The 54,761-nt window shown below is 59.5% G+C and carries 59 protein-coding genes and 1 pseudogene (2 of these 60 only partly in view); 29 read left to right on the top strand and 31 right to left on the bottom strand.

Annotation, left to right across the window (positions count from 1 at the left end):
• Positions 1-152, top strand: the final stretch of a protein-coding gene (locus LCH64_RS10775) for a LysR substrate-binding domain-containing protein (protein ID WP_226500223.1). Its footprint begins 733 nt before the window's first position; only the last 152 of its 885 coding nucleotides appear in the window; the start codon falls outside the window, past its left edge; its stop codon occupies positions 150-152.
• 191 nt (positions 153-343) lie between these two features.
• On the opposite strand, the gene LCH64_RS10770 is transcribed toward LCH64_RS10775, so the two are convergent.
• The 6 genes from LCH64_RS10770 to LCH64_RS10745 form a co-directional block, all read right to left on the bottom strand.
• A complete protein-coding gene (locus LCH64_RS10770) occupies positions 344-949 on the bottom strand; it encodes a DUF6338 family protein (RefSeq protein WP_226500222.1) in 606 nt (201 codons plus the stop codon).
• A 119-nt stretch (positions 950-1,068) separates the two neighbouring features.
• Complete coding sequence (locus LCH64_RS10765; RefSeq protein WP_226500221.1) at positions 1,069-2,682, bottom strand: GMC family oxidoreductase N-terminal domain-containing protein; 1,614 nt, start codon at positions 2,680-2,682, stop codon at positions 1,069-1,071.
• A gap of 156 nt (positions 2,683-2,838) precedes the next feature.
• Positions 2,839-4,056, bottom strand: a complete 1,218-nt coding sequence (locus tag LCH64_RS10760; protein WP_103484175.1) for a mandelate racemase/muconate lactonizing enzyme family protein — start codon at positions 4,054-4,056, stop codon at positions 2,839-2,841.
• A 1-nt stretch (position 4,057) separates the two neighbouring features.
• Complete coding sequence (locus LCH64_RS10755; protein ID WP_226500220.1) at positions 4,058-5,377, bottom strand: MFS transporter; 1,320 nt, start codon at positions 5,375-5,377, stop codon at positions 4,058-4,060.
• An 82-nt stretch (positions 5,378-5,459) separates the two neighbouring features.
• Positions 5,460-6,884: an aldehyde dehydrogenase gene (aldA, locus tag LCH64_RS10750; RefSeq protein ID WP_226500219.1), complete on the bottom strand. Its 1,425-nt coding sequence runs from the start codon at positions 6,882-6,884 to the stop codon at positions 5,460-5,462.
• A gap of 236 nt (positions 6,885-7,120) precedes the next feature.
• Positions 7,121-8,053, bottom strand: coding sequence for a LysR substrate-binding domain-containing protein (locus LCH64_RS10745; protein ID WP_226500218.1), 933 nt, complete (start codon positions 8,051-8,053; stop codon positions 7,121-7,123).
• A 186-nt stretch (positions 8,054-8,239) separates the two neighbouring features.
• On the opposite strand from LCH64_RS10745, the gene LCH64_RS10740 reads away from it, so the two are divergent.
• Positions 8,240-9,418, top strand: coding sequence for a hypothetical protein (locus LCH64_RS10740; RefSeq protein ID WP_226500217.1), 1,179 nt, complete (start codon positions 8,240-8,242; stop codon positions 9,416-9,418).
• 218 nt (positions 9,419-9,636) lie between these two features.
• Entirely contained in the window at positions 9,637-10,512 is an 876-nt protein-coding gene (locus tag LCH64_RS10735; protein WP_045122513.1) for a LysR substrate-binding domain-containing protein, read from the top strand.
• A gap of 99 nt (positions 10,513-10,611) precedes the next feature.
• Here LCH64_RS10735 and LCH64_RS10730 read toward each other — a convergent pair whose 3' ends face one another.
• From LCH64_RS10730 to fae, 4 genes are all read right to left on the bottom strand, one after another.
• Complete coding sequence (locus LCH64_RS10730; protein ID WP_103521401.1) at positions 10,612-11,973, bottom strand: MFS transporter; 1,362 nt, start codon at positions 11,971-11,973, stop codon at positions 10,612-10,614.
• Between the two features lie 163 nt (positions 11,974-12,136).
• Positions 12,137-13,570, bottom strand: coding sequence for an NAD-dependent succinate-semialdehyde dehydrogenase (locus LCH64_RS10725; protein ID WP_226500216.1), 1,434 nt, complete (start codon positions 13,568-13,570; stop codon positions 12,137-12,139).
• Positions 13,567-14,601 carry an aldo/keto reductase gene (locus LCH64_RS10720; RefSeq protein ID WP_003225908.1) on the bottom strand — a complete coding sequence of 345 codons (1,035 nt, stop codon included), beginning with the start codon at positions 14,599-14,601 and terminating at the stop codon, positions 13,567-13,569. The genes LCH64_RS10725 and LCH64_RS10720 overlap by 4 nt, the downstream gene beginning before the upstream one ends.
• A 10-nt stretch (positions 14,602-14,611) precedes the next feature.
• Complete coding sequence (gene fae / locus LCH64_RS10715; RefSeq protein ID WP_008043405.1) at positions 14,612-15,124, bottom strand: formaldehyde-activating enzyme; 513 nt, start codon at positions 15,122-15,124, stop codon at positions 14,612-14,614.
• 107 nt (positions 15,125-15,231) lie between these two features.
• Here fae and LCH64_RS10710 point away from each other — a divergent pair, with 107 nt between their 5' ends.
• A complete protein-coding gene (locus LCH64_RS10710) occupies positions 15,232-15,438 on the top strand; it encodes a hypothetical protein (protein ID WP_226500215.1) in 207 nt (68 codons plus the stop codon).
• A 15-nt stretch (positions 15,439-15,453) separates the two neighbouring features.
• Here LCH64_RS10710 and LCH64_RS10705 read toward each other — a convergent pair whose 3' ends face one another.
• Positions 15,454-15,789 carry a hypothetical protein gene (locus tag LCH64_RS10705; RefSeq protein ID WP_003225912.1) on the bottom strand — a complete coding sequence of 112 codons (336 nt, stop codon included), beginning with the start codon at positions 15,787-15,789 and terminating at the stop codon, positions 15,454-15,456.
• Positions 15,790-15,974: 185 nt separating this feature from the next.
• On the opposite strand from LCH64_RS10705, the gene LCH64_RS10700 reads away from it, so the two are divergent.
• On the top strand, positions 15,975-16,214 hold the full coding sequence (locus LCH64_RS10700) for a hypothetical protein (RefSeq protein ID WP_003225914.1): 240 nt from the start codon (positions 15,975-15,977) through the stop codon (positions 16,212-16,214).
• A 61-nt stretch (positions 16,215-16,275) separates the two neighbouring features.
• On the opposite strand, the pseudogene LCH64_RS10695 reads toward LCH64_RS10700, so the two are convergent.
• Positions 16,276-16,398, bottom strand: a pseudogene (locus LCH64_RS10695) (DUF2188 domain-containing protein); the annotation flags it as partial.
• Between the two features lie 159 nt (positions 16,399-16,557).
• Here LCH64_RS10695 and LCH64_RS10690 point away from each other — a divergent pair.
• Entirely contained in the window at positions 16,558-16,920 is a 363-nt protein-coding gene (locus LCH64_RS10690) for an NUDIX hydrolase (RefSeq protein WP_103484182.1), read from the top strand.
• Positions 16,921-16,924: 4 nt separating this feature from the next.
• Here the strand turns inward: LCH64_RS10690 and LCH64_RS10685 are convergent, their stop codons facing one another.
• From LCH64_RS10685 to LCH64_RS10675, 3 genes are all read right to left on the bottom strand, one after another.
• Entirely contained in the window at positions 16,925-17,167 is a 243-nt protein-coding gene (locus tag LCH64_RS10685) for a DUF1652 domain-containing protein (protein WP_003225919.1), read from the bottom strand.
• A 109-nt stretch (positions 17,168-17,276) separates the two neighbouring features.
• On the bottom strand, positions 17,277-18,176 hold the full coding sequence (locus LCH64_RS10680; protein ID WP_226500214.1) for a polysaccharide deacetylase family protein: 900 nt from the start codon (positions 18,174-18,176) through the stop codon (positions 17,277-17,279).
• Between the two features lie 131 nt (positions 18,177-18,307).
• Positions 18,308-19,255 (bottom strand): ABC transporter substrate-binding protein, encoded by a 948-nt coding sequence (locus tag LCH64_RS10675; RefSeq protein WP_226500213.1) that lies wholly within the window; start codon positions 19,253-19,255, stop codon positions 18,308-18,310.
• A gap of 294 nt (positions 19,256-19,549) precedes the next feature.
• Between LCH64_RS10675 and LCH64_RS10670 the strand changes: the two genes are divergently transcribed.
• From LCH64_RS10670 to LCH64_RS10655, 4 genes are all read left to right on the top strand, one after another.
• Positions 19,550-20,536: an aliphatic sulfonate ABC transporter substrate-binding protein gene (locus LCH64_RS10670; protein WP_226500212.1), complete on the top strand. Its 987-nt coding sequence runs from the start codon at positions 19,550-19,552 to the stop codon at positions 20,534-20,536.
• Positions 20,537-20,596: 60 nt separating this feature from the next.
• Complete coding sequence (locus tag LCH64_RS10665; RefSeq protein ID WP_226500211.1) at positions 20,597-21,436, top strand: ABC transporter permease; 840 nt, start codon at positions 20,597-20,599, stop codon at positions 21,434-21,436.
• Positions 21,437-21,483: 47 nt separating this feature from the next.
• Positions 21,484-22,164, top strand: coding sequence for an SOS response-associated peptidase family protein (locus LCH64_RS10660; RefSeq protein WP_226500210.1), 681 nt, complete (start codon positions 21,484-21,486; stop codon positions 22,162-22,164).
• 348 nt (positions 22,165-22,512) lie between these two features.
• Positions 22,513-22,785 (top strand): hypothetical protein, encoded by a 273-nt coding sequence (locus tag LCH64_RS10655; RefSeq protein ID WP_226500209.1) that lies wholly within the window; start codon positions 22,513-22,515, stop codon positions 22,783-22,785.
• A 42-nt stretch (positions 22,786-22,827) separates the two neighbouring features.
• Here the strand turns inward: LCH64_RS10655 and LCH64_RS10650 are convergent, their stop codons facing one another.
• From LCH64_RS10650 to LCH64_RS10640, 3 genes are all read right to left on the bottom strand, one after another.
• Positions 22,828-22,983 carry a hypothetical protein gene (locus LCH64_RS10650; RefSeq protein ID WP_226500208.1) on the bottom strand — a complete coding sequence of 52 codons (156 nt, stop codon included), beginning with the start codon at positions 22,981-22,983 and terminating at the stop codon, positions 22,828-22,830.
• 62 nt (positions 22,984-23,045) lie between these two features.
• On the bottom strand, positions 23,046-23,357 hold the full coding sequence (locus LCH64_RS10645) for an AzlD domain-containing protein (protein WP_226500283.1): 312 nt from the start codon (positions 23,355-23,357) through the stop codon (positions 23,046-23,048).
• Complete coding sequence (locus LCH64_RS10640; RefSeq protein ID WP_226500207.1) at positions 23,357-24,055, bottom strand: AzlC family ABC transporter permease; 699 nt, start codon at positions 24,053-24,055, stop codon at positions 23,357-23,359. Before LCH64_RS10640 ends, LCH64_RS10645 begins: the two co-directional genes overlap by 1 nt.
• 152 nt (positions 24,056-24,207) lie before the next feature.
• On the opposite strand from LCH64_RS10640, the gene LCH64_RS10635 reads away from it, so the two are divergent.
• Positions 24,208-24,594, top strand: coding sequence for a DUF2784 domain-containing protein (locus LCH64_RS10635; protein ID WP_226500206.1), 387 nt, complete (start codon positions 24,208-24,210; stop codon positions 24,592-24,594).
• Here LCH64_RS10635 and LCH64_RS10630 read toward each other — a convergent pair.
• Positions 24,591-25,118, bottom strand: a complete 528-nt coding sequence (locus LCH64_RS10630) for a DUF3087 domain-containing protein (protein ID WP_226500205.1) — start codon at positions 25,116-25,118, stop codon at positions 24,591-24,593. The two genes, LCH64_RS10635 and LCH64_RS10630, sit on opposite strands and share 4 nt — an antisense overlap.
• A gap of 225 nt (positions 25,119-25,343) precedes the next feature.
• Here LCH64_RS10630 and ppnN point away from each other — a divergent pair, with 225 nt between their 5' ends.
• Together ppnN and LCH64_RS10620 are read left to right on the top strand one after the other, a co-directional pair.
• On the top strand, positions 25,344-26,717 hold the full coding sequence (gene ppnN / locus LCH64_RS10625) for a nucleotide 5'-monophosphate nucleosidase PpnN (RefSeq protein WP_226500204.1): 1,374 nt from the start codon (positions 25,344-25,346) through the stop codon (positions 26,715-26,717).
• A gap of 241 nt (positions 26,718-26,958) precedes the next feature.
• Positions 26,959-27,693: a transporter substrate-binding domain-containing protein gene (locus LCH64_RS10620; RefSeq protein ID WP_103521392.1), complete on the top strand. Its 735-nt coding sequence runs from the start codon at positions 26,959-26,961 to the stop codon at positions 27,691-27,693.
• 133 nt (positions 27,694-27,826) lie between these two features.
• Here LCH64_RS10620 and LCH64_RS10615 read toward each other — a convergent pair whose 3' ends face one another.
• Positions 27,827-29,221 (bottom strand): FAD/NAD(P)-binding protein, encoded by a 1,395-nt coding sequence (locus LCH64_RS10615; RefSeq protein WP_226500203.1) that lies wholly within the window; start codon positions 29,219-29,221, stop codon positions 27,827-27,829.
• A gap of 1 nt (position 29,222) precedes the next feature.
• A complete protein-coding gene (locus LCH64_RS10610) occupies positions 29,223-29,786 on the bottom strand; it encodes an XRE family transcriptional regulator (RefSeq protein WP_226500202.1) in 564 nt (187 codons plus the stop codon).
• An 85-nt stretch (positions 29,787-29,871) separates the two neighbouring features.
• Between LCH64_RS10610 and LCH64_RS10605 the strand changes: the two genes are divergently transcribed.
• The 7 genes from LCH64_RS10605 to LCH64_RS10575 all read left to right on the top strand — a co-directional run bounded on the left by LCH64_RS10605 (position 29,872) and on the right by LCH64_RS10575 (position 37,112).
• Complete coding sequence (locus tag LCH64_RS10605) at positions 29,872-30,807, top strand: DMT family transporter (protein ID WP_226500201.1); 936 nt, start codon at positions 29,872-29,874, stop codon at positions 30,805-30,807.
• A 247-nt stretch (positions 30,808-31,054) separates the two neighbouring features.
• Entirely contained in the window at positions 31,055-33,973 is a 2,919-nt protein-coding gene (locus LCH64_RS10600) for a monovalent cation/H+ antiporter subunit A (protein ID WP_226500200.1), read from the top strand.
• Positions 33,973-34,317: a Na+/H+ antiporter subunit C gene (locus tag LCH64_RS10595; protein WP_003225953.1), complete on the top strand. Its 345-nt coding sequence runs from the start codon at positions 33,973-33,975 to the stop codon at positions 34,315-34,317. Before LCH64_RS10600 ends, LCH64_RS10595 begins: the two co-directional genes overlap by 1 nt.
• Positions 34,314-35,993, top strand: coding sequence for a monovalent cation/H+ antiporter subunit D (locus LCH64_RS10590; RefSeq protein ID WP_003225955.1), 1,680 nt, complete (start codon positions 34,314-34,316; stop codon positions 35,991-35,993). Before LCH64_RS10595 ends, LCH64_RS10590 begins: the two co-directional genes overlap by 4 nt.
• Positions 35,990-36,478 (top strand): Na+/H+ antiporter subunit E, encoded by a 489-nt coding sequence (locus tag LCH64_RS10585; protein WP_201137303.1) that lies wholly within the window; start codon positions 35,990-35,992, stop codon positions 36,476-36,478. The genes LCH64_RS10590 and LCH64_RS10585 overlap by 4 nt, the downstream gene beginning before the upstream one ends.
• Entirely contained in the window at positions 36,475-36,753 is a 279-nt protein-coding gene (locus LCH64_RS10580) for a K+/H+ antiporter subunit F (protein WP_003225959.1), read from the top strand. The genes LCH64_RS10585 and LCH64_RS10580 overlap by 4 nt, the downstream gene beginning before the upstream one ends.
• Complete coding sequence (locus tag LCH64_RS10575; RefSeq protein WP_226500199.1) at positions 36,750-37,112, top strand: Na+/H+ antiporter subunit G; 363 nt, start codon at positions 36,750-36,752, stop codon at positions 37,110-37,112. Before LCH64_RS10580 ends, LCH64_RS10575 begins: the two co-directional genes overlap by 4 nt.
• A 116-nt stretch (positions 37,113-37,228) precedes the next feature.
• Here LCH64_RS10575 and LCH64_RS10570 read toward each other — a convergent pair whose 3' ends face one another.
• On the bottom strand, positions 37,229-37,669 hold the full coding sequence (locus LCH64_RS10570; RefSeq protein WP_226500198.1) for a DUF3995 domain-containing protein: 441 nt from the start codon (positions 37,667-37,669) through the stop codon (positions 37,229-37,231).
• A gap of 94 nt (positions 37,670-37,763) precedes the next feature.
• Here LCH64_RS10570 and LCH64_RS10565 point away from each other — a divergent pair, with 94 nt between their 5' ends.
• Positions 37,764-38,156, top strand: a complete 393-nt coding sequence (locus LCH64_RS10565; RefSeq protein WP_226500197.1) for a DUF2946 domain-containing protein — start codon at positions 37,764-37,766, stop codon at positions 38,154-38,156.
• 92 nt (positions 38,157-38,248) lie between these two features.
• Positions 38,249-40,381 carry a TonB-dependent receptor gene (locus tag LCH64_RS10560; protein WP_226500196.1) on the top strand — a complete coding sequence of 711 codons (2,133 nt, stop codon included), beginning with the start codon at positions 38,249-38,251 and terminating at the stop codon, positions 40,379-40,381.
• Between the two features lie 97 nt (positions 40,382-40,478).
• Here the strand turns inward: LCH64_RS10560 and LCH64_RS10555 are convergent, their stop codons facing one another.
• From LCH64_RS10555 to LCH64_RS10545, 3 genes are all read right to left on the bottom strand, one after another.
• A complete protein-coding gene (locus tag LCH64_RS10555; RefSeq protein WP_003225969.1) occupies positions 40,479-41,495 on the bottom strand; it encodes an ABC transporter substrate-binding protein in 1,017 nt (338 codons plus the stop codon).
• A gap of 128 nt (positions 41,496-41,623) precedes the next feature.
• A complete protein-coding gene (locus LCH64_RS10550) occupies positions 41,624-41,821 on the bottom strand; it encodes a hypothetical protein (protein WP_103484200.1) in 198 nt (65 codons plus the stop codon).
• 8 nt (positions 41,822-41,829) lie between these two features.
• A complete protein-coding gene (locus tag LCH64_RS10545; RefSeq protein ID WP_051018090.1) occupies positions 41,830-42,279 on the bottom strand; it encodes a hypothetical protein in 450 nt (149 codons plus the stop codon).
• 423 nt (positions 42,280-42,702) lie between these two features.
• On the opposite strand from LCH64_RS10545, the gene LCH64_RS10540 reads away from it, so the two are divergent.
• Both LCH64_RS10540 and LCH64_RS10535 read left to right on the top strand, forming a co-directional pair.
• The gene (locus LCH64_RS10540; protein ID WP_226500195.1) at positions 42,703-42,978 is read left to right on the top strand and encodes a hypothetical protein; all 276 of its coding nucleotides are present in this window, start codon (positions 42,703-42,705) and stop codon (positions 42,976-42,978) included.
• A gap of 46 nt (positions 42,979-43,024) precedes the next feature.
• Positions 43,025-43,261 carry a DUF2789 family protein gene (locus LCH64_RS10535; protein WP_003225976.1) on the top strand — a complete coding sequence of 79 codons (237 nt, stop codon included), beginning with the start codon at positions 43,025-43,027 and terminating at the stop codon, positions 43,259-43,261.
• Between the two features lie 6 nt (positions 43,262-43,267).
• Here LCH64_RS10535 and LCH64_RS10530 read toward each other — a convergent pair whose 3' ends face one another.
• The 3 genes from LCH64_RS10530 to LCH64_RS10520 all read right to left on the bottom strand — a co-directional run bounded on the left by LCH64_RS10530 (position 43,268) and on the right by LCH64_RS10520 (position 45,815).
• Positions 43,268-43,468, bottom strand: a complete 201-nt coding sequence (locus LCH64_RS10530; RefSeq protein ID WP_003225978.1) for a hypothetical protein — start codon at positions 43,466-43,468, stop codon at positions 43,268-43,270.
• 112 nt (positions 43,469-43,580) lie between these two features.
• On the bottom strand, positions 43,581-45,185 hold the full coding sequence (locus LCH64_RS10525; protein ID WP_226500194.1) for a methyl-accepting chemotaxis protein: 1,605 nt from the start codon (positions 45,183-45,185) through the stop codon (positions 43,581-43,583).
• Between the two features lie 225 nt (positions 45,186-45,410).
• Positions 45,411-45,815 carry a TraR/DksA family transcriptional regulator gene (locus tag LCH64_RS10520; protein WP_003225981.1) on the bottom strand — a complete coding sequence of 135 codons (405 nt, stop codon included), beginning with the start codon at positions 45,813-45,815 and terminating at the stop codon, positions 45,411-45,413.
• A 556-nt stretch (positions 45,816-46,371) separates the two neighbouring features.
• On the opposite strand from LCH64_RS10520, the gene LCH64_RS10515 reads away from it, so the two are divergent.
• The 5 genes from LCH64_RS10515 (at position 46,372) to LCH64_RS10495 (ending at position 52,581) form a co-directional block, all read left to right on the top strand.
• Positions 46,372-47,280 (top strand): MurR/RpiR family transcriptional regulator, encoded by a 909-nt coding sequence (locus tag LCH64_RS10515; RefSeq protein WP_226500193.1) that lies wholly within the window; start codon positions 46,372-46,374, stop codon positions 47,278-47,280.
• Between the two features lie 61 nt (positions 47,281-47,341).
• On the top strand, positions 47,342-47,947 hold the full coding sequence (locus LCH64_RS10510; RefSeq protein ID WP_226500192.1) for a glutathione S-transferase: 606 nt from the start codon (positions 47,342-47,344) through the stop codon (positions 47,945-47,947).
• A gap of 2 nt (positions 47,948-47,949) precedes the next feature.
• A complete protein-coding gene (locus LCH64_RS10505) occupies positions 47,950-49,056 on the top strand; it encodes a DNA alkylation repair protein (protein ID WP_226500191.1) in 1,107 nt (368 codons plus the stop codon).
• Positions 49,057-49,320: 264 nt separating this feature from the next.
• Entirely contained in the window at positions 49,321-50,847 is a 1,527-nt protein-coding gene (locus LCH64_RS10500) for a nucleotide-binding protein (protein WP_226500190.1), read from the top strand.
• 234 nt (positions 50,848-51,081) lie between these two features.
• Complete coding sequence (locus LCH64_RS10495) at positions 51,082-52,581, top strand: hypothetical protein (protein ID WP_226500189.1); 1,500 nt, start codon at positions 51,082-51,084, stop codon at positions 52,579-52,581.
• A gap of 394 nt (positions 52,582-52,975) precedes the next feature.
• Here LCH64_RS10495 and LCH64_RS10490 read toward each other — a convergent pair whose 3' ends face one another.
• The 3 genes in view from LCH64_RS10490 to LCH64_RS10480 are tightly spaced (at most 31 nt apart) and all read right to left on the bottom strand, a layout consistent with a single transcriptional unit that may run on beyond the window.
• The gene (locus LCH64_RS10490) at positions 52,976-53,632 is read right to left on the bottom strand and encodes a DUF2931 family protein (RefSeq protein WP_226500188.1); all 657 of its coding nucleotides are present in this window, start codon (positions 53,630-53,632) and stop codon (positions 52,976-52,978) included.
• A gap of 31 nt (positions 53,633-53,663) precedes the next feature.
• A complete protein-coding gene (locus LCH64_RS10485) occupies positions 53,664-54,320 on the bottom strand; it encodes a DUF2931 family protein (RefSeq protein ID WP_226500187.1) in 657 nt (218 codons plus the stop codon).
• An 11-nt stretch (positions 54,321-54,331) separates the two neighbouring features.
• Positions 54,332-54,761: the 3' portion of a DUF2931 family protein gene (locus LCH64_RS10480; RefSeq protein WP_226500186.1), read on the bottom strand. 227 nt of this gene lie beyond the right edge of the window; 430 of the gene's 657 nt are visible here — the last part of the coding sequence; its start codon lies beyond the right edge, outside the window; it ends in the stop codon at positions 54,332-54,334.

The raw sequence follows: 54,761 nt of genomic DNA, 5'->3' as shown, positions 1-54,761 counted from the left end.
TTCTGGTGGAGGATGAATTGCTTAACGGCGAGCTGCTGCAACTGGGGGAGCCGATCACCAGCCGGCGCAGCTATTACCTGGTGTATCCGCCGCGTAATGAGGCGTTACCGTCACTGAAAGCGTTCAGGGATTGGTTGGTGGATACGCTCTGACCGGAGATCCCACCAATGCACAACATAACGAAACGCCGCTCGATGAGCGGCGTTCGGTCAATCCCGGTACTGGCGCTTTAGCGGTGGCGGCGCACTCGGCCCTTTGACGAGGGGTTTGGCCAGCAGCTTGCCGTCCGGGCCATAAAAGAGGCGCCTGACGCTAGGCGGCATGGGAGTAGGCTCTTTTGCGCTCATGATGAAACCTCTTCGACAGAACTGAATTCGACCCACTGGACTTTCGAGGAATCTATCACCAATAGTTCGGCGCCAAAAGGCAACGCCACGCCATCCTCCCCCAGCCAGCCTGGATTCAGCATGATGAACTGCCCCTCCAGCGGGCCGGAAGGCCACTCGACGGGCCAGCCAAACAATCGCCTTTCATCCTTCAAATGCAGCGTAACCAGCCGATTGTGGCGAGCAAAGGTGCTGTACCACTCGCTGGGGTAAGAGTTTTTATTCGTTACATTTTTTCTTCGTAACCATTTGTGCAATTTGTCATTCGAAGCCAGAGCACACGACAACAAGCCAAGCCCCATTGCAACCATAAACGCCCAAATAGCCTGGGCTTTGCCATCCCATTTCCCTACAGAAAAGCCCTTCGAGCCTATCCATAAGCCAATAGCCCCGATCCCCAACACCACCCCATGAATCACAAACGTAAAAATCAACGCCTGCACAATCTGCCCAAAGGTGTCAGGCCGCTTGAACGAAGTGAGCGTGTAAAAAATCCAGGTAGAAACAAATCCGGGAATCAGATACTGCAACAACGGAATAACTTCCTTGACCAGATCATCCATGATCCGTGGCTCCTTGAAAGACTTGCCGGCCCGATAAGTGACCGGCAATCAAAGCCTAGCGCACGCTGACAAAATGCCGCCGCGCAACTGTCACAGCGCATTACGCCAGCCGCTAAAACCTACGCATCCTGCAAAATCAGATCAGCGCCCTTCTCCGCCACCATCAGCACCGCGGCATGCGTATTGCCCGAGGTCACGTTCGGGAAGATCGACGCATCGACAATCCGCAACCCGGCAAGGCCATGCACCTTCAGACGCTTGTCGACCACCGAAGTCTGCTCATCCGCACCCATCGCGCAGGAACCACAGAGGTGATAGATCGAGCCACAGTTGTCGCGGAAGTACTGCAACATCTGCTCGTCGGTTTCCACTGCCGGTCCCGGCAGGACTTCATCAACGGTGATGCTCTTGAGCGCCGGAGCGTTCATGATCTTTCGCATCAGGCGACTGCCCTGGATCACCTCGTCAATGTCCTTTTGCGTGCTCAGATAGTTCGGATCGATCAGCGCCGGATCACGCGGATTCTTCGACGCAATTTCGACGTGGCCGCGACTGGTCGGCCGGCACGGGTTGAAGCACAGCAGGAAGCCCGAATACGGCTCCGGCTTGAGGCTGGCCTTGTTGTTTTTCGGAATCTGGTACGACAGCGGGTTGAAGTACAGCTGCAAATTGGGATGCGCCTGCTGCGCGTTGCCACGGAAGAAACCGCCCGCCTGATTGACGCTCATGGCCAGCGCGCCCTTGCGGGTCAGCAGGTATTTGATGCCGAGTTTGAGCTGGCCGAACAGCGAGCTCAGCTCATCGTTCAGCGTCGGGATATTGGCTTTGTAGTAGTAGCTCACGCACAGGTGATCTTGCAGATTCTGCCCCACTGCCGGCAGGTGCCTGACCAGCGGGATCCGGTGCTTTTCCAGCAACGCGCGATCAGCCACGCCGGACAATTGCAGGATTTTTGGCGTGTCGACGGCGCCGGCACACAGGATCACTTCCTTGCGCGCGGTGAACGTCCGCGCCATACCATGCTGGGTGATCGAGATGCCTGTGGCGCGCTGCTGCGTCTCGTCAAACAGTACGCGATCGACCAATGCGTAATGCTCGACGGTCAGGTTCGGCCGGCTCAGTGCCGGATGCAAATGCGCGAAGCTGCTGGAGCAACGCTGGCCGTTTTTGGTGTTGACGTCGTACAGGCCCGCGCCTTCGAATTTTGCCCCGTTGAAATCGTCGCTGCGCGGGTAGCCCAACTCTGAACAGCCCTCGAGGAACACATCGCAAATCGGGTGAGTCTGGCCCTTCATCGGAGTGATGCTGATCGGGCCGCTGCCGCCGTGGTATTCGCTGTCACCCAGCGGATGGTTTTCCAGTTTACGGAAGTACGGCAGCACGTCCTTGAAGCCCCAGCCGTCGTTACCGGCGGCCGCCCAGTCATCGAAGTCATGGGCCTGACCGCGCACGTAAATCATCGCGTTGATCGAACCCGAACCGCCCTGCACTTTGCCGCGCGGGGCGTAGATTTCGCGATTGCCCAACTGCTTCTGCGGCTGGCTGTAGTACATCCAGTTGAAGGTCGGGTTGTAATACATTTTGGCGAAGCCGACCGGGATCCTGAACCACAGCGAGCTGTCCTTGCCACCCGCTTCCAGCAGCAGCACCGTGTGTTGCCCGGAGGCCGAAAGCCGATTGGCCAGCACGCAACCTGCTGCGCCGGCGCCAGCGATGATGTAGTCGTATGTCATGCACGGTTACCGCGTAAGTCGTTGTACAAAAAATCGGATGAGCAACGCATGTCCCCTGTGGGAGCGGGCTTGCTCGCGAAGGCGCTCGGTCAGCTGACATTTGTGAACCTGACACACCGCTTTCGCGAGCAAGCCCGCTCCCACAATGGGCCTCTGTCAGCCCTTGGCCGGCGAGGTGTCTTTGACGTCAACCGGAGTCGGTGCCATTTGCAGGTGCAGGCGCTCGCCGGTGTACGGCGAATGCTTGCGCACCACGTCCATGTTCAGCTCCACGCCCAGCCCCGGCTCGGTGGACGGGATGATGTAGCCGTCCTCCCACTGCAACGGCTTCTTCAGGATCTCGGCGTGGAAGCCGCCCCAGGTCTCGATGCTTTCCTGAATCAGGAAGTTCGGTGTGCAGGTCGCCAACTGGAAACTCGCCGCCGCGCCGATCGGGCCGTTGTAAAGATGCGGAGCAATTTGCGCGTAGTAGGCCTCGGCCATGCTGGCGATCTTCTTCGCCTCGAGCAGGCCGCCGCAGCGAGCGACGTTCATCTGCAGAATCGACGCGCCGCCGGCCTGCAGCAGCTTGAAAAATTCGTACTTGGTGGTCAGGCGTTCGCCAGTGGCAATCGGGATGCTGGTCTTGGCCGCGACTTGCGCCATGGCCTCTTCCTGCCCCGGCGGCACCGGCTCTTCGAACCACAGCGGGTCGTACTTTTCCAGACGCTTGGCCAGACGGATTGCCGACGACGGCACCATCTGCCCGTGAGTCCCGAACAGCAGGTCGCACTGGTTGCCCACAGCTTCGCGGATCTTGCGACAGAAGGTTTCGCAGCGCTCCAGCACCTGCAGCGAGATCTGGTGCCCGGAGTACGCGGTATATGGGCCGGCTGGGTCGAACTTCAGCGCAGTGAAGCCTTTGTTCATGTTCTCGACGGCGCACTCGGCGGCCAAATCCGGATCGTCGTAGTCGTATTCGCCACGGCTGTTGACCGGGTACAGGTAGGTGTAGGAACGCAGACGTTCGTTGACCTTGCCGCCGAGCAACTCGTAGACCGGTTTGTTCGCCGCTTTGCCGATGATGTCCCAGCAGGCCATCTCCAGACCGCTGACCACGCCCATCATGGTCAGGTCGGGACGCTGGGTGAAGCCGCTGGAATAGGCTTGACGGAAGAAGCGTTCGATGTGGTGCGGGTCATGATTGAGCAGGTAGCGCTCGAACACGTCTTCGATGATCGGCAGCATGGCTTTGGGGCCGAACGTCGCCGCGTAGATCTCGCCCACGCCTTCGATGCCGCAATCGGTCTTGAGCTTGACGAACAGCCAGTACATGCCGCCGATGTGCGGTGGCGGTACGGCGACGATATGGGTTTCAAGGGCGATGATTTTCATGTCAGGCACCTGCTTTATCTGAAGTTTTGCGATTGATTCGGGCACGCAGGGTCACGGCCGCCAGGGTGCCGATCAGACCAACGGAGGCGATGTAACCGAAGTACAGCTTGTAGCCGAGGGCGCCGGGGAACTGCTCGGTGAGGTAGCCATTGATCAACGGGATGAAGGCATCCGGCATGTAGCCGACCACCGAAACGATGCCGATGGCCAGGCCGGTGATGCGCAGCGGAATGTTGCAGCTGTCGAGAATCGCCCAGTACAAACCGCGAATTGCGTAAGTCATCAGGCCAATGAAAATCACCGTGGCGATCAGCAAACCCATGCTGTTGAGCGCCGGGAATACGATCAGCCCGACAATCGCCAGACTCGCCAGCAACAGCGCGACGATCAGCACCGAGATGTTCGAGAACTTGTCCCCCAGCCAGCCACCGCCGATGCCGCCGATGGGGCGCATCCAAAGCTTGATGGTGGTGATGGTGCCGGCCATGACCGCGGTCAGGCCGCTGCCTTGCAGGTAGTCCGAGAAACTGTAGGTCGCCCAGAAGATGTGGTAGCCGCAAAACACGATGGCGGTGACCAACCACAGCTCGGGAATTTTCACCAGCGTCGCCAGATCGGTGAGCAGGTTGAACTTGCCCTTCTCCACCGCAGGCGTGTCCGCCATCGACTTCGGATCCTTGATCAGCACCAGCACACAGCCGATGGCGATACAGGTGAAGGCATAGAGATAGACCACATGCCTGAAGCCTTCGGCAGTGGACTCACCACGGGTTTCGGTGGCGAAGGCGAACAGCGCCAGGGCAACCGTCGCCAGCAACGCCTCGACCAGACCGCGACCACCGTCGAGGATGCCGAAGAAGCGCCCTTGCTCGGTATGGTGAGCAATCATCTTCACCCGCTTGAGCACCGACGCCCAGAAGGTCAAACCGGTGGTCAGGCCCCAGCAACCGAAGATGATCATCAGCCCGGTCATCGATGGTGCCGTCGAGTACCACAGGCCTAAAGCGCCGGTCGCCACCAGCGAGAAGAAAATCAGAAAGCGTGGCGCAATGCGATCCGCCAACCAGCCGCTGGGCAAGTAGCTGAGGAGGAAAATCGTGCCGAGCATCGAGTACAGATAGCCCAGTTCACTGTGGTTGATCTGGAACACTTCGAGCATCGTGGTCTGGTAGACCTGACGCAGGTACAGAATCGGGTAGATCGCACCGGCGGCCAGCACCAGCAACATCAATTGGAAATAGCGACTTCCCTTGTCGCTCCGGCTTTTCACAGCCGAGTTGGAACCCTGAACAGCGGCAGCAGAGGATGCATGCTTGGACATTGAAGTGACCTCGGGCAACCCGTGCTCCGGGCGCCCCTGATAATTGTTTTTATAGGTGCAGCATGAGGCGTGTTGCGGTGTTTCAGTACTTCATGACCACGAGTCGGGTCTGGGTGAATTCGAGCATGCCGTGCTTGCCGTCATCACCGCCCAGGCCCGAGCGTTTCCAGCCGGCGTGGTAGCCCTGATACGGGTCGGCCGGGGTGCGATTGACGTACAACTCGCCGGCCTCGATGGCGTTGGCGACTTTCTGCGCGGTGCGGTAGTTCTCGGTGTAGAGCACCGACGACAGGCCGAACTGATGGTCGTTGGCCATGGCCAATGCTTCGTCGATATCGCGGTACTTGAGCACCGGCAGCACCGGGCCGAAGATTTCTTCCTGGACGATTTCCATGTCCTGGCGGCAGTGGCTGAGCAGGGTCGGCGGATAGAAATGCCCCGGGCCCTGCGGCAACACACCACCGCTTTCGAGCACCGCGCCGTCGGCCATGGCACGCTCGACCATGGCGTGAATGTTCCGCTGCGAACTGGCGTTGACCAGTGGTCCCATCAGGCTCGCATCGGTGGCGCGGTCACCGAATTTCACCTCGGCGATTTTGGCCTTGAGCAGCGCGAGGAATCGGTCGTGGACGCTTTCCTGCACGTAGACCCTTTCCACCGCCGTGCACAACTGCCCGCAGTGGGTGGTCTTGGAAGCGATGATCGCGCTGGCGGCGGCTTCGAGGTCGGCATCGGCTTCGATGATGGCCGGCGTCTTGCCGCCCAGTTCCAGCGATGGCTTGGCGATATTGGCCTTGCAGTAATCGAGCACGATGCGCCCGGCGTTGACGCTGCCCGTCAGCGTAATCAAGCCAACAGCCTTATGCGTGCACACCGTGGCAGCGGTGGCGTGATCCATGGTCAGGATATTGATCACCCCGGCCGGCATGCCCGACTGCTGCACCGCTTTGGCGATTTCGAATGCCGAGGTCGGGGTGTTGTTGCTCGGGCGCACCACCACGGTGTTGCCGGCAATCAGCGCCGGGGCAATTTTGCGCAGCAAGGTATAGACCGGGTAGTTGAACGGAATCAGGCACGCGACGACGCCGATCGGCTCGCGGTGCAGAAACAGGTTTTCGTCGGGGCTGTCGCTGGGGATGATCTCGCCTTCGATGCGCCGCGCCCACTCGGCGTGGTAACGGGTGATCTGCGCGGCATAGCGTGCTTCGTTGCTCGCGTCGCTGAGACTCTTGCCGGACTCGGCGGCGAGCGCGGCGCCGATGGACTCGGCACGCTCTTCCAGTGCGGCGGCGAAGGCGCGCAAGTGTTCGGCGCGCTCGATGCTGGTCAGTTTGCCCCAGACCTTTTGTGCGACCGCTGCGGCATCCACGGCGGCGGTGGCTTCTTCGGCGGTGGCAGCCGAGACATGGCCGAGCAGCGCTTCAGTGGCGGGGTTGTACACCGCGATCATTGCCGCGCTGGCCGGCTCGATGAAGTGGCCGTTTACAAAGTTTCGCTCGATTCGCATGTGCATCGCCCATCGTTTGTTTTTATCAATGCCACCAGTCTTGTCATCGGTGGCGGGTTGAACAAACGATTTAAAGGGCGGGGAAACATTCGAAAAATGCAGGTTACCCCTGATTCCACCGCAAACTCCTGTGGGAGCGAGCCTGCTCGCGAAGAGGGTGTGTCATTCACAGATGATGGTGGCTGATCCAACGCTTTCGCGAGCAGGCTCGCTCCCACAAGGGGATTTGCGGGGTGTCAGGTGGCTGCGGTCGAAGGCTCCAGTTGGCGCTGCGCCAGCCAGATTTCCTCCTGCAGCCATTGCGCAAATACCTGCAACTGCGGCATCTCGGTCTGCTCCGGGCGAGTCACCAGCCAGTACGACTGGTGCCCTTCCACATGCACATTCAGCACTTGCGTCAATTGCCCGCTGGCCAGTTCCGCCGCAACCATGTGCCAGTCGGCAATGGTGATCCCCAGACCATCGGTCGCTGCCTGAATCGCCAGGTCCAGCAAATCGAATTCGTAACCGCCCTGGGTATCGACGCCACTGATGTGCGCCGCGTCCAGCCAGTGTTTCCAGGTCAGGTAACGCTGATCTTCCTTGGCCAGCACATGCAGCAGGGTCAGGCGATTGAGGTCGATGCCATGTTCGCTTCCCTCCCGTGCATACAGCGATGGCGCGCACACCGCGATATGCCGCTCCTGGATCAACAGCGAACTGTCGAGACCGTCCCACTCGCCGTCGCCAAAGCGGATCGCGCAATCGAGGGTACTGGTTTCCGCCAGGCTGTCCTGCAAGCGCGTGGTGATGCTCAGTTCCAGCTCCGGGTGTTGCTCGCGCAAGCGCCCCAGGCGCGGCATCAGCCAGCGACTGGTGAACGTCGGCGGTGCGTTGATGTGCAGACGGTTGGAATGGGTTTTCTGCTGGATGCTGCGCACCGTCAGCTCGATCTTGTCGAACGACTGATGCAGTGCCCGCAGCAGGATCTTGCCGGCGGCGGTCAGCTCCAGATGGTGATGACGGCGCTCCAGCAGACTTTCGCCGAGCTGCTCTTCCAGTTGCCGCACCTGACGGCTGACCGCACTCTGGGTGACATTGAGCAGCTCGGCGGCGCGGGTGAAGCTGCCGGTGCTGCCGGCCACTTCGAACGCCTTGAGCGCGTTCAGGCCGGGCATTTTGCGTTTCATATCAAGGCACTCGAAAACCACTGACAAGTTGCAGAGCATCCCATGAGCGTGCCTGACTGTCCTACAGGATTTTTTGAGTAACATGCATTCGATGCAAGTTTGCGCATCGTTTTTATCGTTTGTCCCACGTCCGGCGGATGGCAAGACTGCGCGGCATCTCTAATAAAAACAATCGAGAGCCGCTCCATGCCCTTCTCTGCTTCCTTGCGTTTGCGCACCACCTCTATCGTCCTGTTCTGCAGCGTTGCCGCTCCGGCGATGGCCGTGCAAGTTACCGACAACCTCGACCTGGGTGGCGCCATTCGTGCGCGCTGGGACCTGGACCCGGATCGCGACATTCAGAAGTTCGGTCTCGATACGGTTTTTCTCAGCGCCAAGTACAACTCCGATTCCTGGATCGGCGAGGCGCAATACCGCTTCTATGGTCGCTCCTACCCCTACCAGTACACGAAAAATTACGGCGACATTCAGTTCGCCAAATTCGCCTGGGTCGGCTACAAATTCAACCCGAACCAGCAGGTGCAAGTCGGTCTGAACACCGTGCCGTTCGGCTTGCAGCCGTACTTTGGCAGCACCTTCTACGAGACCTTGGGCAACGTCATCGGCCTCGAAGACGTGCAACAGGTCGGCGCCAAATACATTCAGCAAAGCGGCGACTGGAACATCCAGGCCGGTTACTACCTGCGCCCGGCGTGGCAAGGCAAAGGCACCAGCAAGGGCGTGACCTACTCCAGCGTCGTGTCCGAAGCCGACAGCTACGTGGCTGACGGCAGCGCCAACCAGGAACGCAACACCGTGGTGCTGCGCGTGGCGAAAGCGCTGGATCTGGGCCCGTGGAAGTCCGAAGTGGGGATCTCCGGCCTGACCTCGACTCTGGAAAACCAGGACACCGATAACGACGGTCGGCGCAACGCCGTGGCCGTGCACTACCTGGGCAAGAACGGCCCGTGGGGCGTGCAGTTGCAGGCGGCACGTCAGCAGATGTCGCCGCGCAATGCCGGCACCGATGAGCTGGTGACCCTCGGCGGTTACGACGGCACTTACAACGTCGCCAGTCGCGGCAATCTGTACGTGGCGGATCTGAGTTACGACGTGGCCGGCAAATACCTGTTCGATCAGGTCAGCGGGGTCAAGCTTTACGCCAACTACAGCGCCTTCGACAAATCCGCCAGCGGCTTCAAGACCTCCCAGCGAATGATCCTCGGCAGCTCGTTTTCAGTGAGCAAATTGTGGGTGGCGACCGAGTGGCTGTTTGGCAAGAACGATCCGTACATCGGTGGCAGCAGCTACACCCAGAGCCTGGGCGCGGGCGGGCTGGATCAGTGGGAGAATCAGGTGTATGTGAACGTCGGTTATTACTTCTGATCCGGATTTTACTGCGCCTGAAAGTCAGCCTTCGCGAGCAAGCCCGCTCCCACAATGGATTTATGTCAGGCACAAAACCTGTGGGAGCGGGCTTGCTCGCGAAGGCGTCCTGCCAAACAACACTTGCATCCGTTCCTCACCAATAGTCAGATAACCCCTACCAACAAAACCTACAAAAATAAAACCGAGCCACACGCTCGACCTGGGGTCCCACCTCCATGCGTCAACTGCCCTCGCTCAACACCCTGCGCGTGTTCGAAGAAGTCGCGCGGCATCGCAGTTTCAGTCAGGCCGCACTCGGCCTGAACGTCACCCAGGGCGCAGTCAGTCGCCAGATCAAACAACTCGAAGACTACCTCGGTGTCGCGCTGTTCGTGCGCACGCCGCAAGGCCTGTCGCTGACCGAGGCCGGCAGCAATCTAAAACCGCATCTGGCCGAAGCCTTCGACCACATGGAACGCGCCCTGCAAGCCATTCGCGTGCCCAACCTGCGTCAGCGCCTGCGTGTGCTGGCGCCACCGACCTGGGCCACGCGCTGGCTGTCGCCGCACCTGCGTGCCTTCTGCCAGCGCTACCCGGACATCAGCCTCAGCGTGACCAATCAGGCCAGCCACGACAGCCTCGCCGAGATCGATTGCCACATCCGTTTCGGCCTCGCGGCGTCCCCCCAGTGCGCCAGCCAGTTACTGGTGATGGAACGGCACATCGCCGTCGCCAGCCCGGAGTTGTTCAACGGCGCTCAGCCGCCGGATCTGCGGCAATTTCCGCTGCTGCACATCCTGCACGACGGCAAGCGTTTGCAGGTCTGGGAGAACTGGCTGGCGGCCATGGGCCGCGATGATGTCGATGCCGGACAAGGCCTGGAATTCAGCACCCTGGATCAGGTGATCCACACCGCACTGGCCGGCGGTGGTCTGGCCGTGATCGACCGGCAGATGATCGAAAAGGAACTGGCCAACGGCAGCCTGCTGCCGATCACCCCGATTGAAGTGATCGGCCCTTATGGTTATTGGCTGGATGTGGCGAATGACAAGCAGGGTTTGTCGAAGGTGAAGCTGTTTACCGAGTGGCTGAGTCTGGTGAGCAATCCCTGACATGTAGGAGCTGCCGCAGGCTGCGATCTTTTGATCTTCAAAAGCAAAATCAAAAGATCGCAGTCTGCGGCAGCTCCTACAGGGTTCGATGGCACGCCGTCAGATCGGGGCGACTTTACTCACCGCAATCGAACTCCCCTCCACCGGACTCTGCGCCTTGCACGCCTGACTCAACGTCAGCGACTTGGTCTCCGGCGCCCACGCCCACGACAGCCACGCGCCAATCGCCAGGATCGCCGCAAGAATACCCATGGTCGGACTGAGGCCGATCCCCGCCACACTCACCGGCAACAGAAAGGTGCTGATCGCCGAGCCCAGACGACTGACCGCCGTCGCCAGACCAATGCCGCTGGCGCGGACTTCGGTGGGGAAGCTCTCGGCCGGGAACACCCCGACCAGATTGCTCACTGCCGACAGCACCAGGGTAAACACGCCGAACACCAGCACCATCAGCCAGGCCGCACTGCCCGGCAACACCGCCAGCAGAAACAGCGCCACCGCGAGGATGATGAACGAGTTGATCAGGAAGCCGCGACGGCTGAACTTGATCGTGCACCAGATGCCGATCAACGCGCCGAGGATCAGCAGCATGTTCAACATCAGCTCGGTGCCGAAGCCTTCGGCCAAGCCCATCTTCTGCAGGATCGACGGCAAAAAGGTGTAGATCGCAAAGTACGGCATCACGATGCAGACGAAGAACAGGCAGTTGAACGCCGTGCGCTTGCGGTACTCGCGACTGAACAGCACCGCATAGCCGGAACGGGTTTCGGTGGTGCGGGTTTCATCCAGTTCGACATTGTCACCCAGATGCTTTTTGACGATCGCCCGCGCCTCGGCGATGCGCCCCTGATTGACCAGCCAGCGCGGCGATTCCGGAGTGCCGATGCGGGCGATCAGAATCAGCGCCGCCGGGATTGCCGACGAAGCAAGCATCCAGCGCCAGGCATCGTCGCCAAGGCTGAGCATGGCCGTGCCGACGAAGGTCGCGGCGACGTAACCGAAGGTCCAGATCACGCTGAACGAACCGAGCAACACGCCGCGATGTTTCTTCGGCGAGAACTCCGCCAGCATCGCGTGACCGACGCTGAAATCGCCGCCCAGGCCAATGCCGATAAGCACCCGGCAAAGGAACAGGCTCATCGCGCTTTCGACGTAGAACTGCATCACCGAGGCGATGGTGATCAGCACGAAGCTGACGAGGAAGATTTTCTGCCGGCCGACCTTGTCCGAGATCCAGCCGAAAAACAGACTGCCGAGAAACAGCCCGATCAACGCCGATGCGCCGATCAATCCCTGCCAGAACGCATCCAGGTGCATCTGCGGGCTGAGCAAGGTGAAGGCGATACCGATCAGGCCGAGGATGTAGCCGTCGGTGAAGTGTGCGCCGAAGGTCAGTCCGGCGATCTTGAGGTGAAACCGGCCGATGGGCAGGTCGTCGATTTTTACCGGTTGAGCGGACATGTTCGTCTCCAATTGTTGTTATTGACGGAGAAACGTAGAGCTCTTGCTTGGTTTATGTGGGAGCGGGCTTGCTCGCGAATGCGGTGTGTCAGTCACCATTTGCTCCAACTGATACAACGCTTTCGCGAGCAAGCCCGCTCCCACATGGAGATCTCGGTGGGGGTCAGAGACCGCCCATCAACAGGTATTTGATCTCCAGATAGTCATCCAGACCGTACTTCGAACCCTCGCGCCCAAGGCCCGATTCCTTGATGCCACCGAACGGCGCCACTTCCGTGGAAATGATCCCTTCGTTGATCCCGACCATGCCGGCTTCCAGCCCTTCGGCCATGCGCCAGACCCGACCGATATCGCGGCTGTAGAAGTACGCCGACAAACCGAACGGCGTGTCGTTGGCCCGCTCCAGCACTTCGGCTTCATCCTTGAAGCGGAAACACGCGGCCACCGGGCCGAAGGTTTCGTCCTGGGCGATCAGCATGTCGCCGTTGACTTCGGTGAGGATGGTCGGCTCATAAAAGGTGCCGCCAAGTGCGTGACGACGACCGCCACACAGCAGCGTGGCGCCCTTCTCAAGGGCATCGCTGACATGGCTTTCGACCTTGGCCAATGCGGCGCTATTGATCAGCGGGCCTTGCTCGGTTTCACCGTCCAGCGCACTGCCGACGCGCATCGCCGCAACCGCTTCGGCAAGCTTGCCGGTGAAGGCTTCGTAGACGCTGTCCTGAATGAAGAAGCGATTCACGCACACGCAGGTCTGCCCGGTGTTGCGGAATTTCGAGGCCATCGCGCCTTTGACTGCCGCGTCCAGATCGGCATCGTCGAAGACGATGAACGGCGCGTTGCCACCCAGTTCCAGCGAGACTTTTTTCAGCGTGTCGGCAGCCTGGCGCATCAGCAGTTTGCCGGTGCGGGTCGAGCCGGTGAACGACAGTTTGCGCACGATGCTTGACGCTTGCAGCGCACCGCCAATCGCCACCGCATCGCCGGAAACGATATTGAATACGCCTGCCGGAATACCCGCCTGTTCCGCCAACACCGCCAGGGCGAACGCCGACAATGGCGTTTCCTCGGACGGCTTGAGAATCATCGTGCAACCGGCCGCCAGCGCCGGGCCGACCTTGCGGGTGACCATCGCCAACGGGAAGTTCCACGGGGTGATCGCCGCGACCACGCCAATCGCTTCCTTGACCACGATGATCCGCGCATCGGCCTTGTGGCTGGGGATCACGTCGCCATAGGCACGCTTGGCTTCCTCGCCGAACCACTCGAGGAAACTCGCGGCATAGACCACTTCACCCATGGCCTCGGCCAGCGGTTTGCCCTGCTCGCGACTGAGCAGCGTCGCAAGTTCCTTCTGGTTGGCGAGCATCAGATCGCTCCAGCGTTTCAGGCGCTGGCTGCGTTCCTTGGCGGTGAGCTTGCGCCACGCCGGCAGCGCACGATTGGCCGCATCGATGGCCAGGTGGGTTGCTTCGGCGCCATCCTTTTGCACCTCGGCAATCAGTTCGCCATTGGCCGGGTTGCGCACCGCATAGGTCGCGCCGCCCTGCCCCCACAGGCCGTCGATGAAGTGGCCGTGATGGATCAGATCGCTCATGCCACCGCTCCCTGCAAAGTGAAGCGCTCCAGCCCCGGACGCGCGGTGCGCAGGATGCGTTTGCCGGCGGTGTAATCGTTGATCACGTCGCACGGGGTGTAATTGCGCTCCAGTTCATGCAATTCATCAGCGTCGAGTCTGGTTTCCAGGGCTGCCAGGGCACTGTCGAACTGCGCCGTGGTGTCCGCGCCGACCAGCATGCAATCGACGCCCGGATGATTGGCCACCCACGCCTGGGCGATCTGCGCGTTCGACACGCCACGGGCGCGGGCCACGCGTTGTACCGAATGCGCGATTTCGAAAGAGGCTTCGTCGCTGTACATCTGCTGGGTGAAAAAGTCGGTCTGGTTGCGGGTCGACTGCACGTCGCCGGTCAGCAGGCCGCGCGCCAGCGGACTGAACACCGAGACGCCGATGCCCTGATCGCGGCAGAACGGAATCATCTCGCGCTCTTCTTCGCGATAGGCACAGTTCAGTTGCAGCTGCATGTTGATCGGCTTGACCCAGCCATTGCGCTCGCAGGCCATGAGGATCTTCGCCAGTTGCCCGGTGAGCATGGTCGACACGCCGATGTAGCGGGCCTTGCCGGAGCGCACGATATCGTTCAATGCCGACATGGTTTCCTCGACCGGGGTGTTCACGTCGAAGTAATGCAGCATGAACACGTCGACGTAATCCATGTCCAGACGCTTCAGCGAGGCATCGATGCTGTCCATGATGTGTTTGCGTGAATGGCCGCTGGCATTGATCCCGCTGCGGGTGCCATAGCCGACCTTGGTGGTGATCACCAGGTCTTCGCGACGGGCCAGACGCTTGACGATGCGCCCCACCACTTCCTCGCCGACGCCGGCAGAATAGAAGTCCGCCAGGTCGATGAAATTCACGCCGTTGTCCAGCGCGTGAGCGACGATCGGCTCGCTCTGTTTTTCGTTGAAGATCCACGGTTTCCAGTCCGGGGTGCCCATGTTCATGGTGCCCAGGCACAGGCGGGAAACTTGCAGGCCGGAGTTACCCAAACGGATGTATTGCATGGCGCGGACCTCAGGCTTTTGGCGTGTAGAAAGGGTTGCTGATGTGGTTGACCACATCGGCCAGTTGCGCGGTTTCCGGCTTGCCGGTCAGGGCGGCGCGGATCGCGGTGCGGCAGGCGTTGTAGTTGTTCAGGTACACCGCATCGAGGTCATCGCAGGCCGGGTTGACCCAGTTGGCGGTAACGATGGCCCACTCGTCTTCGGCTTCCGGCGGCAATGTGCCGTCGAGCAGTGCTTCGAGCACGGCTTTGGCGATCCCGGCCTGCGAGGCGCCCCAAGTGGCGTTGCCGTGCAGGTCACTGCTGATTGCGGCCTTGTTCACATACAGGGTCATCGGCTTGACCGGAATGTTCGGCTGGGCGATCACCATGAACGGGCAATGGCCCTGACTTGGCGACGCCAGGCTGTTGGCGAACGCCTGCCCGGCCGGGCCGTTGCGCGGGCCGATCAGAATGTTGATGTGTGCGGCGTTCACGCCCGGGCCTTCGAAACCTTCACCGATGTACAGGTCGAGTTCTTTCATCAGTCATTACTCTTGTGCGATACGAGGGATGTTCGATAGCTCACACAGGCCGAATGGCCGGTGCGCTCAATAACGGGCGTGGGGAGGTGCGTCGGGGAAAATGGGACATGGCTGCAAACGCTCTCTGGTTGTTATTGATGAGCTGTGTTTGCGATTTTTTAACACCGGGGCTGGTGCGGGCTGTAACCATTAAAAATCATGGGGCCATGAGTTTTGCTCATAGCCTGGGGGCGCAGCATCGCGGCCTGCGTGAAAAGCAAAAAAAAGCAGAAACCGACGATACGGTTTCTGCTTTTTTTGCGGCTGGCCGTTAAAACTGAAGCGCTGCGTCAGAGGCAGTCACGCACCGATTTGCGCAATGACCCGGACTTGGCCCATGGCGGTCCCTGATACAACGAGACCCGGCTGCCGTCCTTGTATTTGATGATGTCGAGAATCTCGTCAGCGGTGACGAGGCTCGGCGCCTTGATCCGGTAGCCATTGGAAATGGAGGTCTGCGTGGTTTTCGGAATGTCCTGCTGCCACAACGGCAACAAGCACGCGGCATAGTCTTTAGGCGCCTTGGTGGTGGTCTTGCTGAGATTTGGCTCGCCCGGAACCAGCGATGCTGGCAATGAGCAACCTGCCAGCAATGCCAACGCCAAACTCCCGATCCATATCCGCATGGTGTTTCCCTGATCTGAAAAAAAGCGAATGTAACGTGTAACCGGGTGTACATCCACAGCGGACCACGCCCATACGGGAAATTGGACAAATATTTACACACGTTCCGCCGGGTGACAGACGAGCTGTAAAACATCGCCCGCAAATGCGACTACTCTGTTCTACCGAGAATGTTCCGGAGGTGATCATGCGGCTCAATGAATACGAACACGAACTTCAGCGCGACCTGCAAGCCGTTGCATCGGATCTGAGATGGTCGGCGGTCGACCTCAAACGCATTGCCGAACAGCTGCGCAAGAATGGCAATGAAGCGGATGCCCAGGCGGTCCTGAGGTCTTGCGAGGTGCTGCAGAGTGATGAAGAACGATTGCAGTCATATGCCAAGGAAGTGAAAACCCGCTCCATCAGCAGAACCAAAGTTCACTGATACCGACCTTGCCCTCAACAAGAGCCCCGGCAAGTACCGGGGCTCTTTCGTTACATTTGCATCAACTCGCGGTGTGACTTCGCGCCCGCGCCGAGCGTTGTCTGTAACCCGGCAACGCAGCGGCATAGGCCATTGCTTCTTCTCTGCTACCAAACGATGCAAGCCGCACGCCCTGGCTGCAAACCGCCACGGGCCGTTACTTCACAGCTAGCGATGTGCCAAATCGCTGGCACTTTCAACCACGCCAAACGCTCAAAAAACCCGAGGGAACCTATAAACCGGGGCCCGGCTCGAATATTGCAGTTTTGTTTCATTAATGTGACAAGCAGTGAACAGGTAACAGATGAAAGTACGCGCAACCGTCATTTGCGAGCAGGAACGACACGTTCTCCTGGTGCGCAAACCCCACTGCCGCTGGACATTGCCCGGCGGCAAGGTCGAGCCTGGGGAAACCAAGGCCGCAGCGGCGATGCGCGAGTTGCAGGAAGAAACGGCGCTGAAGGCCGAACAAATGTTGTATCTGATGGAACTGCGCAGTGGCAGCACCCAGCATCATGTCTACGAGGCCTCAGTGCCCGACCTTGAGCAGTTGCGCCCGCAAAACGAGATCACCGAGTGCATCTGGCATCCGCTGGACGCGGTGCAGAATCTGCCCACCAGCGACGCGACGTTGCGCATCGTGCAGGCGTTTCAGCGCCGATTGTAAGGTTTCAACCGGCGAACGCCCGGCGCCCGGCGCTCATTTCCGTGCGCAATTCACCAATGAAGTTGGAAATATCGCGGATCGTCACCAGATGTTCCGGCGACACGCCATTGAGCAACAACTCGACTCGCCCGGAGTCAGGCTCATAGACCTTGATCCGCAGCAGTCCCTGCTCCACTTGTGTGCATTCGCATTCAAGCGACGGAAAGCCGGATTCGACAATCCGGCAAATGTCGGCAATGGCTAGCATGAGCGCACGCCTCGCAGGCGATGAGTCGGTCGACCGATTCAGCATAGATGAGCGATCAATAATCTGCCGCCCCGGCAAGTGCCAACCCGATCACATTTTCAGCGCAGGCTCAGTGGGTGTCGCGATCCCAGATCCAGTTCCACATCCCCGGCAATTGCACCGCATCCGAACTTTGCTGAACCGTGCGCGCCAACGCCGCTTTCTGCAGCGCCGCGTGATCATCGTAGAACGGTTTGTCCGCCAGCCTCACACCTGTGGCGGCGGCACTGTCGAGCAGGATCTGCAGGTATTCGCGGGTGTGCCGCGCGGTGTAACGGTTGAGGTCATGAAAGGTCACCACCACCGGAATCACCCCGTCCACGGTAGGGAATTCGCCGAGGGCAATGCGCTCGCGGACTTCCGATAGCTGGCGCAGCATGTTCGCCCGACGTCGGGGGCTGGCATTGAAGCCCCAGATCTTGCCGTCGTTGGCGCTCAAATCGGTCAGCAATACATGCAGGCCGTGCTGTTGATAGGCGGCGAAGGTGCGCTTGTCGTAATTCCAGAATGGCGGACGCAGCAGGATCGGTGCTGCTCCGGTGATCGCGGCGATATCCGCCGTGCCGTTGCTCAACGACTGCTCCAGTTCTTGCGGATCGAGCGAGCGGTGATTGGTGTGCCAATGGGTGGCGGTGTGGAAACCGAGGATGTGCCCTTCGGCGTGCTCGCGCCGCATGATCCCGCGACCGATTTCACTGTTGCCCGCACGCGGCGCACGGGTCTGGACGAAGAACACCGCTTTGATGTCCGGTTGCACCGGGTTGACCTTGAGGCTATCGAGCACGGTCGCCGACGGGTTCCAGAAACTCGAAGCGCTAGGGCCATCGTCGAAGGTCAGCAGAAAGCGCACCGGTGCCTGGGCCTTGAGCCGGGTTTCGGTTTGCGTGGTCATCTCGATCGGCGCGGCAATGCAGCCGGCCAACCCAAAGGCGATGGCCGCTGCACAGATAAGTTTGAACGCGTATTTCATGTCTTGCCTTGCGCCTGACCCTTGCGGCCCTGTTGTCGACTGGCAAAACTCCCTCGCCCTGATCCATCCCTGCACCCGGCCTCGGGAGCCAGGTCTGGATAGGGTACACAGGCTTTGGTTACGGCGCTCGCTCAGTCGGCCAATGCCCGCTGAAACGAGGTATCGATGACCCCAGCGGTAGCCAGCGGCGCCGGCAGTGCCTTGACCTTGAACAGGAAGTCCGCGGTGCCCTGCAGGTCTGCCGCCGCCTGTTGATCCACCGGCCCGACGGTCATGTGCGCCTGGCGCAACCAGTGTCGCGAAACTTCCTGATCGAGGTTGGCCTTCTTCGCCCACAAGTCTGCGTATTCGTCGGTATGGCTGTCGACCCAGGCTCGAGCGCGTTTCAAACGCCCGAGAAAATCGGCAATCGCTGCACGCTTGCTGTCGATCGACGGCGCCGACGCGGCAATCGCGCTGAGGCCCGGCATCAGGTTTTTCGCGGTGAGAATCGGCCGCGCACCGGAGAACACGATTTGCTGGGAGATGTACGGTTCCCACACCGGGAAGGCATCAATGCTGCCCTGCGGCAACGCAGCCGCCGCATCGATCGGCATCAGCTTGACGAATTCGACGTAATTTTCCGGCAGACCGCCCTGCTCCAGGGCACGCAAGGTCAACTGCTGACTCCAGGCGCCGGGCCAGTAGGCGACTTTCTTGCCCTTCAGATCAGCAATGGTTTTCACCGGCGAATCTTTCGGCACCAGTAACGCGATGGTGTCCGGGTTTTGTCGCGACACTCCGATCAGTTTTACCGGCGCCTGTTTGGCGGCGAGAAACAGGAAACCCGAATCGCCCAGAAAACCCAGATCCAGCGACCCGGTCTGCAACGCCTCGGCCAATGGCGCAGCGGCCTGGAAGTGCTTCCAGTCAACGGTATAAGGCGCGTCCTTCAACACGCCCGAGGCTTCCACCGAGGCGCGAATGTTGTAGTAGTTCTGATCACCGACATGCAGTACCAACGGCTCGGCGGCGTAGGCAAGCGGTGCGGCGAACAGGGCAATCATCAGTGTGCTGCGGAGCAAACGGGAGAGCTTCATGGGAGGTCCTGCGACGGGATTTTTCATAGACCATAACGCTCTTGATAAACCAATTTTAAATTCGATTAATGCATAAGCTCAGTGCTCCGAATGCTCACTGTCCGCTGCGCAACAGTGCGATACCACAGTGTTGCCCACGCAACAGTTGAAGGGCGCCAAAACGGGTGAAAACCCCGTAAACATTGGCCAAAACGCACATGGCACAGAGCCTGCAATATTCCATTCATGCAGGACGCAGCCGATAAAAATATATTTTTGGACATAAAAAACAGTGCCTTCGCCGGAGCGCCCCCCATGACATCGTTCTTACCGTTTGCCCGCCTCAAAACGCTGCTGGTCGCCAGCGCCATGGCATTGAGCCTGCAGCCTCTGGCCCACGCCACCGAAGCCCCTCCCGCCGAGGTGCATCTGGATTACGCCTACTACTCCCCCGTGAGTCTGGTGCTCAAGCATTTCGGTTTTCTCGAAAAGGCTCTGCCACAGACCAAAGTCAACTGGGTGCTTAGCCAGGGCAGTAACCGTTCGCTGGAATATCTGAACAGTGGTGGCGTCGATTTCGCCTCCAGCGCCAGCCTTGCCGCTGTGCTGAGCCGGGCCAACGGTAGCCCGATCAAATCGGTCTACGTCTACAGCCGCGCCGAATGGACTGCACTGGTGGTGCGCAAAGACTCGCCGTACCAGAGCGTCGCCGATCTCAAGGGCAAGAAAATCGCCGCCACCAAAGGCACCGATCCGTACCTGTTCACTTTGCGCAGCCTGCAACAGGCCGGGCTGAAGAAAGACGATGTGGAACTGGTGCACCTGCAACATCCGGACGGCCGCACCGCACTGGAAAAAGGCGATGTCGACGCCTGGGCCGGGCTCGACCCGCACATGGCCGCCAGTCAAGTGCAGGCCGGTTCACGTCTGCTGTATCGCAATCCAGCGTTCAACAGCTACGGCGTGGTCAGCGTCACCGAGCAGTACGCCAAGGAGCATCCGCAAACTATCGACACGGTGATCAAAGCCTACGAGCAGGCGCGCGAATGGGCGCTGAAAAATCCCGAAGAGTTCGCCGCCCTGCTCGCCAAAGAGTCCGGTTTACCGCTGGACGTGGCCAAACTGCAACTGTCGCGCACTGACCTGAGCAGCCCGCAACTGACCGCCAACGACGTGCAGGCCTCGAAGGCGGCGGCACCGATTCTGGTTTCTGAGGAACTGGTGCGGCGTGGGGTGAATGTCGATCAAGTCATCGATCAGTTGCTCGACAGCGGTGTGCAGCAAGCCGTCGCCCGCCAGTAATCGACCAGACTCATGGCCCATCCGCGCCAGTTGCGGATGGGCTGTGAGTGGAGCCAACGTATGACCACTCGCAGTAACGAACTGCCGGCGCCTCGCAGCTTGTCGAGGCCCCGCCCTCCTCTCCACCCGACATGGCGCCGGCGCCTGAAGGGTCTGGCCCTGCCGCTGCTGATCGTGGTCGCCCTGGAGTTCATCGTGCGCATCGGCTGGCTGCCGTCCTATCAGATGCCAGCCCCGAGCGAGATCGCCCTGACCCTCACCGACCTCGCCGAAGGCGCACTGTGGAAACACATCGGCGCGAGCCTGATCCGCGTGTTGCTGGGATTTGCGATTGGCGCCAGCCTCGCGCTGGTGTTTGCCGCCTGGGTCGGCCTGAGCCGTGAGGCCGAGGCGTATCTGGAACCGACGTTCGCCGCCCTGCGTTCGATTCCGAGCCTGGCCTGGGTGCCGCTGTTGCTGCTGTGGCTGGGCATCGACGAAACCTCGAAAATCGTGCTGATCGCCATCGGCGCGTTTTTTCCGGTGTACGTCAACGTGGTCGCGGCGATTCGCAACATCGATCGCAAACTGGTCGAGGTCGGGCATATCTATGGTTTCAGCCGCTGGCAACTGGTGCGGCGGATTCTGCTGCCCGCCGCCCTGCCCGGCCTGTTTACCGGGCTGCGCAGCGGCATGAGTCTGGCGTGGATGTTTCTGGTGGCCGCCGAGCTGATCGCCGCGACCAAGGGCCTGGGTTATCTGCTCAGCGACGGCCGCGAAACCTCGCGACCGGACATCGTGCTGGCGGCGATCATCGTGCTCGCCCTGCTCGGCAAACTCAGCGACGGCCTGCTCGCAGTGCTTGAACGCCGCTGGCTCGCCTGGCGCGATACGTTCACCGGTCAGGAGGCGCAGGATTGATTGGCCGCAGCCAACTAAGCTGAAAGCGTCCAACCGGAGATCGGCGCATGTGCGGAAGACTCTCGCAGTACCGCGGCATTCACGACTTTGTCGCGGTGCTGAGCATTCCCGATGCGCTGATCAATCATGTCGGCGATGCGCCGCTGGCGCGATACAACGCCGCGCCGACCACTTCACTCGCCGTCCTCCATCAACATGATCGACGCCTGCATGCCGACAACCTGCGCTGGGGCTGGCGCCCGCATTGGGCCAAGGACCGCGCCGCACCGATCAACGCCCGTGTGGAAAAGGTCGCGCATGGCCCGTTCTTCCGGGCGATCTGGCATCATCGGTTGATCGTGCCGGTCGACAACTGGTTCGAATGGGTCGACGGTCCGGATAAAACCCGACAGCCGTGGCTGATCCGTCGTGCCGATCGCGGGCCGGTTTTCTGTGCCGCCATTGGACAATTTCCGACACCCGGCAGCGACGCCCGGGAGGACGATGGCTTTGTGATCATCACCGCCGACAGCGTCGGCGGCATGCTCGATATTCATGATCGCAGACCGGTGGTCTTTCGCGCTGACATGGTCGCCGAGTGGCTCGACCCGGCAACACCTGTGGAGCGCGCCGAACAGATGCTGCTGTTTGAAGGCGAACCCAGTGATGCCTTCGCTTGGCATAAAGTCGGCAAAGCTGTCGGTAATTCGCGCAATCAGGGTGCCGGGCTGATTGATGCAATCTTCTAAAAATCCCCGGCCCTCCCGCGTTAACCCTGTAGGAGCTGACGCAGGCTGCGATCTTTTGATCTTGTTTTAAAAAATTAAAGTCAAAAGATCGCAGCCTTCGGCAGCTCCTACAGGTGATTACAGGTGACGCAAGATCTTTACAGAGGTTGTTTCATTGTTGAGACAGCCCGAAAAAAACAGTCGTTTGAGCGAACCAACCGCCTGTCTGACATTTCAACCGTCATACATACATTTAGATGCGCTACGGATAGCATGCGCGCCGCATTTCCAATTGGCATACCAGTTGACCAAAGAGTCAATAAACCAGGAATCCCCTACAACTTTCACCACGCCTTGCAGAGAACTAAGTTGCGCGACGATTTTGCAATCAAACAGGCCAACGGCCTGGAGTGTATTTATCTGTCCATGACAGAACGCTTTCAACTCGACTGTTTTATCGGCCACTACATCAAGACCCGAAACCTGCGTTCAGTGCCGGACATCGAACGCATCCTGCGCACCACGCTCGAAAGCTATCCCGGTCACCCGCCGGTGATGGTCAACGAACTGAATGCGTGGATCGACAAGACTCTGGGCTATCGGGCGTCACACCCGGACTTCCCGTCTCTGGAAGACCTCTGATTCAACAAAAAGCCCCGCTTCTGCGGGGCTTTTTGCATGTTGTCAGAATTTCACGTCGGGCCCGGTGAGTTCCTTGTCATCGTCGTGCTTCCACGTCTGTTCCTTGCGTTTCTCACGCTCGATTTCTTCTTCACTGGGCTCGTCTATTTCTTCGTTTATTTCTTCGTCTTCATTCGGACGCTTTTGCTCGGTCGTCATGTGCACCTCGCCTTGTCGAAAATATTCATCCAACAAGCGTAGAACAGTTTTTTCCCGGCAACTTACAACCACCAGCGCAGCAAAAAGAAAAACGCCATGCTCAAGAGCATGCTGAGCAAGGTATTGCGGGTGTACAGCACCAGCCCGATTGCCACCAGCGAACTCAGCAAATACGGGTTATCCCACTGCAAATTCAGCTGTTTGTCCGGCATGAACACGATCGGCCCGCAAATCGCCGTGAGCATGCCCGGTACGGCAAACCCGAGAAACTGCCGAGCATTACTGCTCAAACGTACCGGCAGGCGCGGTTCGAGAAACACGTATCGGTTGAGGAACACCAGAAGTCCCATGCCGAAAATCACTGCCCAGACCATCATGTGCGCCCCCGATACAGCTTGTTGCAGACAAATCCTGCGGTCATCCCGGCCAGCCCTGACAACACCAGCGCCGAGCCCCACTGCCAATAGCTGAACAACACCGAGCAGAACAAAGACACGGCCACGCACACCACGGTCGGCACGTTACGCACCACCGGGGTGATCAACGCGATGAAGGTGGCGGCAATCGAGAAGTCCAGCCCCAGGTGCTCAAGCCCCGGAATGCTGCTGCCCAGAACGATGCCGGCCAGGGTGAAGAGGTTCCAGGCGATATAGAACGTCAGGCCGACGCCCAATGCGTACCAGCGATTGAACTGCTGACGGTCATACTGGCTGGTCAGGGCAAACAGTTCATCGGTGAGCAAAAAGCCCAGGCCGATGCGCCAGCGTCCGGGCAGCGGCGAAATCACCGGGCGCATGCTCATCCCGTACAGCAAGTGCTGCGAGGTCAGCAGCAGCGTGGTCAACAGAATCGAGAAAATCCCGGCACCGCCCTTGAGCATGCCGATCGCCACCAGTTGCGCGGCCCCCGCGAACACGATGCTCGACAAGCCCTGCCCCTGTAACGGCGTGAGATTGGCTTCGATCGCCATGGAGCCGGCCAGCAGCCCCCAAGGCGCCGTCGCCAGGGATAACGGCATGATCGCCGCAGCGCCGCGAAGAAACGCACGGCGCGGCATAAGTGAGTCAGACATAACGCTCTTCAACCGAGGAAACGGTCGCAGACTCTGCCAGCAAATGCCCTGTCGCGGCTTGAACAATCTTGCGCACTTGCGCTAAATCGCCGCGCCCCGGTGCGACTGTCGGCGTAGCATGGGAGCCTTCACAACCGCGTCAGGGAGACGACATGCTGTACCGAATCGCAGCCGACGGGCTGGTGCTGTTTCATCTGTGCTTCATTCTGTTCGTGCTGTTCGGCGGGCTGCTGGTACTCAAGTGGCCACGCTTGATGTGGCTGCACCTGCCTGCGGCCGCGTGGGGCGTGGCGGTCGAGGTGTTGCACCTGACCTGTCCGCTGACCTACTGGGAAAACCTGATGCGCCACGCCGCCGGGCAGACCGAATACGCCGGCGGCTTCATCGAGCACTACGTCTGGCCGATCATCTACCCCGCCGGCCTGACGCCGCAGATCCAGTTGGCGCTGGGCAGCGTGGTGCTGGTGATCAACCTGCTGGTCTACGGGCGCCTGCTGCGGCGCTGGCAACTGCGCCGCGCCAGCCGTATCCCGTTTTAACGCGCGGCGGGTTTCAAGGCTTGCAGCCAGGCCGGCTCCAGGCGCTTCTGGTCGATCTCCAGACCCAGCGCCTGCATCCGCTCCTTGTGCGCTTCGACTTCCCGATGTAGTTGCGCATGATCGCTGGAGTTACCGTCCAGTTCGTGCATCTGGGTCAGCCCCAGATGATAGAAGCGCAGCACCTTCATCGCGGTCGGATCGTTCTGCTCCACCGCCGCCGTCACCTGATGCATTACGTTGGTCACGCTCATCAGGCTGCGCTTGAGCCGCCAGCTATAGACCGCCGGGGCCATCCAGGTCTGATGCCAGAACTGCCCGCGCATCAGCGCCGCCGTCAGCAGGAACGCGACGAACACCCCGCCGACATTGAAGCGCAGATTGTCGCCGCCGGGTTCGCCGAACAGCGCCACCGCCGCCGTCGAAAGCACCATCGCCAACACCAGAAACAGCACGGCAATGATCAGCGTGCTGCGGCGGGTCTGCTGGCGAAACGTTGCTGGGTCCATCGTCTGGATCTCGAACATCGGGCATGACTTCCTTGAGCGATAAAAAGGGCAACGGAAAAAACTCGCCGGCGCATTATCGCCTCTCTCGGGGATTTAGCTATGCTGGGGGCCCTTTTCATCTTTTCAGCGTCCAACGGGGGACATGGCGGTACAGCGCAGATCGTGCCATCTTCATTCATGGATACACACTATTCGGATGCCATTCGCCTGCCACTGGAATGACATCGTTTTAAGGATCATTGCATGACCCAACGACACGTAATCAATGCCTCGGTCAGCCCGAAAGGCAGCCTGGAAACCCTTTCTCAACGTGAAGTTCAGCAACTGAGCGAAGCCGGATCCGGCAGCACCTACACCCTCTTCCGCCAGTGCGCCCTGGCCATCCTCAATACCGGCGCGCATGTCGACAACGCCAAGACCATCCTCGAAGCCTACAAGGACTTCGAAATCCGCATTCACCAGCAGGATCGCGGCGTGCGCCTCGAACTGCTGAACGCCCCGGCAGACGCCTTCGTCGACGGCGAAATGATCGCCAGCACCCGCGAGATGCTGTTCAGCGCCCTGCGTGACATCGTCTATACCGAAAACGAACTCGACAGCCAACGCATCGACCTCAGCTCCTCACAAGGTATCAGCGACTACGTGTTCCACCTGCTGCGCAACGCGCGCACCCTGCGTCCGGGCGTCGAGCCGAAAATCGTCGTGTGCTGGGGCGGTCACTCGATCAACACCGAAGAATACAAATACACCAAGAAAGTCGGCCACGAACTGGGCCTGCGCAGCCTCGACATCTGCACCGGTTGCGGCCCCGGCGTGATGAAAGGCCCGATGAAGGGCGCGACCATCGCTCACGCCAAACAGCGCATCCACGGCGGTCGCTACCTCGGCCTGACCGAGCCGGGAATCATCGCCGCCGAAGCGCCGAACCCGATCGTCAATGAGCTGGTGATCCTGCCGGACATCGAAAAACGTCTGGAAGCGTTCGTGCGTGTCGGCCACGGCATCATCATCTTCCCGGGCGGCGCCGGCACCGCCGAAGAGTTCCTGTACCTGCTGGGCATCCTGATGCACCCGGACAACGCCGGCCTGCCGTTCCCGGTGATCCTGACCGGGCCGAAACATGCCGCGCCGTATCTGGAACAACTCGACGCGTTCGTCACCGCCACCCTCGGCGATGCGGCGAAGCAGCACTATCAGATCATCATCGATAACCCGGCCGAGGTCGCCCGGCAGATGACGGCGGGTCTCAAAGCGGTGAAGCAGTTCCGCCGCGAGCGTAACGACGCGTTCCACTTCAACTGGCTGCTGAAGATTGACGAGAGCTTCCAGCGTCCGTTCGATCCGACCCACGAGAACATGGCCAATCTGAAACTGCACCGTGACCAGCCGCCCCACGAACTGGCGGCCAACCTGCGCCGCGCGTTCTCGGGGATCGTCGCCGGCAACGTCAAGGACAAGGGCATCCGCTTGATCGAAGAACACGGGCCGTACCAGATCCGTGGTGACGCGGCGATCATGCAACCGCTCGACGCGCTGCTCAAAGCCTTCGTCGCCCAGCATCGGATGAAACTGCCGGGCGGCGCGGCGTATGTGCCGTGCTATCGCGTGGTGGCGTAACTTTTCAGCCGCCGCATCAGCCAATGTGGGAGCGGGCTTGCTCGCGAAGAGGCCGTGTCAGTCAACAACAATGTTGCCTGACACACCCCTTTCGCGAGCAAGCCCGCTCCCACTATTGTTTTGAGGTCAATCCGATGCTGCCAATCAGCCTTTGTTTCTGACACAAAAGCCCCGTACATTCCTCACGACAGCCACCACCGGCCCGTACTAAGCTTCGCGATCAATTTTTCAGGGACGATTCATGAAACGGATTGCCGCGTGTCTGCTGTCACTCCTGGCCCTGGCGGCCGATGCGGCCGATCTGCAACTGCTCACCGACAACCACCCGCCCCTGCATTTCCAGCAAGGCGATCAACTGGTGGGTTACGGCGTGGATGTGGTGCGCGCGCTGGCCGAACAGACCGGCGACCGGATCGATCTGCAACAAGTGCCGTTGCTGCGCGCCCTGCGCACCGCCAGCGAAACACCCAACACCGGCGTCTTCACCGTCCTGCGTACCGACGAGCGCGATGACCGCTATCAATGGGTCGGGCCGCTGATTGAAGTCGAAACCGCGCTGTATGCCCATGCCAACAACCAGCCGCCGGTAAAAACCCTGCAGCAGGCGGATCAGGCCGGTCGCATCAGCGTGCCGCGCAAATGGCTGATCTACAGCTACCTGCAACAGCAGAACCTGAAGAACCTCGACGGCGTCGAAACCCCGGAACAGATGATGCGGCTGTTCAGCCTTGGCCGAACCGATTTCGTGGTCTCCGACACACTCTCCACCGCCGCACTGGCCCGCACCCAAGGCATGGAACCGGGACGCTTGCAGTATCAGATTCCGCTGATGAAACAGGACACCTACATTGCCTTTTCGCGGCAGACCGATCCGGGTCAGGTGCAACGCTGGCAGCAGGCACTGGAAACCTTGCGCGCCGATGGGCGAATGGAACAGATTCGCCAGCGCTGGTTGATGAATGCACTGCCGAGATAACTGAGCGGCCCCGTTCAACTGTAGGAGTGAGCCTGCTCGCGATAGCGTCAGCCCCTTCAGCAATGAGGTGACTGACCCACCGCTATCGCGAGCAGGCTCACTCCTACACGGATCTGTGCAAGCCGGTCTGCTTTCATTCCACCAGCCGCGTCGCCAACGCCTTCGCCTGCAATGCCACATCCGTCACCGCCGTGCTCTCCCACCACATCCCGCGCAGCGGTGGCCCCATCGCGAACAATCGGCTGCCGGCCTGCCCTTCGGCATCCAGCACCGCACCGTCCACCGCCGCCGCAATCCCCAAGGCCAACGGCCCCGGACGTACCAGCCCGCGCGCCAACAATTGCTGGGGCAGCGGCCGCGCGACGCGGCGCCAGTCGTACTCGATGCCGCTGGAATTGATCAGTGCTGCACCCTGTACCAGACACGTTTCCACCTCGCCCCGACGCCGAATCCGAATGCTCACACCCTCGCCCGTCACCGGCTCAAGCCCCTTGAACGACGCCGCCTGAATCCGCAACCGCCCCTCGTTGTGCAAGCGCTCCACCAATGCCGCACTCAACGGTGGCGAACGGTGATGATGACTCTCCCACCACGGCCGTAAATGGCGTACGAATTGTCGACGCTGCACGTCAGTCGCCTGACTCCACAGCCGTCCGATGTGCGCCCGCACCGTGTCCAGCGGCGCCTGCCAGTCGATGCCCTGAGCGATCGCCTCACGACAATGCCGACGTAGCTCGCGCAACAACTGTCGCGGCGTACGAATGCTCTGATCCTCGGCGAGGATATCCACCCACGCCGGCGGTTGGCGCCGCACATGGGGCAACAGTCCATGACGGGAAAACACTTCGATCGGCCCGCAATGCCCCGCCTGCTCCAGCGAAACCACCGCATCAACCATGGTCAGGCCGGAGCCGATGATCAGCACGGTCGATTGCGGATCGAGCTGGCGCATCGCCGCAACATCCCACGGATCAAGCGCAGCGGCGTTCAGGCCACTGGACTCTTTCTGCGGCGTGCGGGCGGCGGGGAACATGCCCGTGGCGAGCACGGCGTGGGCACCGCGCAGCGTCTGCCCATTGCTCAAGCTCAGTTGCACCGAGTCGGCATCGGATTGCACATCGACGACTTCAGCGCAAATGTGCTCGACCGTCGAACCGTGCTGCGCACCAACGACCCGCGCTTCGGCCAGGCGCTGCTGCACATACACGCCGAACAAGCCACGTGGCGGGAACAGCTCACTGATCGGCACGTTCTGCTCGGCAGATTGCGGCCAGCCGCCGGCGGCAATGTGCGCGGTCAGCCATTGAGTCAGATCATCCGGGTTATCCGGGTCGACACTCATGCGCGCCGCATTGCCGTTGAGCGTATGCCCCAGTTCGACGGCGCTGTAGGCCTCGCCACGGCCGAGTTCGGCGCGTGGTTCAATGATCAAGATCTGGCGTTGGCCGGGCAGTCGCAGCAATTGCACGGCCAGCATCGTACCGCTAAGGCCCCCGCCGATAATCAGGATGTCTGCGTTCTGATTCATTTCAAATCACCACATTGCGCACAAACCGCACCGCGACCGCTCCGTCATTGCGATAGCCGTGCGGCTGGTTGCTGGCAAACATGAAAAACTCCCCGGCAGAAATGGTGTTGGTCACGTCGCCAACCGTTAACGTCAAGCAACCCTCGAATACGTAAATCTGTTCGCTCCAGCCATCGGCATCCGGTTGCGAGGGATAGACCTCGCCCGGTTGCAGGCACCATTCCCACTGTTCGACTTCACGTGTGGCGGTGGCCTTGGACAACAACACCGCTTTGCTGCCGGGAATCACTCCGGCCCACGCCACCTCGTTGATGCGGCTGGTATCGCGCGCGTCGGGGGCCTGGATCAGGTCGCTGAACGCCACGTCGAGCGCTTCGGCGACCCGGTCGAGGGTGGTCAGGCTGACATTCTTTTCCCCGGCCTCGATCGCCACCAGCATGCGGCGACTGACGCCGGACTTTTCCGCCAGCGCGGTCTGGCTCATGTCGGCAGCGTGGCGCAGGCGCCGAACGTTGTGGCTGACGTGTTGCAGGACGGACGCCCGTTGGCTGGAATCTTTGTGCACTATATTGCTCACTCGGTGGGGTTGGGCAGTATACTGCGCAACGTTGGGCGCATTGTGCGTCCTGCCTTTTATAGTGCGCAAGGTCATGACGTCAGTGAACAGCTCCCCCACGCCTCTTCGCTTCTCCCGCTTCAGCAAGGCCGAGTGCGTGCTGGTGCTGATCACCATGGTCTGGGGCGGCACGTTCCTGCTGGTGCAACACGCCATGACCGTCAGCGGCCCGATGTTCTTTGTCGGCCTGCGCTTTGCCGCTGCGGCCGCCATTGTCGCGCTGTTCTCCTGGCGTCACTTGCGTGAACTGACCCTGTTCGAACTCAAGGCGGGCGCCTTCATCGGCGTGGCGATCATGCTCGGTTACGGCTTGCAGACGGTTGGCCTGCAAACGATCCCGAGCAGCCAGTCGGCATTCATCACCGCGCTGTACGTGCCCTTCGTGCCGTTGCTGCAATGGCTGGTGCTGGGCCGTCGTCCGGGGTTGATGCCAAGCATCGGCATCATGCTGGCGTTTACCGGGTTGATGCTGCTGTCCGGGCCGTCCGGCGCTTCGCTGAATTTCAGCCCCGGGGAAATCGCCACGCTGATCAGCGCCATCGCGATTGCCGCCGAGATCATTCTGATCAGCACCTACGCCGGTCAGGTCGACGTGCGCCGGGTGACCGTGGTGCAGCTGGCGGTGACCTCTGTGCTGTCGTTCCTGCTGGTGGTGCCGACCGGCGAAGCGCTTCCGGATTTTTCCTGGACCTTGCTGGTGACCGCGCTGGGTCTCGGCGCAGCGAGTGCGGCGATTCAGGTGGCGATGAACTGGGCGCAGAAGAGTGTTTCGCCGACCCGGGCGACGTTGATCTATGCCGGTGAGCCGGTGTGGGCCGGGATCGTCGGGCGGATTGCCGGGGAGCGCTTGCCGGCGATTGCCTTGGTTGGCGCGGGGTTGATTGTCGCGGCGGTGATTGTCAGTGAGTTGAAGACCAAGGGTAAGGTTGTCGAAGTAGACGCTGAGCTGGAGCGGGAGACCCAAGGCTGATCCGCAATATCTTGAGTGCCTGAACCATAGCTATCGCGAGCAGGCTCACTCCTACAATTGAAATGCGTTTCCCCTGTAGGAGTGAGCCTGCTCGCGATGAGGCCATCCCAAGCGACATCCATCTACCTGAAACAATGCCAAACAGAAAATTCCAGACTACTTTGTAGGATTCTGAGACATCCTCGGGTTTGGTAATCAGGGAGCTGGCACGTATGATGCTTCACAAACTTCCGCAGATTAGAAGCCTATGTCCCTGATAGTTCTACTGCTTCTGCCATTCATTGGCAGCTGTCTGGCAGCGGTGCTGCCACACAACGCGCGTAATACCGAATCCCTGTTGGCAGGTCTGGTCGCTTTGATCGGCACCGTGCAGGTCGCGCTGTTGTACCCGCAAATCGCCCACGGCGGGGTGATTCGCGAAGAGTTCATGTGGCTGCCCAGCCTGGGTCTGAACTTCGTCCTGCGCATGGACGGCTTCGCCTGGCTGTTCTCGCTGCTGGTGCTGGGCATCGGCGCACTCGTCTCTTTATATGCGCGTTATTACATGTCGCCGGACGACCCGGTGCCGCGCTTCTTCGCCTTCTTCCTGGCGTTCATGGGCGCCATGCTCGGGCTGGTGATCTCCGGCAACCTGATCCAGATCGTGTTCTTCTGGGAACTGACCAGCCTCTTCTCGTTCCTGTTGATCGGCTACTGGCACCACCGCTCTGACGCCCGGCGTGGCGCCTATATGGCGCTGATGGTCACCGGTGCGGGAGGATTGTGCCTGCTGGCGGGGGTCATGATCCTCGGCCATGTCGTCGGCAGCTATGACCTGGACAAGGTCCTGGCCGCCGGCGATCTGATTCGCGCACATGCCCTCTACCCTATTCTGCTTCCCCTCATCCTCATCGGCGCCCTCAGCAAAAGCGCCCAGTTCCCTTTCCACTTCTGGCTGCCGCACGCCATGGCGGCGCCCACCCCGGTTTCGGCTTATCTGCACTCGGCGACCATGGTCAAGGCCGGGGTGTTCCTGCTTGCGCGCCTATGGCCGTCGCTGTCCGGCAGTGAAGAGTGGTTCTACATCGTCAGCGGCGCCGGGGCGTGCACCCTGCTGCTTGGCGCCTACTGCGCAATGTTCCAGAACGACCTCAAGGGCCTGCTGGCCTACTCGACCATCAGCCATCTGGGCCTGATCACCTTGCTGCTGGGTCTGAACAGCCCACTGGCAGCGGTCGCGGCGGTGTTCCACATCCTCAATCACGCGACCTTCAAGGCTTCGCTGTTCATGGCCGCCGGGATCATTGACCACGAAAGCGGCACCCGTGACATCCGCAAACTCAGCGGCCTGATCAAACTGATACCGTTCACCGCCACGTTGGCGATGGTTGCCAGTGCGTCGATGGCTGGCGTGCCGTTGCTCAACGGCTTCCTGTCGAAAGAAATGTTCTTCGCCGAAACCGTGTTCATCAACGCCACCGCGTGGGTCGAAGCAGCACTGCCGATTGTCGCAACCATCGCTGGCACATTCAGCGTCGCCTACTCGCTGCGCTTCACCGTCGATGTGTTCTTCGGCCCGACGGCTACCGACCTGCCGCACACCCCGCACGAACCGCCGCGCTGGATGCGTGCGCCGGTGGAGCTGCTGGTGTTCACCTGTCTGGTCGTCGGGATCTTCCCGGCGCAAGTGGTCGGCCCGCTGCTCGCGGCCGCCGCGCTGCCGGTGGTGGGCGGCACGTTGCCCGAGTACAGCCTGGCGATCTGGCACGGGCTGAACGCGCCGATGATCATGAGTCTGATCGCCATGTCCGGCGGCATCGTGGTCTATCTGCTGTTGCGCAACCAGCTCAAGCGTGGCCGCTTCAAATACCCGCCGCTGGTGGGCCGTTTCAACGGCAAGCGCCTGTTCGAGCGCAGTCTGGTGATCATGATGCGCATGGCCCGTCGGGTAGAACGCCGACTCGGCACCCGGCGCCTGCAGATGCAATTGTTCCTGATGGTCCTGGCGGCGGTGCTCGCCGGGCTGATCCCGATGTTGCACAGCAGCCTGAGCTGGGGCGACCGGCCGAAGATTCCGGGCTCCATCGTGTTCGTCACCCTGTGGCTGCTGGCGATTGCCTGCGCCCTCGGCGCGGCATGGCAGGCCAAGTATCACCGTCTCGCCGCCCTGACCATGGTCAGCGTCTGCGGGCTGATGACCTGTGTGACCTTCGTCTGGTTCTCGGCGCCGGATCTGGCCCTGACGCAACTGGCGGTCGAAGTGGTGACCACGGTGCTGATCCTGCTCGGCCTGCGCTGGCTGCCACGACGCATCGAAGAAGTCTCGCCACTGCCATCGAGCCTGCGCAAGGCCCGGGTGCGCCGCTTGCGCGACTTGCTGCTGTCGATCGCCGTCGGCGCCGGCATGGCACTGCTGTCCTACGCCATGCTGACGCGGCAGACGCCCAACGACATTTCCTCGTTCTACCTCAGCCGCGCCATGCCCGAGGGCGGTGGCAGCAACGTGGTCAACGTGATGCTGGTGGACTTCCGCGGCTTCGACACCCTCGGTGAAATCACCGTGCTGGTGGCCGTGGCACTGACCGTGTTCGCCCTGCTACGCCGCTTCCGCCCGCCGAAAGAAAGCCTGCAATTGCCGGCCCAGCAACGCTTGCTCGCGCCGGACGTGGTCACCGATCTGGTCAACCCGCGTACAGCCAGCGACACCGCGCTCGGGTTCATGATGGTGCCGGCAGTGCTGGTGCGCCTGCTGCTGCCGATTGCGCTGGTGGTGTCGTTCTACCTGTTCATGCGCGGCCACAACCAGCCGGGCGGCGGTTTCGTCGCCGGATTGGTGATGTCAGTGGCGTTCATCCTGCAATACATGGTCGCTGGCACCCAGTGGGTCGAGGCGCAAATGAGCCTGCGACCGCTGCGCTGGATGGGCACCGGCCTGCTGTTTGCCACCGCCACCGGTCTCGGGGCGATGGCGGTCGGCTATCCGTTCCTCACCACCCACACCTGGCATTTCGCATTGCCGCTGCTGGGCGAGATCCATATCGCCAGTGCGCTGTTCTTCGATATCGGCGTGTACGCCGTGGTGGTCGGCTCGACGCTGCTGATTCTGACCGCTCTCGCCCACCAATCGGTGCGTGGTCACAAGACCGCGTCGCTACCCAAGTCCGTCGCCAGCAAAGGAGCCGTCTGATGGAAGAAGTCATCGCAATCGCCATCGGCGTACTCGCCGCGTCCGGTGTCTGGCTGGTGTTGCGGCCACGGACATTCCAGGTGGTCATGGGCCTGTGCCTGTTGTCCTACGCGGTCAACCTGTTCATCTTCAGCATGGGCAGCCTGTTCATCGGTAAAGAGCCGGTGATCAAGGACGGCGTGACCCAGGACCTGCTGCACTACACCGATCCGCTGCCACAGGCCCTGGTGCTGACGGCCATTGTCATCAGCTTTGCCATGACCGCGCTGTTCCTGGTGGTGCTGCTGGCGTCGCGGGGCCTGACCGGCACCGACCACGTCGACGGCCGGGAGCCCAAGGAATGATGGCGATGACTCACCTGATCGCCGCACCGATCCTGCTGCCGCTGCTGACCGCCGCCATCATGTTGATGCTCGGCGAAAAGCACCGCCCGCTGAAGGCGAAAATCAATCTGTTCTCCAGCCTCGTCGGCCTGTTCATTTCGGTGATGCTGCTGCAGTGGACGCAAACCACCGGTGTGCCCGGGTCCATCGGCGTTTACCTGCCGGGCAACTGGCAAGCGCCGTTCGGCATCGTGCTGGTGGTCGATCGCCTGTCGGCGTTGATGCTGGTGCTGACCGGCATCATCGGCGTCAGCGCATTACTGTTTGCCATGGCGCGCTGGGACGGCGCGGGGTCGAGCTTCCACGCGCTGTTCCAGATTCAACTGATGGGTCTGTACGGCGCGTTCCTCACCGCCGACCTGTTCAACCTGTTCGTGTTCTTCGAAGTGCTGCTCGCCGCCTCCTATGGCCTGTTGCTGCACGGCTCGGGTCGGGCGCGGGTGTCGTCGGGGCTGCATTACATTTCGATCAACCTGCTGGCCTCGTCGCTGTTCCTTATTGGCGCGGCGCTGATCTATGGCGTCACCGGCACCCTGAACATGGCCGATCTGGCGCTGAAGATTCCACTGGTGCCGGAAGCCGACCGTGGCTTGCTGCACGCCGGCGCGGGGATTCTCGCCGTGGCGTTCCTGGCCAAGGCTGGTATGTGGCCGCTGAACTTCTGGCTGGTGCCGGCCTACTCCTCGGCGAGCGCACCGGTGGCGGCGATGTTCGCGATCATGACCAAGGTCGGCGTCTACACCCTGCTGCGCCTGTGGACGCTGCTGTTCTCCGGGCAAGCCGGAGCCTCGGCATTCTTCGGTGGTGACTGGCTGATCTACGGCGGCATGGCGACCATGGCCTGCGCGGCGCTGGCGATTCTGGCCGCGCAACGTCTGGAGCGCATGGCCAGCCTGAGCATTCTGGTGTCGGCGGGGATTCTCCTGTCGGCGGTAGGTTTCGCCCAGCCGAACCTGATCGGCGCAGCCCTGTTCTATCTGGTCAGCTCGACCCTGGCCCTGAGCGCACTGTTCCTGTTGGCCGAACTGATTGAGCGTTCACGTTCGGCCAACGAAATCCCGCTGGAGGACGAAAACGAGTTGTTGCCACGTCCGCAGGAATCCTTGCAACCGCCCAAGGGCATCAACCTCGACGACGAACAGAAAGCGGTGGTCGGTCAGGTCATTCCGTGGACCATGGCGTTTCTCGGTTTGAGCTTCATTGCCTGCGCGCTGTTGATCATCGGCATGCCGCCGCTGTCCGGGTTCATCGGCAAGCTCAACCTGATCGGTGCCCTGCTCAATCCGTTGGGGCTGGGGACTGATGCTCCAATCTCGAATGCCGCATGGGCGTTGCTGGCGCTGCTGATCCTCTCCGGACTGGCCTCACTGATGGCATTCGCCCGTATGGGTATCCAGCGTTTCTGGACACCCGAAGAGCGCCCTTCGCCGCTGCTGCGCAAGCTTGAATGTGCGCCGATCTTCCTGTTGCTGGGGCTGAGCATCGCACTGACCTTCAAGGCCGAGCCATTGCTGCGGTACACCCAGGCCACCGCCGACGCCTTGAACAATCCGCAGCAATACGTAATGGCGGTGCTCGGCACTCGCGCCGTGCCAAGCCCTGAAGCCAAGGCGGCGATGCTGGAGGTGCAACCATGAAGCGTGTATTTCCCGCGCCGTGGCTGTCACTGGCACTGTGGGCCTTGTGGCTCACGCTGAACCTGTCTGTCAGCCCGGGCAATCTGCTGCTCGGTGCAATACTGGGGTTCGCGGCACCGCTGATGATGCGCAAGCTGCGTCCGAAACAGGTACGCATTCGCCGCCCGCTGACGATCCTGCGCCTGTTCCTGCTGGTCGGTCGTGACGTGATCCTCTCCAACCTGATCGTCGCCTGGGGCGTGCTCAACGCCGGTCGCAGACCGCCGCGTTCGCGCTTCGTCAAAGTGCCGCTGGACCTGCGCGACGCCCACGGTCTGGCCGCTCTGGCGATGATTTGCACCGTGGTGCCCGGCACCGTGTGGTCGGAGCTGGCGCTGGATCGCAGCATCCTGCTGCTGCACGTTTGGGATCTGGATGACGAGGCGCACTTCATCCACCACTTTAAGACTGCCTACGAGCAGCCGTTGATGGAGATTTTCGAATGAGCCCGTTGCTGTCGAACGCGATTCTGCTGACGCTGTTTCTATTCTCGCTGGCGATGGTCCTGACCTTGATTCGCCTGTTCAAGGGGCCTTCGGCACAGGATCGGGTACTCGCTCTGGATTACCTGTATATCGTCGCCATGCTGATGATGCTGACGTTGGGCATTCGTTATTCCAGTGACACTTACTTCGAAGCGGCGCTGCTGATCGCGCTGTTCGGCTTCGTCGGCTCGTTTGCCCTGGCGAAATTCCTGCTGCGTGGCGAGGTGATCGAATGAATGCTGAATTGTCGATGTGGGTCGAGATTCCGGTGGCGATCCTGCTGGTGCTCAGCGGGGTGTTTGCGCTGATTGGTGCGACCGGATTGCTGCGCATGAAGGATTACTTCCAGCGCATGCACCCACCGGCGCTGGCCTCGACGCTGGGCGCCTGGTGCGTGGCGCTGGCATCGATCATCTGCTTCTCGGTGCTCAAGTCCGGGCCCGTGCTGCACGCGTGGCTGATTCCGATTCTGCTGGCGATTACCGTACCGGTGACCACGCTGCTGCTGGCGCGGGCTGCATTGTTCCGCAAGCGCATGGCCGGGGATGATGTGCCGGCTGAGGTGAGTAGCCGCAGGACCGAGAGCGGTAGCTGAAGTTTTATATTGTCTGCAATGACGCCATCGCGAGCAGGCTCACTCCTACAGGGGAACGCATTCCAAATGTAGGAGTGAGCCTGCTCGCGATAGCAATCTCCAGCTCACCTCAAACTTCAGACCCAAGCCACCGCCAGCAACCCCGCCCCCAACACCAGGCACAATGGCGAATACACCCAGGTATCCAGCCGCGCAAACCGCGAACCCTTCACCTCTTTGAAAAACCCCACCAGATTCGAATCGCCGATCGCCCGGGCAAACATCAACAATGCAATCGCACTGATCACCCATTGCAACGCCTTGTGGTGCACCGCCGGCATACCCCAGCCGACCCGCATGCACACCAGCGCGGCAATCGCCAATAATGCTGCCGCCACCACCAAGGTAATCCAGCCTGACGGTTTGAACGCCGGTCGCACCGTTGCCGCCAGACCTTGCACCGGCACTTGCGGTACCGCCGCCACCGCCGCCCATTGTCCACCCAGCGCCCAATACACATGTACCAGGGCGATCACTGCAAATATCGTCACCAGCCATTGAGCCAACACAAAGGTCATGGTCGAGAATCCTTTCCAGGGATTTGAACAAAACATCCTAGTTGGCATTTTTTGAAGTGCACGACCGATCGGCGGTACGGTAAAGTGCCGCCCCATGAAATTCACCCGTTCCGATCGCTCATTGCTGGCCTGGATGCTCTATTGCTGCGTCCTGTTCAACGTGTTCGCCTGCAGCATCGGTCACGGGCAAATGGTCGGGATGCAGCTCAACGGTATCGGCGGCCAGTTCTGTACGGTCGACCCGGCCACTCAAGCGCCGCTGGCCAGCAATCCCACCGAAGAGCAACTGCCGACCCTGTCCAAGGCGTTCGGCTGTCCGCTGTGCTCGGTCGGCGGCGGCGGCATGGGCCCGGCATTCAACTCCAGCCTGACCCTCGCGGTTCTGCCCGAGCAACACAGCCCGCCGCTGGCACCCATCGTCAGCGCCGACCTCCCTGCCCGCTTCACCTGGCCTTCAGCCAACCCACGCGCCCCACCGCTCGCCTGAGTGTCTTCGCCCTTTTGATTGTTCAGCCCACTGCGCCAACGCGCGGCGTTCGCCTGTGCGCTGACTCCTAGACAAGCATTCAGGATTCAACGATGAAACACATTCCTCTGCTGGCGAGCCTGTGCGGCTGCCTGTCCCTAAACGCCTGGGCGCAATCCACCGTGGACCTGGCGCCGATCACCATCGACGGCGAATCCACCAGCGAACCGGGCCTGAGTCTCGATCAATCCAGCGGCATGGCCTCGCGCCTCGGCTTGAGCGTGCGCGACACGCCGGCCTCGGTGGCCGTCGCCAACCGCAACGACATCGAACGTCACGGCGCGCAAAACTTTCAGGACGCCGCCAACACCCTGCCCGGGGTCAATGCCAGCGCGCCGCCAGGCTTTGGCGGATTCGTCTCCTACCGCGGCTTCACCAGCAGCCAGATCACCCAGATGTTCAACGGCGTCACCGTCTCCGGTGGCCTCGCCCGGCCGGTGGATTCATGGATCTATGATCGGGTCGAGCTGGTGGGCGGGCCTTCGTCACTGATCAACGGCGCAGGCTCGGTGGGGGGTTCGCTGAACTACGTGACCAAACTGGCAACTCGCGACGAACAAGCCGCTGAAGGTCGCGTCAGCTACGGCAGTTACGACACCACCGAAACCGCGTTCGGCCTCAATCACGCGCTGACCGACCCAAGCGCCGACGTGCAGCACTACGCGCGGCTCGATGTCAGCCACAACACCAGCAACGGCTACATCGACCGCCAGGAACGCGATGCCTGGAGCGTAGCGTTCTCGTTGCTCAGCGACCTCACGCCGGATTTGTCGCACACCCTGGCCCTGGAATATCAGGACGAACACGAAGACAGCCCCTACTGGGGCACGCCGGTGCTCAACCCCAAGGCCGGCGAGTTGAAGATCGACAAACACAACCGCTTCAACAACTACAACGTCGAGGACGGGCGCTACGAACAGCGCACGATCTGGGTGCGCTCGATCATCGACTACCGGATCAACGACAGCACCACCCTGCGCAACACGCTGTATCACCTCGACAGCCAGCGCGATTACCGCAACCTCGAGACCTACCAGTACAACGCCGACAACAGCGCGGTGAACCGCTCCACCGCCTATCAAGTACGGCATCAGGGCGAGCAGAACGGCAACCAGTTCGAACTGCGCCACGACAACACCCTGTTCGGCCTCGACACCACCTGGTCCGGCGGTTTCGAGTACAAGGTCAACCAGACCACCAACTCTCCGCTGAATATCAAAGGCGCGAGCACCGTCGATCCGAACAACTACCGTCCGGGGCATTTCTACGACATTCCCGGCACCAACCCGGCACTGATCAGCGACAAGACCAACGAGGTCACCACCAAAGCGCTGTTCGTGGAAAACCGTCTGGCACTGACCGACAAACTGGTGTTGCTCAGCGGCCTGCGTTACGACGACATCGACCTCGACGTGACCAACCATCGCACCGTGACGGCCGCCAATCCGAAGCACCTCAAACGCAGTTGGGAGCCGGTCACCGGGCGCGTCGGCCTGACTTACCAGTTCATTCCAGCGGCCAACGTCTACGTGCAATACAGCACCGCCGCCGAGCAGCCGAATGGCACCCAGGACTTCGAAGTGTCGACCGGCAAGCAATGGGAAATCGGCAGCAAGTTCGACTACCTGAATGGCCGTGGTTCGGCGACGGTGGCCGCGTACACCATCGAGCGCAAGGACTTCGCCGTGACCGATCCGTTGGACCCGACCAGCAGCATTCCGGTGGGTCAGCAAACCTCGAAAGGCATCGAGATCGCCAGTTCCCTGCGGATCACCGACAAGCTGTTGGCCGAAGGCAACTTCGCCTGGGTCGATGCGCAGTACGACGACTTCACCGAAAAGAATGCCGCCGGCGTGGTGGTGTCGCGCAAGGGCAACACGCCGACCAACGTTCCGGATCGGGTCGGCAATCTGTGGCTGACCTACGATTTCTCGCCGCAATGGCAAGGTGGGGTCGATGCACGGTATGTGGCGTCGGTGTATGCGGATACGGCGAACACCATGACCGTGCCGTCGTACACGCTGTTCGGCAGTTTCCTCAGCTACAAGGTCGACTCGCACACCACCGTCACCGGTCGGGTGCGTAATCTGACCAATGAGGTGTATGCCGAGTTTGCGCATGTTTCGCCGGCGTACTATCTGGGTACGCCGCGTACCTTTGAATTGGCGGTGCAGACGAAGTTTTAAAAGCGTAAAAGCTTCGCGAGCAAGCCCGCTCCCACAATTGGAACGCGTCCTCCTGTGGGAGCGGGCTTGCTCGCGAAGAGGCCAGCGGACGCACCACCTACTTCAGATCAGCCGCCACCTTCTCCGCCACATCCTTCGGCACCCATGCCTGCCAGACCTCCGGATGCGCCTTCATGAACGCTTCCGCCGCCTGGCGTGGCGCGGTGTGCTTCTCGCTCATCTCGGCCAGCGCCTTGTTCAGCGGTTCGATAGGTAAATCCACCTTGCTGAAGAAAGCCGCGATCTGCGGATACTCTTTCTGGAACGGTGCAGAGACCCCGATCGACAGCTTCGACGCCAGCGAACGGGTCGGTTTCGGATTCGGGTTGTCGGCATCGGTCAACGTCTTCCACGCCTCGGCATCGAACGGTGGCTCCTCCAGCTGCACCAGTTTGAATTTGCCAAGCAGCGGCGTCGGCGACCAGTAATAGAACAGCACCGGTTTGCCCCGACGAATCGATGAGGTGATTTCGGCGTCCAGCGCCGCACCCGATCCGCTGCGGAAATTGGTGTAGTCATCCTGCAGGCCGTAAGCGGTCAGCTTCTGCTTGTTCACCACTTCCGAGGTCCAGCCAATCGGGCTGTTGAGGAAACGCCCCTTGCTCGGATTCTCCGGATCAGCGAACACGTCCTTGTATTTCTTCAGGTCATTGACACTGCGCAAGTCCGGGGCCATGGGCTTGATGCCCTTGGCCGGATCGCCCTTGATCACGTATTCCGGCACCCACCAGCCTTCAGTGGCACCCTTGACCGTATCCCCCAGGCTGGCGACCTTGCCCTCGGCTTCGGCCTTGACCCACACCGGACTGCGCCCGGCCCACTCTTCGCCAATGACCTGAATGTCATTGTTGGCCAGGGCGGTTTCCAGGGTGATGGTGGTGCCCGGCAGCGTATCGGTCGGCAGGCCATAGCCCTTCTCGACGATGATCCGCAGAACATCGGTGATCAGGCTGCCGCTTTCCCAGTTCAGGTCGGCAAAATGGATGGGCGTCTGCGCCGCCGTCACCGGTTGCGCCAATGCCAGCACACCGAACGAGACCACGCTGGCGGCCAGTAACCGTCGAAATCCTTTCATGCTTTTGCACCTCGTGCTGTTCTCAGCAATAGCAGGATGGCCTGGCAGAAGACCGCAAGCCTCTGAATACTCAGTCAACTGACTGTAGCCGAGGTTCCTGCTTTTTCCGGGACCGGTTCCCGACGAGGTTACGTTTCAGACTTTTCCTGCAAGCTTTGCAGCTCGCGTCTGACCATGCTGGCGTATTCCGCAGGCCGCAAGGTGTAGATCTGCGCTGCCACCCAGTTCAGCCACGCGCCCTGCAACTCGGCTTTGGCGTGAAACAGCCGCAAGGCCTCTTCACGCGCGCGATCGAGGTTCTGCGAATGGAAGTCGGCACGACTCACACCACCGCTCACTCGCTGGCCTTGAACGTGATCAGTTCGCCCTTGCGCCACTTCGCCGCTTTACCGGTCACGGCTTTCAGGGTCTTGGTCAGGCCTTCCTGCAATTGCTGATGCGCGGCAAACACCGTCACCACGCTATGGCCTTCCTTGAACAGGATCGCGTGACCGTCCGCGGTATCGACAAAGGCATAGTCGCCCAGGCCATACACCGTCAGTTTGATTTCGCGAAAGCGAATATCCATCTTGCCGCCTTCACGGCTGGGCAAAACGGCAGCGCTGAAATGATCGCCGACCTTGAGCTTGAGCCCCGGTTTGTCATCGACTACCAACGCACTTTCGGTGTCGATCTCGGCCACATAAATGCCTTCGGCGTTCTGTTCGGTGATGTAAACAAAACGCGATTGAAACTGCTTGACCAGCTTTGCACGCAAATCACCCAACACGAACAAAGCATGCATATCGAGATTACTGACTGCCAAAGAAACATCCCCACATCTGAAAAGTACCCTGCGCCAAAACGCGCACGGCAAAAAAAACGGCCAGGCCGATGCTGTTACCGAATGACTTCAGTAAACCTGAAACAAGCAGAACGCCCATTCATCGCGAGTTCGCAAGACTACTGGAAAGTCACGCGAGAAACTTGGCTCGACGTTCGCCAGGCCTTGAAGGAAAAGTCCTCACTTAAGCGTAGTGAAGACGGACTACAAACTTTAGGGAAAAAGCTGACGAAAAAAAGCCTTTTTCCGACATATCACCGGTAAAAAATTGCTTTAGATAGAGACCTGTCGCCAACAGGCACTGGCGATTCTAGAGCAGCGATGCTCCTTCCGACTACCCAAACCGACCTGTAACCGTCGGCTACCCCATGAAAAGGACTTCATATGTGCACTCTGACTCACTTTGCCCAGCCTTCCAACCCCGGTATCGAACAACCTTTCGTGCTGCAAGGCGCTGACTTACCGGACCTTGCCCCCTACGCACAAAGCGCTTACGCGCCGCGATTTCAGGTAGTACCGGCGGGTAACGCGTTCTTTCATATCAAGGAATCGTCTACCGGACGTGTAAGAGGTTTCCGCGAAGACCATAACGAAGCGTGCGCCCTCGCCCGCTCGCTTGAATCACGAATCGAACTCTTGTCCAACGGCTGCCTCAGATAAAGAGCAAGCGACAGCGCCATTCCGGCACACGCAAAAGGAGTACACGATGGAACTGCCAGCATATGATCTGAAAACCCTGTTCGACCAACTGGGCCTGCCATCGGAAGACGGAGCAATCGACGATTTCATCGAAGCGCATCCGCTGGACGCCAACACCAAGTTGATCGATGCCGACTTCTGGACGCCGCAACAGGCGCAGCTTCTGAAGGAATGGCTGCGCGCCGACGGCGAAGAAGCGGTGATGGTCGATGAATTGAACGTACGCCTGCACGACGGCCGTTAATACATGTCAGTGCAGGCTGTCGCCAGGCTCGGCCATCAGTTGCGCGAGCCAGGCAGCCTTGCACTCCTCCGCCTCGTCGCGACTGGCGAACGCGGTGCCACGCCGCTCACCGTTGAGCAACACCACCCAGCAGACGCTGCGGCCCATCGCACGCAATCCGGCGGGCACACCACTGCCAATCATCACTGCGACATCGACTCTGCACATACTGACCTCTCGACTTCATTAGCTACCTAACTAATAGCAATGTTAGTGACTTCGTCGCAGAGGAAACAGCAACGCCCGTGCACAGATTCATTGCACGAGCGGTAACAATCGATCAGCGCGGACTCTCCGGCTTATATCCCAGGCGCAGACCGCCCCAATGCCGCCCCTTGACCATGATCGGCACCGACAGGTCATGCATCAGCTCCCCGGTATCGCGGGTGTAAGTCTGCAGCAACACCGCTTGTTGATGGCTGCCGCAGCGAATCCCGGTGCGATCGGCGAACTTGCGTTTGGTGCGGTTGCCCACCGCGTCCACCTGCGGGTCATCGGTCAACGGCTGACTGAACGCCAGGTTGTGCGTCGGCACATACCCCTGCTGCGTGCAGGCGATGGCGAACACCAAGCCCTCGTGGCGTGGCAGCAACGGCTCCTGAATCGCCGGCAGCACTTGATCGGTATAGCGATCGAAACGGGTCTGAAACTTCGCCGGTTGCGTCCCGGGAATCGGTTGATACTGGCGGTCGAACAAATCTTCAAGGCTGATCCGCCCCTGCTCGACATCCGCCTCGAACCGCGCCGCAATCTGACTCGCGCCCTCACGCGCCAGGTCATAGACGCGCTGGTGATAGTCATCCAGACCGACTTCGGCCAGACGCTCGCTGATGGTTTCCGCCTGGCCTTCCATCTGTACGGCGGCCTCGGCCAGGCGTCGGGTCTGCTGATCGCTGATCGCCAGATCACTGCGCATTTGCTCAATGGCCTTGAACAGGCTGTCGAGCTGCTCGCGATTGGTTTCTGCGCCACGAGCGATTTCACCGACCTGGGTTTCCACGCCGGCCGCCAGCCGCGCGATGTTTTCCAAATGCTGGCCGGTGTTTTCAACTTGTTCGACACCGGTCTGCAAATCGCTGGACAGCTCGCGGATCTGCTCCACCACTTGCGCTGTGCGTTGCTGAATATCGGCAACCATCTCCCCGACTTCGCCGGTCGCCGAGGCCGTCCGGGCCGCCAGACCACGCACCTCATCCGCCACCACTGCGAAACCGCGACCATGCTCGCCAGCCCGCGCCGCTTCAATCGCCGCGTTCAACGCCAGCAGATTGGTCTGGCTGGCGATGGATTGAATCACCAGGGTTACGCGCTGAATGTCATCGCTGCGCAGACTCAGGGCTTCGATCAACTCACGGCTGGCATTGGCGCGTTGACTGAGTTGATGCATACGCGCAATCGAATCCACCAGCTCGGTGCGCCCGGCTGCGCTGCTGTGATGCGCTTCGCTGGCAGCCTCCAGCGCTTCACGGCTGAGCTTTGAGGTGGCGTGTTCGGTGGCGATCATCACTTCGGCGTTGCTGACAATCTGCGCCGCCGCGTCGAGTTGCGATTCCAGTTTGCTCGCCAGTTGCTTGACGGAAAACGCCACGCCGGCGGCTGACAGCGCGTTATGACTGGTGGTGTGGGAAAGATCGCGGGTGAGTTCGGAAATCGCGCTACCGGTCTCGGCAGGCACAACATCGGCGATGGCCCGCGAGCGCAGGCGCGGCAGCCAGACAATCAGCATCGCCAGCGGCATGCCGATGTACAGCGACCATCCACCCAGCGTCATGCCGGCGAGCAACAGCATCAGGGCGATGCTTTGCAGGGTCGGAGCGATCCAGCGGTTTTTCGGCAACAGCACTGGTGCGGGCAAAGCCCCAACCAGAGATCCATCTCTCGTCATATCAACACCCCACGCTTGTTCTCATTGTTGTGGCTGCATTAAACGCCACTAGAACGCCATTATCCATGGTCCGTTAGTCGTGGAGTCTGCAGCAGGTCAATGGAACGGCGCGCAAAATATCGCGGACGAGCAAAAGCAAAGATCGCAGCCCCGTCAGCTCGTGTAGGAGCTGCCGAAGGCTGCGATCTTTTGCAGGCGCCCCCCATTCAGGGGGCAGCCATGGAATCAGGCCTGACGCTGGTGCTTGTCGATCTGCTCGTGACGCTCTTGAGCTTCGATGCAGTACTTGGTGGTCGGGCTGATCAGCAGGCGCTTCAGGCCGATGGCCTCGCCGCTGTCGTCGCACCAGCCAAAGCTGTCTTCCTTGATGCGCTCAAGGGCTTGTTCCAGTTGCGGCAGCATGCGCTGGTCGCGATCGATCGCGTTCACCAGCCAGGTGCGCTCTTCTTCAACCGAAGCCGCGTCCGCCGGGTCGGCCGGAGTGTCCAGGCTTTCGATGGCGATACGGTTTTGCTCAATGCGCTCGTGGGTTTCGACTTTCATGTTCTGCAACAGCTCAGTGAAGAAAGCGTGTTGCTCGGCATTCATGTAGTCATCTGCCGGCATCGCCAGCAACTTGTCCTTTGTCATTGATATCTCTATAAAAAAACGTGCATTAAGGCGAAATAGGGAGCGTTCCGGCGAACCGTGTCCGGTCGACGAAAAGGCATCGTTTATTGCAAACGCCACCCGGCACTCAATTTACGAAGGGGCGGCAGTCTAAGGCCCGTTTGAGGCCTCAGCAACTGTAAATACCGGGAATTTGTCCGACAACACCTCTAAACAGCTCTGACACAGGCGTCATGGCGGTCATCGGAGTGCGTTTATAGCAAGAAATTCAGTCGAGCGGCTGTATATAGAAGACAAACGGCTAACCGAGCGGCAGTTGGTCGCATTTTTTTCAGCCATGCCGCCCGCGCAGTGCATCGTTTCAGCTGCGCAGGCGCCGAAAATCTCCCCTGCCAACTGTCCGCACCCCGCCTATCATCAGGCACACCGCAAATAACTGTGGCGAGGGAGCTTGCTCCCGCTGGGGCGCGAAGCGGCCCTTGCTCTTCAACTTTAAAAAGCAGTGGGCCTGCTTCGCAGTCGAGCGGGAGCAAGCTCCCTCGCCACAGTGTGATTTGATCAGCCCGAAGGATAACTTATGCCCCGCCCCGATCTGCCGGCCAACGACGAGCGCCCCCTCGCCAGCCCCCCGATCAATGCCGAGCGTCTGCTGCAACTGATCACCGACGAATACGACACCCTGCCGCGCCAACTCAAGCGCATCGCCAGCTACATGAGCCAGCAAAGCGACCGGATCATGGTCGATCGCATCAGCGACATTGCGCGGGAATGCGAGGTGCATCCGTCCGCCATCGTGCGCTTCTCGCAGCGCTTCGGCTTCAGCGGCTTCAGCCAAATGCAGGCGCTGTTCCGCAGCGCCTACACCCATAAAGCCTCGCCAGTGCAGAACTACCAGCAACGCATCCGCAGCATGATCGCCAACCAGTCGCAGCCGGCCAGCGACGGCGACCTCGCCCGCGAATGCATCGACGCCACCCGCTCCGGCATCGAACGCCTGGGCCGCGAACTCGACGACGTCGCGTTCGAGAAAGCCGTCGACCTGATCGTCAACGCCGACAACATCTATGTCGTCGGCGTGCGCCGCTCCTTCGCCGTCGCCGACTACCTCGTTTACAACTTGCAACACACTCACAAGCGCATTCACCTGGTTTCTGGTCTTGGCGGCAGTTATCGCGAGCAGATGCGCAGCGTACGTAGCGGTGATTTGGTGATCGCCATCAGCTTCACCCCCTATGCCAAGGAAACCCAACACTGCCTGCGCTACGCCCGCCAGCAACAGGCCAACACCCTGATCCTCACCGACAGCCAGCTCTCGCCTTTGGCCAAAAACGCCAACAGCCTGTTGCTGGTCAATGAGGGCAGCGCGCTGGCGTTCCGTTCGCTGAGTGCGACCTTGTGTTTGTGTCAGGCGTTGTTCGTGGCGGTGGCGTATCGGCTGGAATTGAATGTGGACGAGATTCACGAACAAGCCGGTTTTGACGACTGACATTTGCCTCAGGCTCGGCTAGGTTATGCCTTCCCACCGGTTCGACTTGAAGGAACGCGTCATGAAACTGATCGGCATGCTGGACTCCCCTTACGTGCGCCGCGTGGCAATCTCCGCCAAACGCCTCGGCATCGACCTCGAACATGAATCGGTCTCGGTGTTCCGCCACTTCGAGCAATTCCAGCAGATCAACCCGGTGGTCAAGGCGCCCACGCTGATCCTCGATGACGGCGTGGTCCTGATGGACTCCACCCTCATCCTCGACTACCTCGAAGCCGCCAGCGGCAAAAGCCTGCTGCCGACCGACCTCAAACAACGCGCCCACGCCCTGCGCCTGATCGGCCTCAGCCTCGCCGCCTGCGAAAAAGCCGTGCAGCTCTATTACGAACGCAACCTGCGCCCGGCCGACATTCAATACCAGCCGTGGGTCGAACGCGTCGAAGGCCAACTCGCCGCCGCCTTCACCGCCCTCGAACAGGAACAGGAAAAAACCGGCCTGCCCACCGACGGCACCCTCACCCAGGCCGGCATCAGCCTCGCCGTCGCCTGGAGCTTCACCGACCTCGTCGTCCCCGACCAGATCGACACCCGCCGCTACCCGCACATCGCCCAATACACCGCCTACGCCGAAACCCTCGAAGCGTTCGTCAGCACCCCGATGACCTGACCATGAGCACCACCGACACCGCCGCCCCGGCGTTAAAGGAAATCTTCAACGCCGAACGCCTGCAACACATCGCCAGCGAAATGAGCGCCGTCTACCCGGCGTTCAAGGCCAAGGCGTTTCTCAAGCACGCCAACCAAGGGCTGGCGGAATTGTCGGTGATGCAACGCATGGCCCGCGTCAGCGAAAGCCTGCACGCCGTGCTGCCGCTGGACTACGAAGATTCCCTCGAAGTCCTGCGCGAACTCGCCCCCCGCCTCAACAGCGGATTCGTCAGCATGTGCCTGCCGCACTACGTCGCCAGCTACGGCGGCCACGCGTTCGATACCTCCATGCAAGCACTGAAATACTTCACCACCTTCGGCTCCTCCGAATTCGCCATCCGCCACTTCCTGCGCAGCGACCTCGAACGCTCACTGGAACTCATGCACGACTGGACCCAAGACCAAAACCACCACATCCGCCGCCTCGCCAGCGAAGGCACCCGCCCTCGCCTGCCCTGGTCATTCCGCCTGGAAGCCGTGCAAGCCAACCCGCAACTGACCGCCGGAATACTGGATAGGTTGAAAGCCGACGAGAGTTTGTACGTACGCAAGTCCGTGGCGAACCATCTGAATGACGTGACCAAGGAACACCCGGAGTGGGTGCTGGACACGATTGAAGGCTGGCCACTGGAGAACAAACACACGGCGTGGATTGCCAAGCATGCGCTGCGCAGTTTGATCAAACAGGGAGACCTGCGTGCGCTGACGGTGATTGGTGCGGGGGCCAAGGCTGAGGTGGAGTTGCTGGACGTGCGGGTTGAGCCGGCGGTGGTGAGGTTGGGTGAGGCGATTACGTTGTCGTTTACGGTGAAGTCGACGGTGGCGCATGAGCAGCGATTGGCGATTGATTATGCGATTGACTATGTGAAGGCGAATGGCGGGGTTTCGGGGAAGGTTTTCAAGTTGAAGACGGTGGTGTTGGCGGGGTTTGGGGAAGTGATTGTGGGGAGGCGGCAGGTGATTAAGGATTTTACGACGCGGAAGCATTTTTTGGGGCGGCATGGGGTTAGGGTTTTGGTTAATGGGGAGGTTTTGGGGAGTGCTGCGTTCGATATCGTCGCTGATTGATACCACGAACGGATTCCGTTGATCTGGCAGTGCTCGGACTGATAGGGAATTTCTGATGGGGCTGCTTTCGGCCAATAGCGGTCGTTTGAGACAGACAGCTTTCGGCCAGAAGCAGACGCCCCAGAAGGACTGAAGTAGGATCGTAAGACGCTCGCTACGCAATCTTCATCCATGTCACCTTCTGCATTGTTTTTCCTCGCCGTCGCGCTAATCTGAGTTCATCCAGAGCCCAGCACATAAGGGATTTCATCCATAGGAGCAACAATGTCAAAACCTCGTGTCTTCATCGGCTCATCCGTTGAGGGGCTCAGTGTCGCCTATCCGGTACAGCAGAACTTATTGCACGAAGCGGAAGTCACCATCTGGGACCAAGGCGTTTTTGAGTTATCTCAAACTACGATGGAGAGTTTGACTAAAGTCCTCTCGGAAAGTGACTTTGCTATATTCGTATTTTCGCCGGACGATTTGATCCGGATTAGAAATTTAACTGCACCTGCAGTAAGGGACAATGTACTTTTTGAGTTCGGCCTTTTCATCGGCAAACTGGGACGAGAGCGAGTATTTTTCATTCTGCCATCGGATGGTGATCTACATATCCCTACTGATCTTTTAGGAGTTACGCCTGGTAGATATGAGTCAACACGCGAAGATGGCAGCATGCAGGCGGCTACCGGCTCTGTGTGCTACCAAATCCGGCTCCAGATGAAGAAGCTCGGGATTGCTCCTGGTCGGATTATCGTAGAGGAAAGCACAGAAGGCGGCGTAGTAGAGGATTTGGAAAGACGCGATTGGTTATTCGACTTTGTGGAAGAAAAGTATGATCAAGCCAAGGCTACGCTCCAGAGTGAAGTAGAGAGCATATCGGGAGAAGCTGCGCTTACCAGAAAAGCTTGGATTCTTTACTGCGAGTTCAAGCTAAGCAACGATGACAACATCGATGCATTAATAAACTACGCCAACGAGCACTTTGAGTTCTCAGGTGTTCAGTCCATTGTCGCAACATTCCTTCGCTGGGAAGGCAACGCCAGCAAAGCAATCGAACTCTTGTCTGCCGTCCAGGAAAAAAGGCCGAAGGATTCCGAAATTGCTATGGCGCTTGCGCTGTGTCATTCGGATGAAACTGACAGTGCTAATGCAATCGCTGAACTGCAGCGTATTGGACCGGATGATTTTCCTGAAGTAGCCATCCGTTTGGCTGAGACCCTTGAGCGAGAGGAAAACACGAACGAAGCTTTGTCAGTTGTTCTGCGTTGCTACGCGAAGCACCCAAGCCACAAGGGGCTTCGATTCAAGTACGCCCGCTTGGCTCAGGAGCTTGGCCAAGACCATATTGGGGCGCACTTACTTGATCGCCTGACATATGAGGACCCAAGCTCAATTGAATATTGGGGATATCTTGGAAACTCCTGTCTCCAACTCGATCTATACGATAAAGCGCTATACTCCTATCGTAGAGCAGAAAAGCTAATGAATGCAGAGAGCCCTTCGCAGTGGATAACCGCTAACATAGGTAACTTGCTGATTAATAAAGACCTGCCAACTGAGGCATGTGAATACTTGGAGCGTGCAGTCAAGTTTGAGCCTCACTCTGAGTACGGCCATGAACGATTAGCTTCTGCGTTAAGAAAAAAGGCTTCCGAGGCTAAAGAGTTCAGGAAGAAATGCACCGAAGGACAACGCCAGGTGCGTGAAGCGATAACGAACGCTCTCAATCCTTCGACTATTGACTCCGATGCCCCGCGCGGCCTGTTGAGCAACTTGCTTCTGACTAGCCCACCTCCCTCAAAATGACTGCTCTGGGTCGATTGCTGCTCTCCTGATTGACCGCAATTGGCCGATTACCGTCGCCCACGATTGACTGCTTTCGGCCAGAAGCGGTCAGTCATGACCGGCTGTTATCAACCCATAGCTGCCGATGGCGCTCAGACATGAGTCGCCCAAGAGCGTGGGAGTATCGCGGACCTGATATAGCAAGCCCAATAGCACTGAGCTTATGATGGTGCATCAATTTTCAGGGACGACCAAATGTATAGCGCGTACAAACCCATGCGGAATTTTGCCGCCAAATTGAATCGTATCGAGTCCCTCATAAAAATCTGGAGTTTTTTCGGAAACATCGAGCATGACAAACCCTTACCTTTGCAGTTCGCTCGAATGAATAAGCTCGGTAAGGCCTCCCTAAAGGACATAGTGCATCCTTGGGAGCTAGATATTCTAACGCGTGAGATTATTCTGCACGCCGATGGTAGTAACTCGAAGGATCTCTACAATACAGGCCACTTGGCAGCTGCCATCAATATAATTCGGCGAATATCAGACAGTCAGAACAGTACAGATCTTCAAAGAACGATCTACCAAGAGTTACAGCGCGGCTACCAGCAACAAGTGCTCTGGCGTACTAACGTGCACCTGATGCTTGCCCGTCATTTGAAAATTTACAACACGCCGGATCTCGCGGCTGTTCTTATGAAAGGCACTACTCTTTCTATAAAGCAGTTTTATCTATTAGGGGTGTCGATATCCGGTCACTTCCTCACTAAGTATGCGTACAACCTAAAGCAGGATTACACAGCGTTTGGAATAAGCGATGAGCAGCGTGATGTTTTTCTAGAAAAGGTGGTGCTTAACTTTGAGGACCTAAAGACTCGGACACTCAGCGCGCAGGAGTACAACGAAAACTGGTCCTACACTATTAATCCCCTTATAAGCACTCCACTGATTGTCATCGATCAAGCTTCTCCTAATACCGTAATTTGCCCCATTCCTTTTTACTTGATGTATAGGTTTTCGGAGGGGCTCTTTTTTGATATAGCTAAAATCCAAGGTTACGAGCAAGCGTACGGCGATGCTTTTGAGGATTACGTATATGACGTCAGCAACATTTTGAATGCGGGATGTGAATCTGGATTTTCAGTCAATATAGCCAAGCCTGAGCCGTACAACATCGGGAAAAACGCAAAGCATGGGATTGATTTACTCGTTTATGACACGACTGGAGCAATTCTCGTCGAGTGCAAGTCCAAACGACTAAGCCTCAAAGCTCGCTACCAATTGGAGAGTCAAGCCTTGTATAGCGAGATAGATGTTTTGGCTCGATATGTCGTTCAGAATTACAAGAACCTTGAGGACATCACCAATGGATACACAGGGTGGCAACCTGGGGACCGATCTCTTTTTCCGGTGATCGTGACTCTTGTCAGTTGGAACCTTTTTGGTCCAAAGGCCTATGAAAGGCTCGAAGAGTCCGTGCTCAGTCTGTTGGACAAGGCCAAAATTTCTCGCGACGTTGTGGACTTGTATCCATACACCGTCATGTCGGTAGAGGAATACGAAATAGCCTTTCAAGTAATCACACAGGTAGGGGTAAAAGAGTTCTTTAGCAAAAGGGCGAGCGAAAACCAGAAGGGATGGATGGTAATGCCATTCATCCAAACGAACTTCCCCAAAGAGTTAGAAGCCTGTCGCAACGATTATTTGAATTTTGTATTAGGCGACCTGGTAGAGGAAATTCGTGCGGGTATCTAGGCACTGGCGAAAAGGGAGGTCAAGAAAGAAAAGTCGCTGCCATTCTGACTGGCTGAATCGCCCCCTGGTTTAAAAAACAATGTTGAGCGACTGCTTCTGGCCGGTAGCGGTCGCCTTAGAACGTCCGCTTCTGGCCGAGGCTGTGTAAAAACCTTTTTGAGCGCGACAGGTACTCAAAACCGGACTGTAAATGGCGCTTCTACGCGAAATCCACATCTGCTGACGTGCTGATAATTTCAGATTTAACGTAGACGCGCGCATTTCAATTTTGGCGAAGCGTTTTTACACGCTCTGGGCCGAAAGCGGACATTCATTGAGCTCAGCATTGACGCGGTAGCTGTCAAAAAGGTGACTCGCAAAGACAACGATGAACGACAGCCAAGAGAAGTGTCGCCTACCAACTTCCATACGGAATGCCGTACTTTTCGACATATCGCTTAGCCTTCTCACTTACCGGATAGGCATAACGACCACCGTGCTTCCCTTGTTCCGGCCCCACAGGCTCTATCTCTCCTTGACCGCGAGAAATCTCAACCGGATTTCGACATGAATCTCTAACCCATGTTTTGAGCACGCCGCCCGGAGCGAGCCCCACGTAAAGTGACGCCATAAAGCGAGCAGTTTTCTCCGGTGTTTCCGGGCAGCGCTGGTGTGTTGACTTCACCATCAGTTGCCTGCCCTCTTCCGGAATTTCGATGAAGCCTTTGTAGGTTTTTTGCTCTGTTATGGATTGCCAGCGGACAAAGATCAGTTTTGGAAGATCGGCGCCCGTCACAGGTCTCCCGCTCCCCGACACGGTTCCCCAACCACGAGCAGATTCCGTGCTGATATCGGGCTCTCCGCTGGCTGCAGTGCTCTTGCCAGCTCTAAAGAAGACTTTGTTATTGATGTCTTGGACGGAGCTGTCCTCTACCCATACCTTCATGTAATTCGGCTGAACGAACACTAATTCCCACCATGGATATTTAGGGTCATTTTCGCCTGTTTCTGGGCCACTGCTTTGGCAGCCGGACAACAATAAAGCGCCCAGCAGTGCAATCGTTGCTTTCATTACAAATGATCCATTCAAGTAGTTGTCACGACTACCAACTTCCATATGGAATGCCGTACTTGTCGATATACCGCTTAGCCTTTTCACTCACAGGATAGGCGTACCGCCCTTCGTTCTTACCCTGGCTCGGCCCCAGTGGCTCAATTTCCGCCTGTGCTCGCGCGACCTTGACTGGGTGATGACATGAGTCTCTTACCCAAACCTGCACAACACCGCCGGGAGCCAGACCGAGATAAACCGATGCCATGAATCTTGCTTGCCGATCGGGAGTTCGCGGGCAGCGCTGATTGACGGACGTCACCATCAACTGCCTGGCCTCTTCCGGAATATCTACCCATGCTTGCCAGGTTTTCTGTTCGACGATTGATTGCCATCGAACGTATATGCGGACGGGAAGACCGGCCCCGACCACTCGCTTTCCGCTGCCATCAACGATGGACCATCCACGGGCTGACTCGGTGCCATCTTCAGGCTCTCCCCCAGCAGCGGTGCCGCCGCCGGTTTTGTAGAAAATCCTGTTGTTAACGTCTTGAACAGAACTGTTTTCAACCCAAACCTCCATGTAGTCCGGCTCAATGAACGCCAGCTCCCACCATTCGGACTTCGGGTCATTTTTGGCTGAGAGTGGATCAGTTGCTTGGCACCCTGTGAGCAGCAAAACGCAAAGTATCGTTATGAGTTGTTTCATTGGCTTAAGGATTACCAACTCCCGTAAGGGATGCCGAATTTATCGATATACCGCTTGGACTTTTCGCCGACGGGATATGCATAGCGCCCTTGGTTCTTACCTTGACCAGGCCCTAGCGGTTCAATCTCTGCCTGTGCTCTAGCGACCTTGACAGGACGATGGCACGAGTCCCGAACAAAGACTTGTACAACGCCCCCGGGTGCCAACCCCAGATAAATAGATGCGCTATAGCTGGCCTGTTCCTCCGGTGTTTCCGGGCAGCGCTGACTGACCGATTGCGCCATCAGTTGCCTCGCCTCTTCAGGCACGTCCACCCATACCTTATAGGTCTGCGGCTCGACAATGGATTGCCAGCGCACGTAAATGCGTTTGGGCAAGCCAGCGCCAATCACTGGTTTCGCAGCCGCGCCTACCGCATGCCAACCGCGCGCGGACTCTTTG

The organism is Pseudomonas sp. MWU16-30322 (assembly GCF_020515535.1).
Lineage (GTDB): Bacteria > Pseudomonadota > Gammaproteobacteria > Pseudomonadales > Pseudomonadaceae > Aquipseudomonas > Aquipseudomonas fluorescens_H.
Note: the sequence above shows the minus strand (reverse complement) of the source record. Positions and strands in the feature narration are given on the sequence as shown.

What these genes read in the sequence shown, in the direction of transcription:
- LCH64_RS10770 (WP_226500222.1), bottom strand. Translation starts at nt 949, where the DNA reads ATGGATGATCTGGTCAAGGAAGTTATTCCGTTGTTGCAGTATCTGATT.
- LCH64_RS10765 (WP_226500221.1), bottom strand. Translation starts at nt 2,682, where the DNA reads ATGACATACGACTACATCATCGCTGGCGCCGGCGCAGCAGGTTGCGTG.
- LCH64_RS10760 (WP_103484175.1), bottom strand. Translation starts at nt 4,056, where the DNA reads ATGAAAATCATCGCCCTTGAAACCCATATCGTCGCCGTACCGCCACCG.
- LCH64_RS10755 (WP_226500220.1), bottom strand. Translation starts at nt 5,377, where the DNA reads ATGTCCAAGCATGCATCCTCTGCTGCCGCTGTTCAGGGTTCCAACTCG.
- aldA (WP_226500219.1), bottom strand. Translation starts at nt 6,884, where the DNA reads ATGCGAATCGAGCGAAACTTTGTAAACGGCCACTTCATCGAGCCGGCC.
- LCH64_RS10745 (WP_226500218.1), bottom strand. Translation starts at nt 8,053, where the DNA reads ATGAAACGCAAAATGCCCGGCCTGAACGCGCTCAAGGCGTTCGAAGTG.
- LCH64_RS10740 (WP_226500217.1), top strand. Translation starts at nt 8,240, where the DNA reads ATGCCCTTCTCTGCTTCCTTGCGTTTGCGCACCACCTCTATCGTCCTG.
- LCH64_RS10735 (WP_045122513.1), top strand. Translation starts at nt 9,637, where the DNA reads ATGCGTCAACTGCCCTCGCTCAACACCCTGCGCGTGTTCGAAGAAGTC.
- LCH64_RS10730 (WP_103521401.1), bottom strand. Translation starts at nt 11,973, where the DNA reads ATGTCCGCTCAACCGGTAAAAATCGACGACCTGCCCATCGGCCGGTTT.
- LCH64_RS10725 (WP_226500216.1), bottom strand. Translation starts at nt 13,570, where the DNA reads ATGAGCGATCTGATCCATCACGGCCACTTCATCGACGGCCTGTGGGGG.
- LCH64_RS10720 (WP_003225908.1), bottom strand. Translation starts at nt 14,601, where the DNA reads ATGCAATACATCCGTTTGGGTAACTCCGGCCTGCAAGTTTCCCGCCTG.
- fae (WP_008043405.1), bottom strand. Translation starts at nt 15,124, where the DNA reads ATGAAAGAACTCGACCTGTACATCGGTGAAGGTTTCGAAGGCCCGGGC.
- LCH64_RS10710 (WP_226500215.1), top strand. Translation starts at nt 15,232, where the DNA reads ATGGCTGCAAACGCTCTCTGGTTGTTATTGATGAGCTGTGTTTGCGAT.
- LCH64_RS10705 (WP_003225912.1), bottom strand. Translation starts at nt 15,789, where the DNA reads ATGCGGATATGGATCGGGAGTTTGGCGTTGGCATTGCTGGCAGGTTGC.
- LCH64_RS10700 (WP_003225914.1), top strand. Translation starts at nt 15,975, where the DNA reads ATGCGGCTCAATGAATACGAACACGAACTTCAGCGCGACCTGCAAGCC.
- LCH64_RS10690 (WP_103484182.1), top strand. Translation starts at nt 16,558, where the DNA reads ATGAAAGTACGCGCAACCGTCATTTGCGAGCAGGAACGACACGTTCTC.
- LCH64_RS10685 (WP_003225919.1), bottom strand. Translation starts at nt 17,167, where the DNA reads ATGCTAGCCATTGCCGACATTTGCCGGATTGTCGAATCCGGCTTTCCG.
- LCH64_RS10680 (WP_226500214.1), bottom strand. Translation starts at nt 18,176, where the DNA reads ATGAAATACGCGTTCAAACTTATCTGTGCAGCGGCCATCGCCTTTGGG.
- LCH64_RS10675 (WP_226500213.1), bottom strand. Translation starts at nt 19,255, where the DNA reads ATGAAGCTCTCCCGTTTGCTCCGCAGCACACTGATGATTGCCCTGTTC.
- LCH64_RS10670 (WP_226500212.1), top strand. Translation starts at nt 19,550, where the DNA reads ATGACATCGTTCTTACCGTTTGCCCGCCTCAAAACGCTGCTGGTCGCC.
- LCH64_RS10665 (WP_226500211.1), top strand. Translation starts at nt 20,597, where the DNA reads ATGACCACTCGCAGTAACGAACTGCCGGCGCCTCGCAGCTTGTCGAGG.
- LCH64_RS10660 (WP_226500210.1), top strand. Translation starts at nt 21,484, where the DNA reads ATGTGCGGAAGACTCTCGCAGTACCGCGGCATTCACGACTTTGTCGCG.
- LCH64_RS10650 (WP_226500208.1), bottom strand. Translation starts at nt 22,983, where the DNA reads ATGACGACCGAGCAAAAGCGTCCGAATGAAGACGAAGAAATAAACGAA.
- LCH64_RS10645 (WP_226500283.1), bottom strand. Translation starts at nt 23,357, where the DNA reads ATGGTCTGGGCAGTGATTTTCGGCATGGGACTTCTGGTGTTCCTCAAC.
- LCH64_RS10640 (WP_226500207.1), bottom strand. Translation starts at nt 24,055, where the DNA reads ATGTCTGACTCACTTATGCCGCGCCGTGCGTTTCTTCGCGGCGCTGCG.
- LCH64_RS10635 (WP_226500206.1), top strand. Translation starts at nt 24,208, where the DNA reads ATGCTGTACCGAATCGCAGCCGACGGGCTGGTGCTGTTTCATCTGTGC.
- LCH64_RS10630 (WP_226500205.1), bottom strand. Translation starts at nt 25,118, where the DNA reads ATGTTCGAGATCCAGACGATGGACCCAGCAACGTTTCGCCAGCAGACC.
- ppnN (WP_226500204.1), top strand. Translation starts at nt 25,344, where the DNA reads ATGACCCAACGACACGTAATCAATGCCTCGGTCAGCCCGAAAGGCAGC.
- LCH64_RS10620 (WP_103521392.1), top strand. Translation starts at nt 26,959, where the DNA reads ATGAAACGGATTGCCGCGTGTCTGCTGTCACTCCTGGCCCTGGCGGCC.
- LCH64_RS10615 (WP_226500203.1), bottom strand. Translation starts at nt 29,221, where the DNA reads ATGAATCAGAACGCAGACATCCTGATTATCGGCGGGGGCCTTAGCGGT.
- LCH64_RS10605 (WP_226500201.1), top strand. Translation starts at nt 29,872, where the DNA reads ATGACGTCAGTGAACAGCTCCCCCACGCCTCTTCGCTTCTCCCGCTTC.
- LCH64_RS10600 (WP_226500200.1), top strand. Translation starts at nt 31,055, where the DNA reads ATGTCCCTGATAGTTCTACTGCTTCTGCCATTCATTGGCAGCTGTCTG.
- LCH64_RS10595 (WP_003225953.1), top strand. Translation starts at nt 33,973, where the DNA reads ATGGAAGAAGTCATCGCAATCGCCATCGGCGTACTCGCCGCGTCCGGT.
- LCH64_RS10590 (WP_003225955.1), top strand. Translation starts at nt 34,314, where the DNA reads ATGATGGCGATGACTCACCTGATCGCCGCACCGATCCTGCTGCCGCTG.
- LCH64_RS10585 (WP_201137303.1), top strand. Translation starts at nt 35,990, where the DNA reads ATGAAGCGTGTATTTCCCGCGCCGTGGCTGTCACTGGCACTGTGGGCC.
- LCH64_RS10580 (WP_003225959.1), top strand. Translation starts at nt 36,475, where the DNA reads ATGAGCCCGTTGCTGTCGAACGCGATTCTGCTGACGCTGTTTCTATTC.
- LCH64_RS10575 (WP_226500199.1), top strand. Translation starts at nt 36,750, where the DNA reads ATGAATGCTGAATTGTCGATGTGGGTCGAGATTCCGGTGGCGATCCTG.
- LCH64_RS10570 (WP_226500198.1), bottom strand. Translation starts at nt 37,669, where the DNA reads ATGACCTTTGTGTTGGCTCAATGGCTGGTGACGATATTTGCAGTGATC.
- LCH64_RS10565 (WP_226500197.1), top strand. Translation starts at nt 37,764, where the DNA reads ATGAAATTCACCCGTTCCGATCGCTCATTGCTGGCCTGGATGCTCTAT.
- LCH64_RS10560 (WP_226500196.1), top strand. Translation starts at nt 38,249, where the DNA reads ATGAAACACATTCCTCTGCTGGCGAGCCTGTGCGGCTGCCTGTCCCTA.
- LCH64_RS10555 (WP_003225969.1), bottom strand. Translation starts at nt 41,495, where the DNA reads ATGAAAGGATTTCGACGGTTACTGGCCGCCAGCGTGGTCTCGTTCGGT.
- LCH64_RS10545 (WP_051018090.1), bottom strand. Translation starts at nt 42,279, where the DNA reads ATGCATGCTTTGTTCGTGTTGGGTGATTTGCGTGCAAAGCTGGTCAAG.
- LCH64_RS10540 (WP_226500195.1), top strand. Translation starts at nt 42,703, where the DNA reads ATGTGCACTCTGACTCACTTTGCCCAGCCTTCCAACCCCGGTATCGAA.
- LCH64_RS10535 (WP_003225976.1), top strand. Translation starts at nt 43,025, where the DNA reads ATGGAACTGCCAGCATATGATCTGAAAACCCTGTTCGACCAACTGGGC.
- LCH64_RS10530 (WP_003225978.1), bottom strand. Translation starts at nt 43,468, where the DNA reads ATGTGCAGAGTCGATGTCGCAGTGATGATTGGCAGTGGTGTGCCCGCC.
- LCH64_RS10525 (WP_226500194.1), bottom strand. Translation starts at nt 45,185, where the DNA reads ATGACGAGAGATGGATCTCTGGTTGGGGCTTTGCCCGCACCAGTGCTG.
- LCH64_RS10520 (WP_003225981.1), bottom strand. Translation starts at nt 45,815, where the DNA reads ATGACAAAGGACAAGTTGCTGGCGATGCCGGCAGATGACTACATGAAT.
- LCH64_RS10515 (WP_226500193.1), top strand. Translation starts at nt 46,372, where the DNA reads ATGCCCCGCCCCGATCTGCCGGCCAACGACGAGCGCCCCCTCGCCAGC.
- LCH64_RS10510 (WP_226500192.1), top strand. Translation starts at nt 47,342, where the DNA reads ATGAAACTGATCGGCATGCTGGACTCCCCTTACGTGCGCCGCGTGGCA.
- LCH64_RS10505 (WP_226500191.1), top strand. Translation starts at nt 47,950, where the DNA reads ATGAGCACCACCGACACCGCCGCCCCGGCGTTAAAGGAAATCTTCAAC.
- LCH64_RS10500 (WP_226500190.1), top strand. Translation starts at nt 49,321, where the DNA reads ATGTCAAAACCTCGTGTCTTCATCGGCTCATCCGTTGAGGGGCTCAGT.
- LCH64_RS10495 (WP_226500189.1), top strand. Translation starts at nt 51,082, where the DNA reads ATGTATAGCGCGTACAAACCCATGCGGAATTTTGCCGCCAAATTGAAT.
- LCH64_RS10490 (WP_226500188.1), bottom strand. Translation starts at nt 53,632, where the DNA reads ATGAAAGCAACGATTGCACTGCTGGGCGCTTTATTGTTGTCCGGCTGC.
- LCH64_RS10485 (WP_226500187.1), bottom strand. Translation starts at nt 54,320, where the DNA reads ATGAAACAACTCATAACGATACTTTGCGTTTTGCTGCTCACAGGGTGC.